55 protein-coding genes (1 of these 55 running past the window's edge) are annotated in these 57671 nt (G+C 44.4%); 14 read left to right on the forward strand and 41 right to left on the reverse strand.

The window, feature by feature from the left end:
* Positions 1-308: 308 nt before the first annotated feature.
* The 3 genes from hemG to MHN79_RS17300 are packed head-to-tail and all read right to left on the reverse strand — an operon-like array spanning position 309 to position 2972.
* Complete coding sequence (gene hemG, locus MHN79_RS17290) at positions 309-836, reverse strand: menaquinone-dependent protoporphyrinogen IX dehydrogenase (RefSeq protein ID WP_160932587.1); 528 nt, start codon at positions 834-836, stop codon at positions 309-311.
* A 9-nt stretch (positions 837-845) separates the two neighbouring features.
* Entirely contained in the window at positions 846-2303 is a 1458-nt protein-coding gene (locus MHN79_RS17295; protein ID WP_239173894.1) for a TrkH family potassium uptake protein, read from the reverse strand.
* Between the two features lie 42 nt (positions 2304-2345).
* Positions 2346-2972, reverse strand: a complete 627-nt coding sequence (locus MHN79_RS17300) for a YigZ family protein (RefSeq protein ID WP_239173895.1) — start codon at positions 2970-2972, stop codon at positions 2346-2348.
* Between the two features lie 240 nt (positions 2973-3212).
* On the opposite strand from MHN79_RS17300, the gene fadB reads away from it, so the two are divergent.
* Positions 3213-5384 (forward strand): fatty acid oxidation complex subunit alpha FadB, encoded by a 2172-nt coding sequence (fadB, locus tag MHN79_RS17305; RefSeq protein ID WP_239173896.1) that lies wholly within the window; start codon positions 3213-3215, stop codon positions 5382-5384.
* Between the two features lie 12 nt (positions 5385-5396).
* Positions 5397-6572 carry an acetyl-CoA C-acyltransferase FadA gene (gene fadA / locus MHN79_RS17310; RefSeq protein ID WP_239173897.1) on the forward strand — a complete coding sequence of 392 codons (1176 nt, stop codon included), beginning with the start codon at positions 5397-5399 and terminating at the stop codon, positions 6570-6572.
* 48 nt (positions 6573-6620) lie between these two features.
* Here the strand turns inward: fadA and punR are convergent, their stop codons facing one another.
* A complete protein-coding gene (gene punR, locus MHN79_RS17315; protein WP_239173898.1) occupies positions 6621-7532 on the reverse strand; it encodes a DNA-binding transcriptional activator PunR in 912 nt (303 codons plus the stop codon).
* Positions 7533-7673: 141 nt separating this feature from the next.
* Here punR and punC point away from each other — a divergent pair, with 141 nt between their 5' ends.
* Positions 7674-8870: a purine nucleoside transporter PunC gene (punC, locus tag MHN79_RS17320; RefSeq protein ID WP_239173899.1), complete on the forward strand. Its 1197-nt coding sequence runs from the start codon at positions 7674-7676 to the stop codon at positions 8868-8870.
* A gap of 35 nt (positions 8871-8905) precedes the next feature.
* On the opposite strand, the gene glmU is transcribed toward punC, so the two are convergent.
* The 23 genes from glmU to MHN79_RS17435 form a co-directional block, all read right to left on the reverse strand.
* On the reverse strand, positions 8906-10264 hold the full coding sequence (glmU, locus tag MHN79_RS17325) for a bifunctional UDP-N-acetylglucosamine diphosphorylase/glucosamine-1-phosphate N-acetyltransferase GlmU (protein WP_239173900.1): 1359 nt from the start codon (positions 10262-10264) through the stop codon (positions 8906-8908).
* Positions 10265-10415: 151 nt separating this feature from the next.
* A complete protein-coding gene (locus MHN79_RS17330; RefSeq protein WP_114787705.1) occupies positions 10416-10838 on the reverse strand; it encodes a F0F1 ATP synthase subunit epsilon in 423 nt (140 codons plus the stop codon).
* Positions 10839-10856: 18 nt separating this feature from the next.
* On the reverse strand, positions 10857-12260 hold the full coding sequence (gene atpD, locus MHN79_RS17335) for a F0F1 ATP synthase subunit beta (RefSeq protein WP_114787706.1): 1404 nt from the start codon (positions 12258-12260) through the stop codon (positions 10857-10859).
* 35 nt (positions 12261-12295) lie between these two features.
* A complete protein-coding gene (gene atpG, locus MHN79_RS17340) occupies positions 12296-13162 on the reverse strand; it encodes a F0F1 ATP synthase subunit gamma (protein ID WP_160932603.1) in 867 nt (288 codons plus the stop codon).
* A gap of 43 nt (positions 13163-13205) precedes the next feature.
* The gene (gene atpA, locus MHN79_RS17345; RefSeq protein ID WP_160932605.1) at positions 13206-14747 is read right to left on the reverse strand and encodes a F0F1 ATP synthase subunit alpha; all 1542 of its coding nucleotides are present in this window, start codon (positions 14745-14747) and stop codon (positions 13206-13208) included.
* Between the two features lie 13 nt (positions 14748-14760).
* The gene (gene atpH / locus MHN79_RS17350) at positions 14761-15294 is read right to left on the reverse strand and encodes a F0F1 ATP synthase subunit delta (RefSeq protein WP_160932607.1); all 534 of its coding nucleotides are present in this window, start codon (positions 15292-15294) and stop codon (positions 14761-14763) included.
* A gap of 14 nt (positions 15295-15308) precedes the next feature.
* Positions 15309-15779: a F0F1 ATP synthase subunit B gene (gene atpF, locus MHN79_RS17355; protein WP_114787710.1), complete on the reverse strand. Its 471-nt coding sequence runs from the start codon at positions 15777-15779 to the stop codon at positions 15309-15311.
* A 71-nt stretch (positions 15780-15850) separates the two neighbouring features.
* Positions 15851-16105, reverse strand: a complete 255-nt coding sequence (gene atpE / locus MHN79_RS17360) for a F0F1 ATP synthase subunit C (protein WP_006957448.1) — start codon at positions 16103-16105, stop codon at positions 15851-15853.
* Positions 16106-16163: 58 nt separating this feature from the next.
* Entirely contained in the window at positions 16164-16976 is an 813-nt protein-coding gene (gene atpB / locus MHN79_RS17365; RefSeq protein ID WP_160932609.1) for a F0F1 ATP synthase subunit A, read from the reverse strand.
* A 3-nt stretch (positions 16977-16979) separates the two neighbouring features.
* Positions 16980-17375 (reverse strand): F0F1 ATP synthase subunit I, encoded by a 396-nt coding sequence (locus MHN79_RS17370; protein ID WP_160932611.1) that lies wholly within the window; start codon positions 17373-17375, stop codon positions 16980-16982.
* A gap of 185 nt (positions 17376-17560) precedes the next feature.
* Positions 17561-18442: a ParB/RepB/Spo0J family partition protein gene (locus MHN79_RS17375; RefSeq protein WP_160932613.1), complete on the reverse strand. Its 882-nt coding sequence runs from the start codon at positions 18440-18442 to the stop codon at positions 17561-17563.
* A 23-nt stretch (positions 18443-18465) separates the two neighbouring features.
* The gene (locus MHN79_RS17380) at positions 18466-19239 is read right to left on the reverse strand and encodes a ParA family protein (protein WP_114787714.1); all 774 of its coding nucleotides are present in this window, start codon (positions 19237-19239) and stop codon (positions 18466-18468) included.
* A 14-nt stretch (positions 19240-19253) separates the two neighbouring features.
* Positions 19254-19886 carry a 16S rRNA (guanine(527)-N(7))-methyltransferase RsmG gene (gene rsmG / locus MHN79_RS17385; RefSeq protein ID WP_239173901.1) on the reverse strand — a complete coding sequence of 211 codons (633 nt, stop codon included), beginning with the start codon at positions 19884-19886 and terminating at the stop codon, positions 19254-19256.
* Complete coding sequence (mnmG, locus tag MHN79_RS17390) at positions 19886-21781, reverse strand: tRNA uridine-5-carboxymethylaminomethyl(34) synthesis enzyme MnmG (RefSeq protein ID WP_239173902.1); 1896 nt, start codon at positions 21779-21781, stop codon at positions 19886-19888. Before mnmG ends, rsmG begins: the two co-directional genes overlap by 1 nt.
* A gap of 437 nt (positions 21782-22218) precedes the next feature.
* Positions 22219-22653, reverse strand: coding sequence for an FMN-binding protein MioC (mioC, locus tag MHN79_RS17395; RefSeq protein ID WP_114787717.1), 435 nt, complete (start codon positions 22651-22653; stop codon positions 22219-22221).
* Positions 22654-22703: 50 nt separating this feature from the next.
* Positions 22704-24065 carry a tRNA uridine-5-carboxymethylaminomethyl(34) synthesis GTPase MnmE gene (gene mnmE / locus MHN79_RS17400; RefSeq protein ID WP_239173903.1) on the reverse strand — a complete coding sequence of 454 codons (1362 nt, stop codon included), beginning with the start codon at positions 24063-24065 and terminating at the stop codon, positions 22704-22706.
* A gap of 121 nt (positions 24066-24186) precedes the next feature.
* Positions 24187-25806 (reverse strand): membrane protein insertase YidC, encoded by a 1620-nt coding sequence (gene yidC / locus MHN79_RS17405; RefSeq protein WP_239173904.1) that lies wholly within the window; start codon positions 25804-25806, stop codon positions 24187-24189.
* A 2-nt stretch (positions 25807-25808) separates the two neighbouring features.
* On the reverse strand, positions 25809-26066 hold the full coding sequence (yidD, locus tag MHN79_RS17410; RefSeq protein WP_114787720.1) for a membrane protein insertion efficiency factor YidD: 258 nt from the start codon (positions 26064-26066) through the stop codon (positions 25809-25811).
* The gene (gene rnpA / locus MHN79_RS17415; RefSeq protein ID WP_237475673.1) at positions 26033-26356 is read right to left on the reverse strand and encodes a ribonuclease P protein component; all 324 of its coding nucleotides are present in this window, start codon (positions 26354-26356) and stop codon (positions 26033-26035) included. Before rnpA ends, yidD begins: the two co-directional genes overlap by 34 nt.
* Before the next feature lie 46 nt (positions 26357-26402).
* Positions 26403-26537: a 50S ribosomal protein L34 gene (gene rpmH, locus MHN79_RS17420; RefSeq protein ID WP_006880025.1), complete on the reverse strand. Its 135-nt coding sequence runs from the start codon at positions 26535-26537 to the stop codon at positions 26403-26405.
* Between the two features lie 228 nt (positions 26538-26765).
* A complete protein-coding gene (locus MHN79_RS17425; RefSeq protein ID WP_239173905.1) occupies positions 26766-27503 on the reverse strand; it encodes an amino acid ABC transporter ATP-binding protein in 738 nt (245 codons plus the stop codon).
* A complete protein-coding gene (locus MHN79_RS17430; protein ID WP_239173906.1) occupies positions 27500-28171 on the reverse strand; it encodes an amino acid ABC transporter permease in 672 nt (223 codons plus the stop codon). Before MHN79_RS17430 ends, MHN79_RS17425 begins: the two co-directional genes overlap by 4 nt.
* Positions 28172-28258: 87 nt before the next feature.
* A complete protein-coding gene (locus MHN79_RS17435; protein ID WP_239173907.1) occupies positions 28259-29005 on the reverse strand; it encodes an amino acid ABC transporter substrate-binding protein in 747 nt (248 codons plus the stop codon).
* 376 nt (positions 29006-29381) lie between these two features.
* Between MHN79_RS17435 and dnaA the strand changes: the two genes are divergently transcribed.
* The 5 genes from dnaA (at position 29382) to MHN79_RS17460 (ending at position 36376) form a co-directional block, all read left to right on the forward strand.
* The gene (dnaA, locus tag MHN79_RS17440; RefSeq protein WP_114787725.1) at positions 29382-30788 is read left to right on the forward strand and encodes a chromosomal replication initiator protein DnaA; all 1407 of its coding nucleotides are present in this window, start codon (positions 29382-29384) and stop codon (positions 30786-30788) included.
* Positions 30789-30858: 70 nt separating this feature from the next.
* Positions 30859-31959, forward strand: a complete 1101-nt coding sequence (gene dnaN, locus MHN79_RS17445) for a DNA polymerase III subunit beta (RefSeq protein WP_239173908.1) — start codon at positions 30859-30861, stop codon at positions 31957-31959.
* A gap of 1 nt (position 31960) precedes the next feature.
* Positions 31961-33043: a DNA replication/repair protein RecF gene (gene recF, locus MHN79_RS17450; RefSeq protein ID WP_239173909.1), complete on the forward strand. Its 1083-nt coding sequence runs from the start codon at positions 31961-31963 to the stop codon at positions 33041-33043.
* A gap of 13 nt (positions 33044-33056) precedes the next feature.
* The gene (gene gyrB / locus MHN79_RS17455; protein WP_239173910.1) at positions 33057-35474 is read left to right on the forward strand and encodes a DNA topoisomerase (ATP-hydrolyzing) subunit B; all 2418 of its coding nucleotides are present in this window, start codon (positions 33057-33059) and stop codon (positions 35472-35474) included.
* 467 nt (positions 35475-35941) lie between these two features.
* Positions 35942-36376 (forward strand): Hsp20 family protein, encoded by a 435-nt coding sequence (locus MHN79_RS17460; protein WP_114787764.1) that lies wholly within the window; start codon positions 35942-35944, stop codon positions 36374-36376.
* A gap of 73 nt (positions 36377-36449) precedes the next feature.
* On the opposite strand, the gene MHN79_RS17465 is transcribed toward MHN79_RS17460, so the two are convergent.
* The 3 genes from MHN79_RS17465 to glyQ form a co-directional block, all read right to left on the reverse strand.
* The gene (locus tag MHN79_RS17465) at positions 36450-37700 is read right to left on the reverse strand and encodes a valine--pyruvate transaminase (protein WP_239173911.1); all 1251 of its coding nucleotides are present in this window, start codon (positions 37698-37700) and stop codon (positions 36450-36452) included.
* 221 nt (positions 37701-37921) lie between these two features.
* A complete protein-coding gene (gene glyS / locus MHN79_RS17470; RefSeq protein ID WP_239173912.1) occupies positions 37922-39988 on the reverse strand; it encodes a glycine--tRNA ligase subunit beta in 2067 nt (688 codons plus the stop codon).
* A 14-nt stretch (positions 39989-40002) separates the two neighbouring features.
* Positions 40003-40920, reverse strand: coding sequence for a glycine--tRNA ligase subunit alpha (gene glyQ, locus MHN79_RS17475; protein ID WP_114787731.1), 918 nt, complete (start codon positions 40918-40920; stop codon positions 40003-40005).
* A gap of 470 nt (positions 40921-41390) precedes the next feature.
* On the opposite strand from glyQ, the gene MHN79_RS17480 reads away from it, so the two are divergent.
* Together MHN79_RS17480 and MHN79_RS17485 are read left to right on the forward strand one after the other, a co-directional pair.
* Positions 41391-41945, forward strand: a complete 555-nt coding sequence (locus tag MHN79_RS17480; RefSeq protein WP_239173913.1) for a TMEM165/GDT1 family protein — start codon at positions 41391-41393, stop codon at positions 41943-41945.
* A 158-nt stretch (positions 41946-42103) separates the two neighbouring features.
* Complete coding sequence (locus MHN79_RS17485; RefSeq protein WP_160932645.1) at positions 42104-42346, forward strand: hypothetical protein; 243 nt, start codon at positions 42104-42106, stop codon at positions 42344-42346.
* A gap of 44 nt (positions 42347-42390) precedes the next feature.
* Here MHN79_RS17485 and tusA read toward each other — a convergent pair whose 3' ends face one another.
* Positions 42391-42645 carry a sulfurtransferase TusA gene (gene tusA, locus MHN79_RS17490; RefSeq protein ID WP_172971793.1) on the reverse strand — a complete coding sequence of 85 codons (255 nt, stop codon included), beginning with the start codon at positions 42643-42645 and terminating at the stop codon, positions 42391-42393.
* Positions 42646-42773: 128 nt separating this feature from the next.
* Here tusA and MHN79_RS17495 point away from each other — a divergent pair, with 128 nt between their 5' ends.
* Positions 42774-42956 (forward strand): hypothetical protein, encoded by a 183-nt coding sequence (locus MHN79_RS17495; protein WP_239173914.1) that lies wholly within the window; start codon positions 42774-42776, stop codon positions 42954-42956.
* 230 nt (positions 42957-43186) lie between these two features.
* Here MHN79_RS17495 and MHN79_RS17500 read toward each other — a convergent pair whose 3' ends face one another.
* The 6 genes from MHN79_RS17500 to ilvG form a co-directional block, all read right to left on the reverse strand.
* The gene (locus MHN79_RS17500) at positions 43187-44167 is read right to left on the reverse strand and encodes an MDR family oxidoreductase (protein WP_239173915.1); all 981 of its coding nucleotides are present in this window, start codon (positions 44165-44167) and stop codon (positions 43187-43189) included.
* Positions 44168-44376: 209 nt separating this feature from the next.
* Positions 44377-45927: a threonine ammonia-lyase, biosynthetic gene (gene ilvA / locus MHN79_RS17505; RefSeq protein ID WP_239173916.1), complete on the reverse strand. Its 1551-nt coding sequence runs from the start codon at positions 45925-45927 to the stop codon at positions 44377-44379.
* A 3-nt stretch (positions 45928-45930) separates the two neighbouring features.
* Positions 45931-47772 carry a dihydroxy-acid dehydratase gene (ilvD, locus tag MHN79_RS17510; RefSeq protein ID WP_239173917.1) on the reverse strand — a complete coding sequence of 614 codons (1842 nt, stop codon included), beginning with the start codon at positions 47770-47772 and terminating at the stop codon, positions 45931-45933.
* Positions 47773-47799: 27 nt separating this feature from the next.
* Positions 47800-48729: a branched-chain-amino-acid transaminase gene (ilvE, locus tag MHN79_RS17515; protein WP_239173918.1), complete on the reverse strand. Its 930-nt coding sequence runs from the start codon at positions 48727-48729 to the stop codon at positions 47800-47802.
* A 12-nt stretch (positions 48730-48741) separates the two neighbouring features.
* Positions 48742-49026 (reverse strand): acetolactate synthase 2 small subunit, encoded by a 285-nt coding sequence (ilvM, locus tag MHN79_RS17520; protein WP_114787740.1) that lies wholly within the window; start codon positions 49024-49026, stop codon positions 48742-48744.
* A gap of 1 nt (position 49027) precedes the next feature.
* Positions 49028-50674 carry an acetolactate synthase 2 catalytic subunit gene (ilvG, locus tag MHN79_RS17525; protein WP_239173940.1) on the reverse strand — a complete coding sequence of 549 codons (1647 nt, stop codon included), beginning with the start codon at positions 50672-50674 and terminating at the stop codon, positions 49028-49030.
* Between the two features lie 492 nt (positions 50675-51166).
* Here ilvG and MHN79_RS17530 point away from each other — a divergent pair, with 492 nt between their 5' ends.
* The gene (locus MHN79_RS17530; RefSeq protein ID WP_239173919.1) at positions 51167-52690 is read left to right on the forward strand and encodes a YifB family Mg chelatase-like AAA ATPase; all 1524 of its coding nucleotides are present in this window, start codon (positions 51167-51169) and stop codon (positions 52688-52690) included.
* A 27-nt stretch (positions 52691-52717) separates the two neighbouring features.
* Here the strand turns inward: MHN79_RS17530 and MHN79_RS17535 are convergent, their stop codons facing one another.
* Complete coding sequence (locus MHN79_RS17535) at positions 52718-53704, reverse strand: DUF2860 domain-containing protein (RefSeq protein WP_239173920.1); 987 nt, start codon at positions 53702-53704, stop codon at positions 52718-52720.
* Positions 53705-53913: 209 nt separating this feature from the next.
* Here MHN79_RS17535 and MHN79_RS17540 point away from each other — a divergent pair, with 209 nt between their 5' ends.
* Positions 53914-54810 carry an acyltransferase gene (locus MHN79_RS17540; RefSeq protein WP_239173921.1) on the forward strand — a complete coding sequence of 299 codons (897 nt, stop codon included), beginning with the start codon at positions 53914-53916 and terminating at the stop codon, positions 54808-54810.
* 46 nt (positions 54811-54856) lie between these two features.
* Here MHN79_RS17540 and MHN79_RS17545 read toward each other — a convergent pair whose 3' ends face one another.
* A complete protein-coding gene (locus MHN79_RS17545) occupies positions 54857-55459 on the reverse strand; it encodes a thiol:disulfide interchange protein DsbA/DsbL (protein WP_239173922.1) in 603 nt (200 codons plus the stop codon).
* Positions 55460-55489: 30 nt separating this feature from the next.
* Complete coding sequence (locus MHN79_RS17550) at positions 55490-56476, reverse strand: serine/threonine protein kinase (protein ID WP_239173923.1); 987 nt, start codon at positions 56474-56476, stop codon at positions 55490-55492.
* A 467-nt stretch (positions 56477-56943) separates the two neighbouring features.
* Between MHN79_RS17550 and MHN79_RS17555 the strand changes: the two genes are divergently transcribed.
* The gene (locus MHN79_RS17555) at positions 56944-57480 is read left to right on the forward strand and encodes a hypothetical protein (RefSeq protein WP_160932668.1); all 537 of its coding nucleotides are present in this window, start codon (positions 56944-56946) and stop codon (positions 57478-57480) included.
* A 62-nt stretch (positions 57481-57542) separates the two neighbouring features.
* Here the strand turns inward: MHN79_RS17555 and ccoG are convergent, their stop codons facing one another.
* Positions 57543-57671 carry the end of a cytochrome c oxidase accessory protein CcoG gene (gene ccoG / locus MHN79_RS17560; protein ID WP_239173924.1) on the reverse strand. It continues 1290 nt past the right edge of the window, so 129 of the gene's 1419 nt are visible here — the last part of the coding sequence; its start codon lies beyond the right edge, outside the window; its stop codon occupies positions 57543-57545.

The following is a 57671-nucleotide window of genomic DNA, read 5'->3' on the forward strand; positions in this document are numbered from 1 at the left end:
AGATTGATAGGTTTAGTTTGTTAAAGAGCAGCGTTGTGAGTAAAACTCAAAACGGACGGCTATTCTAGCGAGATAAAGTTGAGTGTCAACCACTTTTTTCAACTTATTGTAAGCATTTCTGCTTGGCTACAACAACCTGCTAAACTAGGTTTATTTTTGCTTAGATATATTTAATCAAGCCTTTCCTTGTCAGCGGAGGGGCATTATAGAGATAACATTCTCGATGACAAGCTTTTTTCGATATTTTTCTGATTTTTTTTCTTTTCGAATAAAAAACAAGCCAAAACGTCTAAAATTGACTCTACTTTCTACAATTCACTAAATTTTTGAGCAAACAAAGATACCTTTTCCCAGTTGGTGTATTCGACTTCTTTACTGGTATCCGTCTCTCCGCCTGTCATACTCATTATTAGCTTAATCATCATTTTATCGAAGAACTTATAGCGTGGATAATAAAGCGCTCCAGCAAAGACACCTATCAAAGTAGGCTTCCAAGGCGACTTAGTTAAGAATTTTCGTATATAGGCACTACCTTCAGGAGTATCCTTGCCCTGACTTTCCTTTCTCGCTGTTAAATTTACACAAAAAAAACCCACCTTAGCTGTATCTAGCTGGTCTTTATGACACTCAATAAACTGATAAAGCTTTTTATTGAGGTGACCATAACGAATCGAAGCACCAATCAAAACTTTGTCATACTTTGAAAAATCAACCCGCTCAACAGTATGCAAATCGGATATTTCGACTTCGAGGTTAGATAAACTATCCTCTATATAAGAGAGGATTTTTTTTGTTTGTCCTTCACGGGATGAATATAGAAATAACGCTTTAGACACACTGGCTCCTTAGCTACGCCAAAAAGTTGGGGTTAGCAGAATCAATAAGGTAAAAATTTCTAATCGTCCAAATAGCATGGAAACAATCAGAACCCATTTAGCTTTCTCGTTCACATCACCAAAGTGAAGCGCAACCTCTCCCAAGCCAGGCCCCAAGTTATTCAATGTTGCCGCAACGGCAGAAAAAGCACTCAGCTCATCCATACCTGTAGCAATTAAACCAAGCATGCACACGACAAAAACTAAAGCGTACGCTGAGAAGAATCCCCAAACCGCATCAACAACTCGCTGAGAGAGTGCGGTACCGCCAACCTTAATCGTATAAACCGCACGAGGATGGACAAGGCGCTTTAACTCCCGAGCTCCTTGTAGTGTCAGCAGTAACACGCGAATAACTTTCATTCCTCCACCTGTTGACCCTGCGCAGCCACCGATAAATGAAGAAAACAGTAACAATACAGGCAAAAACAGAGGCCAATCCGCAAAGCCCGTTGTAGTAAAACCAGCGGTCGTCGAAATAGAAACAGTTTGAAACAACGCTTGATCAAATGCATCGTAAACAGAACTATAAGAGTGGTGATTAAGCAATACGAGAAAACACACCAAAAAGAGCAGAGTTTGAGTAAAAATGAACGCTCGAAACTCAGGATCCTTCCAATAATATTTCGGATGTACTCCACCTGAAGCAAAAGCCGCGAAATGCAGAGAGTAATTACACGCAGATATAAGCAAAAAAACCACGGTAATCATATTAATAGCATAACTATCAAAGTAGCCTATGCTGGTATCATGAGTAGAGAAACCGCCAATAGCTATGGTAGAAAAGCTATGCCCAATCGCATCAAAAGGTGTCATCCCTGCTAACCAAAATGCAAATGCACAAGCAATAGTCAGACTTAAATAGATATACCATAGTGCCTTGGCTGTTTCAGCAATACGTGGGGTCATTTTGCTGTCTTTGACTGGTCCGGGGATTTCAGCACGATAGAGCTGCATCCCTCCAATTCCGAGTACAGGAAGAATAGCGACGGCTAAAACTATGATTCCCATCCCGCCAAACCATTGTAAAAATTGACGGTAAAACAAAATGGCTTTGGGTAGATCATCAAGACCCACTATGACGGTCGCCCCAGTAGTCGTTAAAGCGGAGAAAGATTCAAAAAAGGCATCGGTCACTGACACACTGGGGTTGTCAGCCAGTAAAAAAGGAATCGAACCTGCGCTACCAATAACCGTCCAGAAAAGAACGACTATCAGAAAGCCATCTCGCGCTTTAAGTTCATGTTTATGACGTCGGTTTGGCCACCAGCATATCGCCCCACAAATAAATAGGAAAAAGAAAGTTGTCACAAAGGAAACACCGGCACCATCGCGATAGATCAAAGCGACAAGTGCAGGAGCCAGCATAGACACACTAAAAAGAGCGAGCAAAAGCCCGACAATTCGGATAATTGAACGAAATTGCATGAATTGATGATTACCGAAGCAAAGCTCCCGACTTCCTGATTATCATTGTTTACCATTTATAGGGGTCACCATCACTTTGGCGCCGCTCTTATTGATTACGCTCTGCGTGAAATCACTGACATAACGCATTTCAATGTCCACAACCATTTTTACTTGTTGACTATAGTCAGCCTCGACTTCTTGCGCATCAAATTGAATGAGTAAACCTTGAACAATAGCAACAAAACCATAGTCTAACTCTAGTAGTAGCTTTGTGGTTATTTTTTTCTCAATTGTTTGAAGCAACTTAAGCGCTTGCTGCACTCCGCCACCATAAGCTCGAACCAAGCCTCCGGTTCCAAGCTTTACCCCTCCAGAGTATCGAGTCACCACGGCGGTAATCTCACCAACTCCAGATCCTGAAAGCTGTGCAAGAATAGGCTTTCCTGCTGTGCCAGTGGGCTCTCCATCATCACTAAAACCCCATTTCATTGAATCATCAGGACGACCCGCAACAAAACCCCAGCAATTATGTCTAGCTGCTGGGTGCTGGCTTTTTACTTCTTCGATGAAGGCCTTAGCCTCTGCAACCGATGATGTGTGATGTAACTGAGTAATAAAAACACTTTTCTTTATTTCCTCTCGATAAAGAGTTAACTCTTTAGGGATAAGAAATGGCTTTTGATTCATGGCTCTATTGCTAAAGATATCTGATACTTGAGTCTATCATGTCAACCCACTAAGAGCGCTAAAAAGATCCGTTATAGCGCACAGTGTTAAACACTTGTTTAAAAAATGTATTGAATTTCATTTTCTCTAAGTCCAAACTTAACAAACTGGTCTAACCAGAACAAATGTACGACATTTATCAATGTCGGCTTAAGACCGACATACACGCAATCTCAAGATTGTATGTCATGGAGATAGATAATGATTTACCAAGCCGAAACCCTACAGGTAAAGGAATTACAAGACGGCATCGCTGAGCTAAGTTTTTGCTCTCCAAACTCCGTCAATAAACTAGACCTAGCGACCCTCGAATCACTCGATAAAGCCCTTGATGCACTATACAGCCATAATGGACTAAAAGGCCTATTACTTACCTCAAACAAAGATGCCTTTATAGTCGGTGCCGATATTACTGAATTTATGGGGCTATTTGCCAAACCAGAAGCCGAGCTGGATAAATGGCTTCAATTTGCAAATAGTATCTTTAACAAACTGGAAGATTTGCCAGTGCCAACCCTTTCGGTATTGAAAGGGCACGCTCTTGGTGGCGGCTGTGAGTGTGTACTTGCTACCGACCTTAGAATAGGTGACAAAACAACAAGCATAGGATTACCAGAGACAAAACTCGGCATAATGCCAGGTTTTGGTGGCTGTGTTCGTCTTCCTCGTCTCATCGGTGCAGACAGCGCCATGGAAATCATCACCCAAGGCAAAGCATGTCGAGCCGATGAAGCCCTAAAAATTGGTTTAATAGATGCAGTTGTAGAGAGCGAGTCTCTATTTGAATCTGCTCTAGCAACCTTATCGCAAGCAATTAACGAAAAGGTAGACTGGCAGAAACGTCGCGAGCAAAAAACATCAGCGCTCACGCTTAGCAAACTCGAGTCTATGATGAGCTTTACCATGGCTAAAGGACTTGTTGCTCAAAAAGCAGGCCCACACTATCCCGCCCCAATGAAAGCGGTCGTTGCCATTGAGCAAGCAGCACAAAGCGCTCGAGATGATGCGCTTGATATTGAACGCAAGTACTTCGTTGAACTTGCCAAGTCAGAAGAAGCCAAATCGCTTGTCGGACTGTTTCTTAATGACCAATATATTAAGGGCATTGCCAAGAAAGCAGAAAAGTCAGCAAGTAAAGAGACCAAGCGCGCTGCTGTGTTAGGCGCGGGGATCATGGGGGGTGGCATCGCTTACCAATCTGCTTTAAAAGGTGTACCTGTCTTGATGAAAGATATTGCACAGGCATCGCTTGAGCTTGGTATGACAGAGGCCTCTAAACTGCTCAATAAGCGACTTTCTCGTGGTCGAATTGATGGATTTAAGATGGCGGGTATTCTAGCTTCCATCACGCCTAGCTTACACTATGCAGGTATTGACGAGTCAGATATTATTGTCGAAGCTGTGGTTGAGAATCCCAAAATCAAGGCTAGCGTTCTTAGTGATGTGGAGCAACAAGTCAGCCCAGATACTGTCATCACATCTAATACGTCAACCATACCAATTAATCATCTCGCAAAATCGCTAAAACGCCCAGAGAATTTCTGTGGCATGCATTTCTTTAACCCTGTCCATAGAATGCCATTGGTTGAAATTATTCGCGGTGAACACACCTCAGAAGAAACCATCAATCGCGTTGTGGCCTACGCGGCTAAAATGGGCAAATCCCCAATCGTAGTCAATGATTGCCCAGGGTTCTTCGTTAACCGTGTGCTGTTTCCTTACTTTGGTGGTTTTAGCATGCTACTGCGCGATGGAGCAGATTTCACCCAGATTGACAAAGTGATGGAGCGTAAGTTTGGTTGGCCAATGGGCCCTGCTTATTTGCTTGATGTAGTAGGTATTGACACTGCTCACCACGCACAAGCGGTTATGGCCGAAGGCTTCCCACAACGTATGGGCAAGTCATATCGCGACGCGATAGATGCTTTATTTGAGGCCAACAAGTATGGTCAGAAAAATGGTCATGGATTCTACAGCTATAGCGTTGATAAACGTGGTAAGCCGAAAAAAACCTTTAGCGAGGATATTCTGCCCGTTCTCTCAGATGTGTGCGCGGAGAAAAAAGACTTTAACGATCAAGAAATCATCCAACGCATGATGATTCCAATGATCAATGAAGTTGCCCTATGTCTAGAAGAAAAGATTATCGCCTCTCCTCAAGAAGCAGATATGGCTCTGGTGTACGGATTAGGTTTCCCTCCATTCCGTGGCGGCGTATTCCGCTATCTTGACAGCGTTGGCATTGCCGAGTTTGTAGCGATGGCAAAACAGCACTCAGATTTAGGCGCCATGTACCAAGTACCACAGCTACTAATCGATATGGCAGCTAAAGGTGAAACCTTTTATGGCAATCAGCAACAAGGTTCTATCTAAGGAGATACCCGTATGAATAACCAAACAAAAAGTGTTGTCGTAGTCGATTGCCTACGTACACCCATGGGGCGCTCCAAAGGTGGAGCTTTTCGCCACACCCGTGCTGAAGACCTTTCTGCTCATCTAATGAAAGGAATTCTAGCTCGCAACCCACAAGTTAACCCTAAAGACATAGAAGATATCTACTGGGGCTGTGTGCAGCAGACGCTTGAGCAAGGTTTCAATGTTGCTCGAAATGCAGCTCTGCTAGCTGGGCTACCGATTGAAATTGGTGCAGTCACGGTTAATCGCTTATGTGGATCTTCTATGCAAGCTCTGCATGATGCTACGCGCGCCATTATGACAGGTGATGCTGAGATTTGCTTGATTGGGGGCGTTGAGCACATGGGACACGTTCCTATGACTCACGGCGTTGATTTCCATCCTGGCATGTCAAAAAATGTTGCAAAAGCTGCGGGTATGATGGGACTCACAGCTGAAATGTTGGGAAAAATACACAATATTAGCCGTGAGCAGCAAGACGAGTTTGCAGCCCGCTCTCATGCTCGTGCACACGCAGCTACAGTCGAAGGGCGCTTCAAAAACGAAATATTGCCCACAGAAGGGCACGCTCCTGACGGAACGCTTTTCACTCTTGAGAATGATGAAGTCATACGTCCAGAAACCTCTGTCGAAGGTCTTTCACAACTTCGTCCAGTATTTGATCCAGCCAATGGCACAGTGACCGCTGGCAGCTCATCCGCTCTATCTGATGGTGCATCGGCAATGCTAATCATGAGTGAAGAGAAAGCCACACAACTAGGCCTTAAAATCCGAGCCAAAATTAAGGGCATGGCAGTGGCGGGATGCGATCCATCCATTATGGGTTATGGCCCTGTTCCCGCAACTCAGAAGGCTTTGAAACGTGCTGGCTTATCAATAGAAGATATGGACGTTGTGGAGCTAAATGAAGCCTTTGCTGCGCAATCGCTCCCATGTGCAAAAGACCTAGGCTTACTTGATGTCATGGATGAAAAAGTAAACCTAAACGGTGGCGCGATCGCGCTTGGCCATCCACTCGGTTGCTCAGGTTCTCGTATTTCGACCACACTCATCAATCTTATGGAAGATAAGAATGCAAAATACGGCCTAGCCACTATGTGTATTGGCCTTGGCCAAGGTATTGCGACCGTATTTGAGCGTCCTTAATCAAAACAAAATTAAGGCCAGCATTACGCTGGCCTTACATGCACACCGTTAGTCATCCCCCAGCCAGTCTTTATGAAGGCGCTCACTATCCCCCAGATAGTCGATCATCCATTGAATTAGTTTATGGTTATCGTCCTTACGCCACACCAAGCAACATCGACTCACGGGCTGTTGATCTGGCAAAATTTTCTCTTTCAAAAAACCACTTTTAACCAACGGCATAGCCAGATGACGTGGCATGTAGCCCACGCCCACGCCATTTTTTAAACACTCGATTGCAGTATGCCAATTGGGCAAAAGTAGCCGACGTTGATAAGGATAATGACCAGAGTGGCGTTTGGGTAAGACGGTAGAGGTATCATCTAAACAAATGGCAGGAAATTGACTGACAAATTCTTCGGCTAGCACATTGGCCTTTGCACAAGGGTGTTCAGGGGCTACAACAAACATCCAATCCAAAACACCCATATCTCTTACTTCAAAATCTCCCCCAACAGGAATAGCTGAAGTTGCACCAATCACAATGTCCGCCCTTTCTTGTGATATAGCCTCCCAAGAGCCATTAAATACTTCCATGTTAATCTGCAGTTCAGCATGCGGAAAAGTTTGGTAGAAATCTTCAACTAGGGGCTTTAAGCGATCTAATTTGACTACATTATCAAGCGTTAGCTTGAGCGTTTTTTGCCAGCCATGAGCGGCTCTCTTGGTTTGAGCTTTCACCTCCTCCATTTGCCTTAACATAGCTCTTGCCTGTTCAACAAATACCTCTCCAGCAATGGTGAGCTCCACCCTCCTCGGTAAGCGGCGAAACAAAACTACACCAAGATCTCGCTCAACCTGACGGACGCTATAACTTATTGCAGATGGGACTTTATGCAAAACTTCAGCAGCAGAAGTAAAACTTCCGAGTCTGGCAACCGTCTCTATTAGCTCTAAAGATGCCTGAGAAAAAGCACTCATCACTTCCCTTCAAATTTTTTGATTGATAACCATAAAAAACAACGCTTATAAGCTAGGTTTACCAAAAATATAATCTAAAGACCAATATTAGCGTTGAAAATGGACAATATTTTCAAATGAATTTTTTTGAATGGATATAAAATGAACATCTCAAAGATACAACTTCTCTACCTTGCTTCTCTTTCGATGCTCGGGTTTATTGCGACAGATATGTACCTGCCAGCATTCAAAGCAATGGAAAGTGATTTCGCCACAGGCCCAGAACAAATCGCTTTGTCCCTAACGGTGTTTTTGGTTGGAATGGCGGTTGGCCAGCTATCTTGGGGGCTCGCCTCTGATAAATTTGGCCACAGAAATACCCTAGCTGCGGGATTAGGTTTATTTACACTCGCATCTTTAGGTTTGGCATTTAGCGATCAAGTCTGGCAACTCCTCACTTTGCGTTTTATTCAAGCGATTGGCGTATGCGCTCCAGCGGTGATTTGGCAAGCCATGGTCATTAAACGCCACGCAAGCCAAAGCCAGCAAATATTTGCCACTATAATGCCCTTAGTTGCTCTCTCACCTGCACTGGCGCCTCAGCTAGGCGTTCTACTCTCAGATCTTTGGGGTTGGCAGAGTATTTTTATAACCTTAACCATAGTCGGATTAGTCTTAATCACAGCCACTATGGCGCAAGATAACCCAGAGCAACAAGAGAAAAAATCCACTGTTGGAGCCGATATAAAAGCTCTGCTCACCTCGAAAACCTACATAGGCAATGTCACCATATTCGCGACCGCTTCTGCCGCCTTTTTTGCCTACCTTACTGGCATGCCAGAAATTATGGCTCAGCTAGGCTATGATGCCAGAGATATAGGCTTAAGCTTCATTCCCCAAACAATCGCTTTTATGGCGGGCGGATATATCGGTAAAAAATGCGTGGCCAAATATGGTGATGAACACGTCCTTAGAATACTCATCGGACTGTTTAGCCTAGCCTCAGTCATGATATTTGCTACTTCACAATGGCAGCTGTCTTCAATCTGGCCTATTCTAGCGCCTTTTTGCTTAATCGCTGTCGCCAACGGTGCCCTATATCCCATAGTGGTCAATAGAGCGCTCGCAAGTGCCAAACAAAGCCCAGCGACCGCAGCAGGCCTGCAAAATAGCTTACAAATTTGCATCAGCAGCCTTTCTAGCGCGTTAGTGGCTGCAATGGCAAGCCAAGCACAAACAGTAACAGGAATCGCAATCCTAATCTGTATGGTGGGATTATGGGTTGGCTACTGGCTATCAGCCCGAAGCAAAGATACTGGAATAGAGATGGATAACGCCTCTGCCGTTACAGAAAAATAAACAAAAAACGCCGCTAATTGCGGCGCTCAAGTCTGTTATTTTTTCGTTGGTCTCTGCCAGTTCTGTATCACTCGCTCTTTGACGCGAGTAATCACTAACTCACCTTCTTCGACATCCTTGGTAAGAGTCGTGCCCGCACCAAGTGTCGCTCCATCAGCAACCGAAACTGGTGCCACTAGCTGACTGTCTGAGCCAATGAAGACATCATTACCTATGATGGTCTTAAATTTATTCACTCCATCATAGTTACAGGTAATCGTTCCGGCACCAATATTGGTACGTTTACCAATCTCAGCATCCCCCAGATAGGTGAGATGATTGGCTTTAGAACCTTCTCCAACTAAGGTGTTTTTCACTTCAACAAAGTTACCAACATGAGAGTTATTGCGCATCTCAGCACCAGGCCTCAGACGTGTAAATGGGCCAACAGTACAATCTTCACCAACAGTTGCACCCTCGATAACACTGTACGGGCGAACCAGGGTATTGTCATCAATCTCACAGTCTTTAAGTACACTACCCGTGCCGATGAAAACATTGTCACCTAGAGTAACTTTGCCCTCAATAATCACATTAGTGTCTATTTCGCAGTCCATACCACATTGCAATTCCCCGCGAAGATCAAAGCGAGCAGGATCGCGCAGCATAACGCCCTGCTCAAGTAACTTTTGTGCCTGCGCCTGCTGAAAAGCACGCTCTAGACGAGCAAGCTGCGCTCTATCATTGACGCCCTCAACCTCGATAGCACTTATAGGGTGAACCGCCTCTACCGCTCGCCCTTCACTGTGGGCAGCTGCAATCACATCAGTCAGATAATATTCACCTTGAGCATTATCATTACTTAGCCCAGATAGCCAGCGTTTGAGATCTCTTCCCGTAGCGACCATCACACCAGTGTTTATCTCTTTGATAAGTTTCTGCTCTTCAGTCGCATCCTTTTGCTCGACAATTGCCACTACTGGGCCATTTTTACGCACAATGCGGCCATAGCCCGTAGGGTTATCCAAAACCACAGTAAGCAATGCGATTCCGCCCGTTGGCTGCGCATCAAGCAAGCTTGCTAGAGTCTCTTCAGAGATTAAGGGGACATCACCGTAGAGAATTAACACTTTTTCATCGTCTTCAAACTGAGGCGATGCTTGGTCCACTGCATGCCCTGTACCCAGCTGCTCTGCTTGCAACACCCAATTGACAGACTCTTTCGAGAGTACTGTCTGCATCTGATCGCCACCATGACCATAAACTAAGTGGACATTTTGCGCTCCTATACCTTTACATGTATCAATAACATGCTTAACCATAGGCTTACCCGCTAGAGTATGCAGCACTTTGGGTTTGTTAGAGTACATGCGAGTGCCTTTACCCGCTGCGAGGATCACCGCGCTAAATTTCATTCAAAAGACCTTCAATTGGTGTTGTAAAACTGGGATGTATTGTAGACATTAACGGATAATTAGTTAATCGTTGCAGAAAAAATTTACTCCAAAATAGACAAAAAGGCGGTCAAACGACCGCCTTTATCATTTTTGAAACACCTTAAAACTTTTAGCGGCGTTTCTTTGTCAGCTCGATAACACGTAGCTGAGCAATGGCTTTTGCCAGCTCACTGGCCGCTTGAGCAAAGTCCATATCACCATGCTGATTTTGGATACTCTCCTCAGCACGGCGTTTGGCTTCTTCTGCCTTCGCTGCGTCTAGCTCTTCACCACGGATAGCCGTGTCTGCCAATACAGTCGCTGTACCTGGCTGAACTTCTATCATACCACCGGAAACATAAATAATTTCCTCGTGGCCGTGCTGTTTCACAATACGCACCATACCAGGCTTGATAGCGGTCAGTAACGGAGTGTGGCCATGGAAAATCCCTAGCTCACCTTCGCTACCGGTCACCTGGAACGTTTCAACACGACCCGAAAAGATTTTCTTTTCTGCGCTGACAACATCTAGGTGAAAGGTTATTGGTGCCATATCGCCTCCTAGTTAGCCTTATAGCTTCTTCGCATTCTCGATAGCATCGTCAATTGCACCACAGTACATAAACGCTTGCTCTGGAACGTCATCGTAATCACCAGCTAGTAGACCTTTGAAGCCACGTAGAGTCTCTTTAAGAGGTACGTAGATACCAGGGTCACCAGTGAATACTTCCGCTACGTGGTAAGGCTGAGTTAGGAAACGTTCAATCTTACGTGCACGAGATACTACTTGCTTATCTTCTTCAGACAGCTCGTCCATACCTAGAATCGCAATGATATCTTTCAGCTCTTTATAACGCTGTAGTGTAGACTGAACACCACGAGCGATATCATAGTGTTCTTGACCTACAACGAGAGGGTCAAGCTGACGAGATGTCGAATCTAGTGGGTCGATCGCTGGGTATAGACCCATAGCAGCGATATTACGGTTAAGTACAACCGTTGCATCCAAGTGCGCGAACGTGGTAGCTGGGGACGGGTCAGTCAAGTCATCCGCAGGTACGTATACCGCCTGTACAGACGTGATAGAACCTTGCTTAGTTGACGTGATACGCTCCTGTAGAACACCCATTTCTTCAGCTAGAGTAGGCTGATAACCTACCGCTGAAGGCATACGACCTAGAAGTGCTGATACCTCAGTACCTGCTAGTGTATAACGATAGATGTTATCAACGAACAGTAGAACGTCACGGCCTTCGTCACGGAAACGCTCAGCCATTGTTAGACCAGTCAAAGCAACACGTAGACGGTTACCCGGTGGCTCGTTCATCTGACCGTAAACCATTGCTACTTTAGACTCTTCAGGTTTCTCAACGTTTACAACGCCCGCTTCCTGCATCTCAAAGTAGAAATCATTACCCTCACGAGTACGCTCACCAACACCTGCAAATACTGATAGACCAGAATGCTGAAGTGCGATGTTGTTGATAAGTTCCATCATGTTAACGGTCTTACCAACACCAGCACCACCGAATAGACCAATCTTACCACCCTTAGCGAATGGACAAACTAGGTCGATTACTTTAACGCCAGTCTCTAGTAGAGCTGTTTCATTTGATTGCTCTTCGTAGCTTGGTGCTTCACGGTGAATAGAGTAAGTCTCTTCTGCACCGATTTCACCACGCTCGTCAATTGCGTCACCTAGAACGTTCATGATACGACCTAGGGTCTTAGTACCAACTGGTACTGAAATTGGAGCACCAGTATTTACTACTTCTACTCCACGACGTAAACCATCAGAGCTACCCATCACGATACAACGAACTACGCCACCGCCTAGCTGTTGCTGAACTTCAAGAACTAAACGCTCTTTTGAGTCCGTTACGTTTAGAGCGTCATATACACTAGGTACTTCGCTCTGTGGGAACTCTACGTCGACTACCGCACCGATGATCTGTACGATCTTACCTGTAGCCATCGTTAATCCTCTAAACTATTTCGTTTTACCTATGCTTAAACCGCAGCAGCACCACCAACAATTTCAGACAGTTCTTGAGTAATAGCAGCCTGACGGGCTTTGTTATACACAAGTTCAAGATCTTCAATCAAGTTGGTCGCATTGTCAGTTGCAGCTTTCATCGCAATCATTCGAGCCGCTTGCTCACAAGCAAGGTTCTCTACCACACCTTGGTAGACCTGAGACTCTACGTAACGCACCAATAGTGCATCCAGTAGAGGTTGAGGCTCAGGTTCATAGATGTAGTCCCATGAATGCTCACGCTGCATTTCTTCGCTGTCTGATTTAGGCAAAGGTAGCAATTGATCGATCGTTGGTTGCTGAACCATAGTGTTAACAAACTTATTGAACACTACATACAGACGGTCCAGTTCACCCTCATCGTATTTCTTTAGCATTACGCTTACAGAACCAATTAGGTCTTCTAGGCTCGGGCTATCGCCAAGACCAGAAACCTGCGCGGCGACTTTAGCACCACTATTGTTGAAAAAAGCCGTTGCTTTTGAACCGACAACTGCAAGTTCAACCTCAGCACCTTTTTCTTTCCAAGCTTGCATGTCTGTGATTGCTTTCTTGAACACGTTAATATTCAAACCACCACACAAGCCACGGTCTGTAGAAACGATGATGTAACCAACTCGTTTCGCTTCACGCTCTTCTAAGTACGGATGACGATACTCTAGATTTGCGTTCGCCACGTGACCGATCACTTTACGCATTGTTTCAGCGTATGGACGAGAAGCTTCCATAGCGTCTTGTGAACGACGCATTTTTGAAGCTGCTACCATTTCCATCGCTTTCGTAATTTTCTGAGTGCTTTTAACACTACCGATTTTATTACGTATCTCTTTTGCGCCGGCCATCGTTACTCTCCATTAGTTGGTGGCAATCAATGCCACCGACCTATTACCAAGTTTGGGTTGCTTTGAAATCGTCAACTAGCTTCTTAAGCTGAGCTTCGACATCATTGTTATAAGCACCCGTCTTGTCGATCTCAGACGCCAATTCAGCGTATTGACCGCGAGCATACGATAGTAGAGCTGCTTCGAAATCTAGCAGTTTGTTGAGTTCAACATCTGCTAAATAGCCGCGCTCTGCCGCGAAGATTACCAGTGCTTGGTCAAATACAGACATTGGAGCATATTGCTTTTGCTTCATTAGCTCTGTAACTTTCTGACCATGATCTAACTGCTTCTTCGTTGCTTCATCAAGATCAGACGAGAACTGAGCAAACGCTGCAAGTTCACGGTACTGAGCCAGTGCGGTACGAATACCACCTGAAAGCTTCTTAATGATTTTCGTCTGAGCTGAGCCACCTACACGAGATACTGAGATACCTGGATCAACCGCTGGACGTACACCCGCATTGAATAGCTCAGTTTGTAGGAAGATCTGACCATCGGTAATCGAAATTACGTTAGTCGGTACGAACGCTGAAACGTCACCTGCTTGAGTTTCAATGATAGGTAGAGCGGTCAATGAACCTGTTTTACCTTTCACTTCACCCTTAGTGAATTTTTCTACGTAGTCTGCATTTACTCGAGCAGCACGCTCTAGTAGACGAGAGTGAAGGTAGAATACATCCCCTGGGAATGCTTCACGGCCTGGTGGACGTTTTAGTAGTAGAGAAATCTGACGGTAAGCCACCGCTTGCTTTGATAGATCATCATAAACAATCAATGCGTCTTCACCGCGATCGCGGAAGTATTCACCCATCGCACAACCTGAATAAGGCGCTAGATATTGTAGCGCAGCAGATTCAGAAGCTGATGCCACAACCACGATAGTGTTTGCTAGCGCACCATGCTCTTCCAATTTGCGAACAACGTTAGCAATCGTCGAGGCTTTCTGACCAATTGCTACGTAGATTGAGTAAATACCAGAATCTTTCTGGTTGATGATTGCATCGATCGCTAGAGCAGTTTTACCTGTCTGACGGTCACCGATTACAAGCTCACGCTGACCACGACCGATTGGGATCATTGAGTCAACTGATTTGTAACCCGTTTGAACTGGCTGATCAACCGATTGACGGTCGATTACACCAGGTGCAATCACTTCTACAGGTGAAGATAACTTGGCTTCAATTGGACCTTTACCATCAATAGGCTCACCTAGTGTATTCACTACGCGACCTAAAAGTTCTGGACCAACAGGAACTTCAAGAATACGACCTGTACCTGTAACTTTCATGCCTTCTTTTAAGTCGGCATAAGGACCCATTACAACCGCACCAACCGAGTCACGCTCAAGGTTAAGTGCAAGGGCATAACGGCCACCCGGTAATTCAATCATTTCACCTTGCATCACGTCAGCTAAGCCGTGAATGCGGATGATACCATCGCTTACCGATACGATAGTACCTTCGTTGCGAGCTTCACTAACAACGTCGAAAGATTCGATACGTTGTTTAATTAGATCGCTTATTTCCGTGGAATTAAGTTGCATGCTCCAATCCCCATTAAGACTGCAATGCATCGCTTAGGCGATTCAGACGACCACGCGCTGAATCATCGATGACTAAGTCTCCGGCTCGAATAATCACCCCACCAAGTAGGGCCTCATCTATACTGCAATTCAGCTTAACTTTGCGCTCTAAACGCTGCTCAAGTTTGCTGCTGATGCTTGCGCACTGTTCTTCTGAAAGCTCTGATGCTGAAATAACGTCAACATCAATTTCTTTCTCACGCTCTTTTTTAAGCGCTAAAAACTGCTCACAAACATCAGGAAGGGTCGCTAAACGACCATTCTCTGCCATCACCTTCAAAAGGTTTTGACCATGAACATCAACTTGGTCGCCACAAACAGCCACAAATACCTCAGCCAACTTATCTGCTGACATAGACCCGGTTAAGAGTTCATGTATTTGCTCGTTTTTAGCAACTTCCGCAGCGAAAGATAGCATTTGACCCCATTGGTCTAATGCGTTCTTTTCTACGGCAAAATCAAATGCTGCTTTAGCATAGGGGCGTGCGATAGTAGTCAAATCAGACATAAGCGCCCCCAGACTTAAAGTTTTGCAGTAATGTTGTCGAGAATATCTTTGTGCGCTTCTTTATCGATAGAGCGTTCAATGATTTTCTCAGCACCAGCTACAGCCAGAGTTGCAACTTGTTTGCGCAGCTCATCGCGTGCACGGTTACGTTCAGCTTCAAGTTCAGCTTCTGCTTGCGAAAGAATTTTCTGACGTTCTGTCTGAGCATCTTCACGAGCTTCATCTAAAATTTGAGCTTTACGCTTATTCGCTTGCTCGATGATCTCAGTTGCTGTGCGCTTCGCTTCTTTCAACTGATCAGAAGCGTTTGCTTGTGCTAGGTCTAGATCTTTAGCAGCACGTTCAGCTGCCTGCAGACCGTCAGCGATTTTTTTCTGACGTTCTTCGATCGCTTGCATCAATGGTGGCCATACATACTTCATGCAGAACCAGACAAATAGTGCAAACGAGATTGCTTGACCCAGCAGAGTTGCGTTTATGTTCACAACAGCTACCCCTTCTATTCGGACTTAGTGTTAATCAATAACAAGCTAGGCTTGTCGACTATAAGCTGTGATTAACCTAGCTGACCAACGAACGGGTTAGCGAATGTGAATAGAAGTGCGATAACGATACCGATCATTGGAACCGCATCAAGTAGACCTGCGATGATGAACATCTTAACTTGTAGCATAGGAGCCATTTCTGGTTGACGCGCTGCACCTTCAAGGAATTTACCACCTAGAAGTGCGAAACCAATCGCTGTACCAAGAGAAGCAAGACCGACGATAAGACCTACGGCGATTGCAGAAAAGCTCAGTAAAGTTTCCATTACTATCTCCAATTTATAGTTTTTTGGCTAGTTGCCCAAATAAAAGCTTTTAAAAAAATTAATGATCGCTGTCTTCATGTGCCATTGACAGGTAAACAATTGTCAACATCATAAACACGAAGGCTTGAATCGTAATAACCAACACATGGAAGATTGCCCACGGAAGTGAACCCATCCATTGTAAATACCATGGCAGCATTGCCGCACAAAGAATGAATACAACCTCACCCGCGAACATGTTACCGAAAAGACGCATACCAAGTGAGAGAGGTTTTGCCAGTAGCGAAACCACTTCGATTAGCAGGTTAAACGGAATCATCAAGGGGTGATTAAACGGGTGTAATGCTAATTCTTTAGCGAATCCACCTAGACCTTTCACTTTGATGCTGTAATAAATCATCAGAGCAAAAACGCCTAGAGCCATAGCCATGGTGATATTTACATCAGCTGACGGTACAACCTTAAGATAAGGAATACCAAGCCAATGTTCTGCTGGGTAAGGAAGGAAATCGATAGGCACTAAGTCCATCAAGTTCATTAAAAATACCCAACAAAAGATAGTCAGTGCTAAAGGTGCGATCAGTGGGTTGCGTCCATGGAACGTGTCTTTGACGTTTTCTGCGACAAATTCAACGATCATTTCTACAGCACACTGAAGCTTACCTGGTACACCCGCTGTTGTTCTCTTCGCTACTTTGTAAAAGATTCCAAGGAAAATTAAACCAGTAAACCAAGAAAAAAACAGGCTATCGATATGTACGTTCCAGAAACTTGCCTCCTCCGCTACAAGACCTAACTTATAAGTAGAAAGGTTTGTAAGGTGGTGGGTAATGTATCCGGACGAAGTTAGCGCTTCACCTGGCGCAGCCATAACTCATCCTATTTTTTTGTTGTTAATGAATAGCACTGGCGCACAGATATTAATACCTAGTGCCAGCAAATAGGTTAGCTTAAGGGGAACAAGTTCCACCTGTATATACATGTAAACAATGGAAAAAAGCACAACCGTGATCAGGATTTTCAGTGCTTCACCTGCGTAGAAAGAGTTCGCTATGCGCTTTGCAGCACGAGCTCCTCCATACATAAACACAAATAAAGCAAACACCGCATTAGCCACGACAAAAATGCCGCCGCCAATCAGTGCAGAAAGTCCCCATTTAACATTCACAGCCAGTGCCATTACCACTGCCGTAAGTGTAACCGCGCCAAGCTGGATCATTAACAATCGCTTTGCAAGCTCTCGCCCTGGTCTAGCTAACGCCGCTACCATGTATTCGTACCTCGAGTAAAATCCACAGCCTTACTACCTCATGCTGGGAAATTGGCGAAAATTATACGGTGAGTCTTATTGAATGCAATTAAAACACCGCAAAAAGTTACAATTTTGTTTACAAACCGACAACTTTCGCACAAAAAATCGTTTTTTACATAATTGATTGGGAGCGATTATCTCATCTAGCCTGCTAGCTTGGCAATAAGATGCTCTAATTTGTGAGGTTCATCTAGACTAATTGTTACCTTGGATGTTCCATTTTTGGCTTTTACAATTGCAACCTTAGCATCCAACATTTGACTTAATTTCTGTGACATTTGTTGTGCTTCAGTGTCTTGCGGCTGATTTTTCTCTTCAGATTGTGGCTGAAGGCATTTTTTCACTAGCTGCTCTGTCTGACGAACCGTCATGCGCTTTTTGGCTACAAGCTCTGCCACATCAACTTGCTGTTCACCCTCAAGAGCAAGTAAAGCGCGAGCATGGCCCATTTCGAGCAATCTTTCAGACAAGAGATATTTTACATCCATCTCGAGTTGATTAAGCCTGAGTAAGTTGGTTACCGTTGTTCGAGACTTACCGATGACTTCAGCAACTTGCTGATGAGTTAGAGAAAACTCTTCTTGGAGACGATCTAACGCCACAGCTTCTTCGATCACATTAAGATCTTCTCGCTGGATATTCTCGATCAAAGCCATAGCGATCGCCGCGCGATCATCAACATTTTTGATCACGCACGGTACTTCTTTTAAACCGGCTTTGCGCGCCGCGCGCCAACGCCTTTCACCAGCAATTATCTCATACTTATCATTCTCGACCTGACGAACAACAATAGGCTGTATTATGCCTTGAGATTCTATTGATGCCGCCAACTCTTCAAGCGCTTCTGGTTCCATATCTGTGCGCGGTTGGTACATACCTGGCTTGAGAGAATTAATATTAATCTCAGTGAAATCACCCTCAGAAGACAACTCCTGACTGTGTATTGCACTTTGCTGTTTCTCACGCGCAAGAGAACTTGTTGAAAGCAGAGCATCTAGCCCCTTACCTAAGCCACGTTTAGACATGAAACACAATTCCTTTGGTTGAGTTATGCAGGAACTTCATCACGGCGAAGCATCTCTCCGGCCAGAGCAAGATAAGCTTTAGCACCTGCAGAGTACTTGTCGTAGTACATAGCTGGTTTGCCATGGCTAGGCGCTTCAGCTAGACGAACATTACGCGGAATAACCGTACGATAGACTTTATTACCGAAATGCTTTTTCAACTGATCCGAGACTTCATTGGATAGACGGTTACGAGGGTCATACATGGTACGTAAAAGCCCCTCTATTTTGAGTTTATCATTAACGACAGCGGCAAGCTTACTGATGGTATCCATCAAAGCCGTCAGCCCTTCTAAAGCAAAATACTCACACTGCATAGGTACCAATACAGAATCAGCAGCAGCCATCGCATTAACGGTAAGAAGATTAAGCGAAGGGGGGCAATCAATAAAAATAAAGTCATAATGATCTCGCACGCCAGCAAGCGCGTGCTTTAAACGGACTTCTCGAGCAAAGACTTCCATTAATTTGATCTCTGCAGCAGTCACATCACCATTTGCAGCAATGAGATCATAGTTACCCGATGTCTTACGACAAACGACATCGTCAAAGGCCATTTCTTCGACCAACAATTCGTAAGCGGTCGCATCAACTTGGTATTTATCTACACCACTGGCCATAGTGGCATTGCCTTGGGGATCGAGGTCAATAACCAACACCTTGCGCTTTGTCGCCGCCATAGACGCGGCTAAGTTAATGCAGGTCGTTGTTTTACCAACACCACCTTTCTGGTTTGCAATTGCTACGATTTTTCCCACGACGAACCTCGCTTTTATTCCTTGCGGGATAAGATTACTAGATGACGCTCACCTTCCAATTGAGGAACAGTCAAAGCTTTGATGTCCATCACAGAACACCAACTTGGTAACTGTGTAATCTCATCCTGTGGTAGTTGTCCCTTTAATGCAAAGAAACGTCCAACTCCTTGTTTAGGAAGATGATGGCACCATTCAACCATATCAACCATGGATGCGAATGCTCGGCTCAACACACCATCAAACTTATCGTCAGGCTGGAACTGCTCAACTCGGCTCTGAACTGGAGTGACATTTTCAATCTGTAACTCATGTAAAACTTGTTTAATAAAACGAATACGCTTGCCCAAGCTATCGAGTAAATAAAACTTTTTTGTTGGATGCATGATCGCAAGCGGTATACCTGGCAATCCTGGGCCTGTTCCTACATCAATAAAGCGTTCGCCTTCTAAATACTCACCAACCACTATGCTATCCAAAATATGTTTGACGAGCATATCACTTGGCTCACGAACGGAAGTGAGATTATACGCTTTATTCCACTTGTGTAGCATTTCAACATAACCAACAAGCTGTTGGCGTTGTTTATCAGATACTTCAAGTGTAGTTTGGGCGATCAAAGAATCCAACTGTAGACGTAATTGGCTCATTATGCTTCACCGCCTTTGCGCAGCATGCCTTGTTTTTTTAAATGAACAAGCAAGATTGATATTGCTGCTGGTGTTATTCCAGAGATGCGAGATGCAATACCAATAGATTCTGGTCTCGAATCACTCAATTTTACCACCACTTCGTTGGATAAGCCCTTAATGTTCGAATAATCGAGATCAGCTGGTAGTAAAGTGTTCTCATGACGAAGTGATTTCTCAATCTCATCTTGCTGACGTTTGATATAGCCTTCGTACTTAACTTGTATTTCAACTTGCTCTGCAGCCTGGGTATCATCCATCGCTGGGCTAAAAGCATCAAGTTGAGTCAACTTTTGATACGTCATTTCAGGTCGACGTAACAAATCTTCGCCACTCGCCTCACGGATCATTGGTGTTTTGAGCAAAAGATTGAGATCATCAACACCTGCTGATTTGGGATTCATCCACACATCTTGAAGTCTTTGTCTTTCCTTAGCTATGTTGTCTAATTTCTGATTGAATCGAGCCCAGCGAGTATCGTCTACCAGACCAAGCTCACGCGCTTTTTCTGTCAAACGTAAATCAGCATTATCTTCCCGTAAGAGCAGTCGATATTCGGCGCGAGAGGTAAACATACGATAAGGTTCCTTTGTCCCCATGGTAGAGAGATCATCGATCAAAACGCCCATATAAGCTTGATCTCTTCGTGGGCTCCAACCTTCTTTTTCTTGGCTATATAGGCTGGCATTAAGCCCTGCAACCAATCCTTGTGCCGCGGCTTCTTCATAGCCTGTTGTACCATTGATTTGACCAGCAAAAAATAAACCCTGAATAAATTTAGTTTCATAGGTTTGCTTCAGGTCTCTAGGATCAAAAAAGTCATATTCTATTGCATAACCAGGTCGAACAATATGCGCATTTTCAAACCCTTTCATGGATCTTACAATTTCGACCTGAACATCAAAAGGTAGACTGGTGGAAATACCATTAGGGTATAGCTCATGCGTTGTTAGCCCCTCAGGCTCGATGAAGATCTGGTGGCTATTCTTATCAGCAAAACGCATGACCTTATCTTCAATTGACGGGCAATAACGCGGGCCAATTCCTTCAATAACTCCAGAGTACATTGGACTGCGATCGAGATTGTTTCTAATGATCTCATGAGTTTGATCATTAGTGTGAGTAATGAAGCATGGTATTTGTTTAGGATGCTGGGATCTTTGACCCATGAATGAAAATATAGGGGTTGGATCGTCACCATGCTGAACCTGAAGATCGGAGAAATCTACACTTCTGGCATCAATTCTTGGTGGGGTTCCTGTTTTAAGTCGATCAACTCTAAATGGGAGCTCACGCAACCGATCTGCAAGAGCAATTGAAGGAGGATCGCCTGCACGACCTCCTGATGAACTTTCCATACCAATGTGAAGCTTACCACCAAGAAAAGTTCCAACTGTAAGTACAATCGCTTGAGCTTTAAATTTGAGCCCCATTTGGGTGACAACCCCAACAGCGCGATCTTGCTCAACAATTAAATCATCGACTGATTGTTGAAATAAGGTGAGATTTGGCTCATTTTCTAATGCTTCACGGACATAAGCTTTGTACAAGGCTCTATCGGCCTGAGCGCGTGTTGCCCTTACCGCTGGTCCTTTAGATGCATTGAGAGTTCTAAATTGAATACCTGCATGGTCAATCGCTTTTGCCATCAGACCGCCCATAGCATCTACTTCTTTAACTAAATGTCCTTTACCAATCCCGCCGATTGCAGGATTGCAGGACATTTGACCTAAAGTATCGATGTTATGAGTCAACAATAAGGTTTTTTGTCCTGTACGAGCAGAGGCAAGAGCCGCTTCGGTTCCTGCATGTCCACCACCAACAACGATGACATCAAAACTTTCATGGTACAACATGTACTGACCTCTGGTATTCAAAAGAGATATAGGCAACTAAAAGGAGCATTATTCTACCTGCTTTCGCTGAGATAGAAAATCGCTTTTGATGTTTTTAATCTAAGCCACTGACAAAGCTTAATCTTATATGATCTTATATATGATCTTTTATTGGATCTATTATTAGGATCGCAGTTTTCTGTGGATAAGTGAATTTTGATCAACAAGATCATGGATCTTAGGTGGATCTAATCTTGTGATCTAGCTTTGATCTAACCAAGGATTTCCTGAGATCAAAATGGCTAGTTATGCACAGAGGAATTAGGATCATTAAGTTGTTATTGGGATAACTATAGGTTGATCACCGGATAATTATTATTTTATCCACAACACTTTTTGAGAGTTTGGCGAAAATATTTCATGTAGGAAGTAGTCAGTGCTGCTACTTCCCACCGATTTTATAGTTGATTAATGTACTTTGTTAACCAAGTTTCTGCGGCATCTTCAGGTACATCATGGCTTAGAACATCAATGGTGAGGCACTCTGTAATAGGTGTGCCTCCTATATCCTCAAGTAAAGTATGCGCATGTTTCCCTGCTCCACAAAAGGTGTCATAACTTGAGTCTCCAATCGCGATCACGGCATATTTTACATTAGACATTTTTGGTGGGGTGTCTTGTAACGCTTGAATAAAGGGCTGAATATTATCCGGATAATCTCCAGCACCATGAGTGGAGGTGATGATGAGCCAAGTCCCCTCTGCTGGAATTTCATCGAGTACTGGCTCGTTATGGATACAGGTTTCAAAACCATGCTTTACTAATAGATCGTTTAGGTGATCACCAACATATTCTGCGCCACCCAAAGTACTGCCTGTAATGATTTGGATCATGTTGTTTCCTTTATCTAAAGATTACTTTCTTTATGTGCTGAACAGATGAATTATTTCCCAATACAAAAGGAAGAAAAAATACGTCCAAGAAGATCATCAGAGCTAAATTCGCCTGTGATTTCATTAAGGTGCTGCTGGGCTATTCTGAGCTCTTCTGCCAGAATCTCTCCTGCCATATAGCCTTCGAGTTGTTGCTGACCAATATCAAGGTGCGTTGCTGCTTGTTCAAGTGCTTCCAAGTGACGCCGGCGAGCCATAAAACCGCCTTCGTTACTACCGGCAAAGCCCATACACTCTTTGAGATGGTGACGCAGCTCCTCCACACCTTGCCCTGTTCGAGCAGATAAACGAATCAAGGTCGGATTATTAACATGACAAATTCCGATTTCCTCATTGGTTTGATCGGCTTTGTTGCGGATCACTGTCATACCGATATTATCCGCTAAGCGATCAACAAAGTCTGGCCATATTTCTTTAGGGTCGGTGGCATCGGTTGTTGTCCCATCCACCATGAAAAGTACGCGATCAGCTTGCTCTATCTCTTCCCAAGCTCTTTCAATACCGATCTTTTCCACCTCATCAGAGGCATCGCGTAATCCTGCTGTGTCTATAATATGCAGTGGCATACCATCTATATGTATGTGCTCACGAAGAACATCACGTGTAGTGCCTGCAATGTCTGTGACTATCGCAGACTCTTTACCTGATAGCGCATTGAGAAGGCTGGATTTACCGGCGTTGGGTCTACCTGCAATAACCACTTTCATGCCTTCGCGCATAATAGCCCCTTGATTGGCCTCTTTTCGAACAGAATTAAGGTTATCTATGATTGCCTGTAGATCAGTTGATACTTTGCCATCAGCAAGGAAGTCTATTTCCTCTTCAGGAAAATCAATCGCCGCTTCGACATATATCCTTAGATGGATTAGAGATTCTACTAGTGCATGAATACGCTGTGAGAAAGCACCTTGGAGAGATTTTAACGCAGACTTTGCTGCTTGCTCTGAACTGGCATCAATTAAATCGGCGATCGCTTCGGCTTGAGCAAGATCCAGCTTATCATTTAGAAACGCTCGTTCAGAAAATTCACCAGGACGCGCGGTTCTGATCCCCTCTATTTTTAAGATACGCTTGATGAGCATGTCCATCACGACTGGTCCACCATGTCCTTGAAGTTCAAGAACATCTTCCCCTGTAAAAGAATTTGGATTCGGGAAAAATAGGGCAATACCTTGGTCAAGCTGAATACCATCTTGGTCGATAAATGGCAGGTATTCAGCATATCGAGGCCGTAGTTGCTTACCCGTAACTGCTAACGCGACTTGACTCGCAAGAGGACCGGATACACGAATAATGCCTACGCCCCCACGACCAGGAGCGGTGGCTTGAGCCACTATGGTATCAGTTGTCATAAATGTGCCTGTGTAGTCTTTGCATGCCCTATATGGCAAATATCTGTTAGCTGAATTGTAATCAGCTCAAAACGAAAAGGCGACCCTTTGGTCGCCTTTTGATAGTATTTCTATTAATGGCTTACTTACTATGCAAGCCTTTCTTTTCCAGTGACTTGTATATCAATGTTTGTTGGATAAGTGTCACAACGTTTGATACTAGCCAATACAGCACTAGGCCTGATGGGAAAAATAGGAAGAAGAAAGTAAACATAACCGGCATAAAGGTCATGATCTTCTGCTGCATAGGATCTGTTACTGTGGTTGGGCTCATCTTTTGAATCATGAACATAGAAGCGCCCATCAGCAAGGGTAAGATGTAGTATGGATCTTGTGCAGATAAGTCAGTAATCCAACCAAAGAATGGAGAATGACGAAGTTCTACCGATTCCATCAGTGCCCAATACAGAGCAATAAAGATAGGCATTTGTAAAACTAGAGGTAAACAGCCACCCAATGGGTTCACTTTCTCTTTCTTATACAGTTCCATCATCTCTTGGCTCATACGCTGGCGGTCGTCACCAATACGCTCACGCATAGCTTGAAGTTTAGGCTGAAGCATACGCATTTTAGCCATTGAGGTGTACTGAGCTTTAGTAAGTGGATACATAGCACCACGTACAATGAAGGTTAGACAGATAATTGCCAGACCCCAGTTGCCCACAAAGCCTTGGATGAAAGAAAGCAGAGTATGAAGTGGTTTAGCGATAAACCATAACCAGCCGTAATCCACTACCAAATCTAGATTTGGAGCCACTCCCGCCATTTGTTCTTGAAGCTTAGGACCAATCCAAAGCGTAGCTTTAAACTGAGCAGAATCACCGTTAGCGATAGTTTTGTTTGGCATGCGAACGCCAATATCACCAAGGTTACCAATTACACGAGTGTAGAGGTTGGTACCAGGTTCATTGCGAGGTACCCAAGCAGTAGCAAAATAGTGCTGAATCATAGCAGCCCAACCTTGACCATCTGGCAGGTTGACCGATAGATTGCGGTCTTGCATATCGTCAAAGCTGTACTTTTTATAGCGTGTTTCTTCGCTTGAATAAGCACCGCCACGGTATGTTGGCATAGTTATGCTGCCGCCATCATCCATTAAATTTTGACGCAGATGAGCATACATACCAAAAGTGGCGTTGTTGCCTGAGTTGTTTACTACATCATATTCAACATCAACTGCATAACTGCCGCGTTTTAAAATGAAGGTCTTTGTATACTCAAGTCCATTGGCTTGATAAGTCATTGGAATACGCAACTCATCTTGGCCATCGGATAGGGTGAAACTATCGGCTGCGACTTGATAAGCAGGACGGTTTCCACTGCTCAAATCGATACCTTGAGGTCCGACTAACCCACTTTGGGCAATGAACTGATGGCCCGCCTCATTTTTCAATAGAACGAATGGGTCTGCGGAGTTAAGCTCAGCTGAGTATTGGTTTAGGTCTGCGGTGATTACATCACCACCTACCGTATCAATCGACAGAGTCAAGACGTCAGTTGTCACGGTAATCGTTTTAGCAGACGCTTGCTGCGCGGGAGCGGGATCTAAATCATCCGCAAGAGACGGTGCAGGTGCTGTACTGCTTGATTGTGCCTGTTCAACCGGCTGTGGTGCTGGATTCTTTGCTACTTGCCATTGTTGAAACAACAAGAAAGAAACCAGTGCTAGCGCGATCAACAGGATATTACGTTGAGAATCCATCGTTATTTATCTCTGTCTTGTTTCTGGACTGGGGGTACTGGGTCAAAACCACCCGCATTCAAAGGGTGGCATTTTAATAGACGTTTGCTCGATAACCAACAACCTTTTACAAATCCATAAGATTTAAGTGCTTCAATAGCGTAACTTGAGCAGGTTGGAGTGAAACGACAACGTGGTCCTATCAGTGGACTTATTAGGCCTTGGTAAAGACGGACTAACCCGATAGCTACCCACGCGAAGGGCGAGACAGACGTTGCCATAATTTATCAAACAACTTAAAAATTTCATCATTGCTGAGATCCTGAGCACTTTTTTTAGCAATCACAACAAAATCTTTATGAGGAAGCTGATGTTGTTTATTGCGAAAACTTTCACGAGCTAGGCGCTTAAAGCGATTACGAGCAGGCGCTGTTTTAATTTGCTTTTTCGGAACGGCTAACCCCAATCTTGGGTGAGAAAGAGAGTTATTGCGAGCAATGATAGTGAAATGAGGTGAGCCAGCTCTATGAGCTTGCTGGAAGACATTTTTGTAATGCTCGGGAGTTAACAAACGTAACTCCCGATTGAACGCGTACGTATTCAAAATAAACTAATGATTACTTTGAAAGGCGCGCACGGCCTTTTGCACGACGTGCATTGATTACTTTACGACCGTTCTTAGTTGCCATGCGAGCACGGAAACCGTGAGTACGCTTGCGCTTTAGAACTGAAGGTTGAAAAGTGCGTTTCATGATAATTACCTTTACTGATCAGTAGTTTTAGGTCAATGTTATCCTTGCGTTGGCCATTTTGTCTCTTGCTACGCAAATGAGACAGACCGACACCTCTAAACAAAGAGGCGGAATTGTAATCACAGTCACACAAAGTGTCAATCATTGAGCAACTGCTAAATTCCGGCTGAGCGATTATACGGAGTGTGCACAAAATCTCAAGGATCAAGAGCTGTTCGGTGGCGATCTTTATTTTTCGCCTATTTGTCTAAGGAATTTTTTCAGTCGAGGATCCTGTGGATGATTAAAAATATCCTGTGGAATACCCTGTTCTACAATGTGTCCTTCGGCCATAAAGATCACTCTATCTGCGACTTCTCGGGCAAATTGCATTTCGTGAGTGACTACCATCATGGTCTGATTCTTGTTGGCCAATTCTTTCATTAGCTGTAGTACCTCGCCAACCCACTCAGGATCGAGAGCTGAAGTTGGTTCATCAAACAATAATAGTTCTGGTTGAAGCGCCATGGCTCGACCTATACCTACACGTTGCTGCTGACCGCCAGAAAGAGCCGCTGGATAACTATCTCCTTTATCGCCGAGTCCAATATCATCGAGAATTTTTTGCGCGTGTGTTAGGGCGAGTGCTTTTTTCCAGCCGTGAACCGTAATTAAACCTTCAGCAATGTTTTGCTTTGCCGTCATATGGGAAAACAAGGCATAGTTTTGGAAAACAAATCCTGTTTTTCGACGCAGCTTGAGTATCTCAGATTGTGAGTGTTTTTCTGCATCAACGCTGATATCACCTATGGTTATTTTACCTTTATCGGCTTGTTCTAAAAAATTAACTGTGCGGAGTAAGGTTGATTTTCCTGTCCCGCTGGATCCGATAATGACAATGATTTCACCTTGGTTGATTTCAAGATCAATGCCGTTGAGAACGTTTGAATCACCAAAGCGTTTATGGATATTGGTAAGCTTAATCATCTTATATACGCCTTATTCAGTTTGACCTCTGCCCAGTTTTGTATTCGAGTGAGAATGACAACCACGGCCCAGTAAATTAACGCGACGGCCAAAAAGGCTTCGAAGAAACGGAAACTGGATGAAGCCTCCATTTGTGCTTTAGCCATGATCTCAGCAACGCCCAAAGTGAAGGCTAGCGAAGTTGATTTAATCATATCAATGAAGTAATTCATCAGTGACGGGAGTGCAATTCGCGTTGCTTGAGGAAGGATTATCCGACGCATAGCTTGGAAAGTGGTCATTCCTACAGACATGCTGGCTTCCATCTGACTGCGGTCTACCCCTATGATTGCTGCTCGAATACTTTCCGCCATGTAGGCCGCAAAGTGCAGAGTTAGACCGATCACAGCTGCGCTAAACGCATTGAGCCCCACAAATAGAGGAAAAATTTGTGGTAATCCATAATAAAGAAGAAACAGTTGAACGAGGAGCGGTGTACCACGGAAAAAGCTAATATAGATTTGGCTCAATTGATCCAATACAGGTACGTGAAAGACTCTAATGTTGGCTAATACGACAGCTAATATTAGAGCGAAGACCAAACCTAATGTTGCCATTTCCATGGTTGTACCAAGATACTTAAGAAGTATTGGCATTAGGTTTAGCATGTAGTTGAAATCAAATCCCATAGCGTATCTCGATAAAATTCGTCTTGCCAAAAAGTAACAACCCACTGCCATAACTAGGGACAGTGGGCTGCCTTGTCTTCGTATAAATTATTGGGTGATGTCCGCACCAAACCATTTTTGTGAGATGGTATTTAATGTTCCGTCAGCACGCATGGCTGCTAAAGCTTTATTCACTTCACCTTGAAGTTTGTGACCTTTTTCGTTATCAACAAATGGCCAGGCATTTTCGATGGTTTCGAATGGTTTGCCCGCGAGTTGCAAAGGCAAACCTGTTTTCTTGATAAGTTCAAGTGCAGAAAGTCGGTCCATAACAAAAGCATCGGCTCGACCTAAAGCGACATCATGCTCTATTCCAGTATCGTATGTCTTAATGTTTATTCTACCGTTTTGGTCATGCTTTCTTAGCAGTTGTTCGAAGTTAGATCCCAAGTTAACGGCAACCGTTTTACCTTCTAGATCGTTGATGTTTTTTATACTTGTATTGCCCTTTCTAACCGTGATTTGTGCACCATCAACAACATAAGGGTTGGCAAAAAGGTATTTGTTTTTTCGTGCTTCTGTAATGGTGATTTGGTTTGAAATGGTATCAATACGTCCTGTTTCAAGTAGACCAAACAATCCTGAGAAATTGGCGGTAACGTATTCGATCTGATAGTCATTACGTTTACCAATTTCATCCCAAAGATCGACTTCAAACCCTTGCAGCTTGTCTTGTTCAACAAATGTAAAAGGGTAATAACGGCCCGACATGCCTACTTTGACATTGGTTGCGGCTTGAACAGTTATTGCAGAAAATGCTAATGCGGCTATTGCAGCCTTAATCCAGGTCTTCATAGTAAAACTCCATAGTTTAATGGAGCCGATACTACTGTTAATTTGCTTACTAATGAAAATAACCAAGAGCAATAACCTAGACAGTCGAGGAATAAGCTGTGAGCGAAAGGATAAAAATAGCGCCACCAATCACAACTTAAGAAAACTTGTTCCACAGAGTTATCACCAGAGTTTAGATCTGTGAGAAATTGCTCAAATGTGGATCTTTTTGTGAGTAACAATAGGGCTGCTTGTGTTGATCTTACGAATAATAAAGAAGATATTGTGAATAACTTAGATCTTATTCACTGGAACCGCGATCATTTACTGGCGATCTTGGTTATCAACAGGTAAAATTACAAATCTTTTTCGATCATTTATTTAGGGTGGGCCCAACGTGTCATCTTCGCTTTGGTTGCAATGTATGCAGCAGCTTCAAGAAGAGCTACCAGCTACAGAATTCAGTATGTGGGTACGCCCGTTACAAGCGGAGCTCAATGACAGCACGCTCACTTTATTCGCACCTAACCGTTTTGTAATGGATTGGGTTCGCGATAGATATCTAAATAGTATCAACCGCTTACTGCAGGATTACTGTGGAAACGACATCCCCAGCTTGCGTTTTGAGGTCGGGAGTAAACCTGTCTCAGCACCTAAGCCTGTACCAAAAAGAACCCCGGCTGATGTTGCTGCCGAGTCATCAGCGCCTGCTCAATTGCAAGCGCGTAAGCCAGTGCACAAAACCTGGGATGATGATGAGCAGAGAGTGGCTGAAATAAACCATAGATCTAACGTTAACATTAAGCATAAATTCAATAACTTTGTTGAAGGTAAGTCTAACCAACTTGGTTTGGCTGCCGCTAGGCAGGTCGCTGATAATCCTGGAGCTGCGTATAACCCTCTATTTCTGTACGGTGGGACAGGTCTAGGTAAAACACACTTATTGCATGCTGTTGGCAATGCTATTGTGGATAACAAGCCTAACGCTAAAGTTGTGTACATGCACTCTGAGCGTTTTGTGCAGGATATGGTTAAAGCGCTGCAAAATAATGCGATTGAAGAGTTCAAACGCTACTATCGCAGTGTTGATGCTTTACTTATTGATGACATCCAGTTCTTTGCCAATAAAGAGCGATCTCAAGAAGAGTTTTTCCACACCTTTAATGCTTTGCTAGAAGGCAATCAACAGATCATCCTAACATCCGATCGATACCCTAAAGAGATCAGTGGTGTAGAAGATCGTCTCAAATCTCGTTTCGGTTGGGGACTTACTGTTGCGATCGAACCACCCGAGCTAGAAACTCGCGTCGCTATCTTGATGAAAAAAGCAGAGGATCACCAAATTCATCTCGCTGATGAAGTTGCTTTCTTTATTGCTAAAAGGCTGCGCTCTAACGTTCGAGAGTTGGAAGGTGCGCTTAACCGTGTTATCGCCAATGCCAATTTTACTGGACGCCCAATCACCATTGATTTTGTACGAGAAGCATTGCGTGATCTTCTTGCCTTGCAAGAAAAGCTTGTCACTATAGATAATATTCAGAAGACAGTGGCAGAGTACTATAAAATCAAAGTTGCCGACTTGTTATCAAAGCGTCGTTCGCGCTCTGTTGCTCGTCCTCGTCAATTAGCCATGGCGTTAGCCAAAGAGTTGACTAACCACAGTTTGCCAGAGATAGGTGATGCCTTTGGCGGTCGTGACCACACAACGGTACTGCATGCTTGTCGGAAAATCGAGCAGTTGCGTGAAGAAAGCCACGATATCAAAGAAGATTATTCTAATTTGATTCGTACACTTTCTTCTTAAATCGCATTATTCTAAGCAAGAAATCGATTCATTCTTTATTAAGCTAAACGAATTCTGAAAAGAGCGTACTATGAAATTTTCTATTGAGCGTAGCCATCTACTTAAGCCGCTTCAGCAAGTGTCGGGTGCTTTGGGTGGACGTCCAGCCCTTCCTATTCTTGGTAATTTGTTGCTTAAAGTTGAGGGTAATATGCTTTCGATGACGGCAACGGATTTGGAAGTCGAACTTATTAGCCGTGTGGCTTTAGAAGGAGACTTCGAAGCTGGCAGTGTTACAGTACCTTCTCGTAAATTTCTCGATATCTGCCGGGGACTTGCCGATGACTCGGTTATCACCTTCATTCTTGATGGGGATAAAGCACAAGTGCGCTCGGGTAGAAGCCGCTTTTCTCTATCGACCTTACCAGCCAACGATTTTCCCAATATTGAAGATTGGCAAAGTGATGTGAAACTGTCCCTGACTCAAGGAACACTTCGAGCATTGATTGAGAAAACGCAGTTTTCCATGGCTAACCAAGATGTGCGTTATTATCTAAATGGTATGCTGTTTGAAATCGATGGTACAACATTGCGTAGTGTAGCGACAGATGGGCACCGCATGGCAGTATCACAGGCTCAGCTTGATACTGAGTTTGCCCAGCAGCAAATTATAGTTCCGCGCAAAGGTGTATTAGAGTTGATGAAATTACTAGATGCGCCAGAGCAGGATGTCACCTTGCAGATTGGTAGCTCCAATCTTCGTGCTGAAGTTGACCGTTTTGTGTTTACTTCCAAACTGGTAGATGGCCGCTTTCCTGATTATCGCCGAGTTATGCCTCAATCAACAACTAAGATACTTGAAGCTGATTGTGATGAGTTGCGTCAGGCTTTCTCGCGTGCAGCGATTTTATCCAATGAGAAGTTTCGTGGCGTGCGAGTTAACTTATCTGGTAGTGAGTTGAAGATTACGGCTAATAACCCAGAGCAAGAAGAAGCAGAAGAAACGCTTGATGTCAGCTATGAAGGTGAACCGATTGAGATTGGTTTTAATGTCAGTTATGTCTCAGATGTGTTGAATACCTTGCGCTGTGAAAAGGTGAGAGTATCAATGTCAGGAGCGAACGCCAGTGCAATGATCGAAAATACGCAAGACGACAGCTCTATATACGTGGTCTCGCCAATGCGACTTTAATATGCCACTGTCCCGCCTCGCTATTCAGCAATTTCGTAACATCGAAGCCTGTGATATTGAATTATCAGCAGGCTTTAACTTTCTTATTGGCCCAAATGGTAGTGGTAAAACTAGCGTTCTTGAAGCTATATACATGCTTGGGCATGGCCGCTCATTTAAGAGCAGTCTAACTGGACGAGTGATTCAGAATGATTGCGATCAGTTGTTTGTCCATGGCCGTTTTTTGAACTCGGATCAATTTGAGCTACCTATTGGCATTAATAAGCAGCGTGATGGCTCAACAGAGGTTAAAATAGGGGGTCAATCCGGCCAGAAATTAGCCCAGCTTGCACAGGTTTTACCACTGCAAATGATTCATCCAGAAGGTTTTGATTTATTAACCGATGGACCAAAGCATCGCAGAGCATTTATTGATTGGGGTGTATTTCATGTTGAGCCTGCATTTTTTGATGCATGGGGAAGATTTAAACGTCTCAACAAACAGCGCAATGCTCTTTTGAAAACCGCTTCCTGCTACCGCGAGCTTTCTTACTGGGATCAAGAAATGGCTAGCTTAGCTGAAAGCATAAGCCGCTGGCGAGCAGAATATGTCAGTCAGGTGAGTGAAAAAATAGCGCGAATATGTCAGGTGTTTTTGCCTGAATTTGAAATCCAGCTTAAGTACTATCGAGGGTGGGAAAAGAGTACTCCTTATGTATCAATCTTGGCTGAAAACTTCGAACGAGATCAGCTGTTAGGGTATACTTTTAGCGGCCCAAATAAAGCCGATTTAAAAATTAAAGTGAATGGGACACCTGTTGAGGATGTGCTTTCACGTGGTCAACTTAAGCTTATGGTATGTGCCTTGAGAGTGGCACAAGGACAACACCTGACCGAAGTGACCGGTAAGCAATGCATCTATTTAATTGATGACTTTGCTTCAGAATTAGATAGCCAACGTCGTAAGCGTCTTGCTGACTGCTTGAGAGAGACGCGGGCACAAGTTTTTGTCAGCTCTATTACGCAAAGTCAAATCGACGATATGTTAGACGAAAAGGGCAAGATGTTCCGGCTGGAACATGGCACAATAGAGCAAAATATATAGTGGAAGATAACTCATGTCTGAAAATTACGATTCATCGAGTATTAAAGTACTAAAGGGCCTAGATGCGGTACGTAAGCGTCCGGGAATGTACATAGGCGATACCGACGATGGTACTGGCCTACACCACATGGTGTTTGAGGTGGTGGATAACTCTATTGATGAAGCGTTAGCTGGCCACTGTAAAGACATCATAGTGACGATTCATGAAGATGGATCAGTCTCTGTGCGTGATGATGGACGTGGTATACCAACCGAGATGCACCCTGAAGAGAATGTTTCTGCTGCAGAAGTTATCATGACAGTGCTTCATGCTGGTGGTAAGTTTGATGACAACTCGTATAAGGTATCGGGTGGTTTACACGGTGTTGGTGTTTCAGTGGTTAATGCTCTATCTAAGGAAGTGTCATTAACGATTCACCGTGGTGGACAGATTCATACTCAAACCTATCATCATGGTGAGCCGAAGGCTCCGCTGTCAGTCATTGGTAATACAGATAAAACAGGAACAGAAATTCGTTTTTGGCCGAGTGAAGAGACTTTCTCTAATATAGAATTTCACTATGATATTTTAGCTAAGCGCTTGCGTGAGCTGTCATTTCTTAACTCTGGTGTGTCTATTAAGTTAGTTGATGAGCGTGAAGAAGACAAAAGTGATCACTTCATGTATGAAGGCGGCATTCAGGCCTTCGTTGAACATCTTAACACCAACAAAACCCCCATTATTGAGAAAGTATTTCACTTTAATGCGGAGCGAGAAGATGGCATTGCAGTAGAAGTAGCAATGCAGTGGAATGATGGCTTCCAAGAAAATATCTACTGTTTCACTAACAATATTCCTCAGCGAGATGGCGGTACTCACCTTGCGGGTTTTAGAGCGGCTCTGACTCGTACTCTGAACTCCTTTATGGACAAGGAAGGCTTTTCTAAGAAAGCAAAAACAGCCACATCGGGTGATGATGCTCGGGAAGGTCTGACTGCTGTTATCTCTGTTAAAGTGCCAGATCCAAAATTCTCCAGTCAGACAAAAGACAAGCTTGTTTCTTCTGAAGTGAAATCAGCGGTTGAGTCGGTTATGGGAGAAAAGCTGTCTGAGTTCTTGGTTGAACACCCAACCGAAGCTAAGACGGTTTGTAGTAAAATTATCGATGCGGCTCGAGCCCGTGAAGCTGCTCGAAAAGCTCGTGAAATGACACGTCGCAAAGGCGCTCTTGATTTGGCGGGTTTGCCAGGTAAGCTGGCAGACTGTCAGGAAAAAGACCCCGCACTTTCAGAACTTTATATAGTGGAGGGTGACTCTGCGGGTGGCTCAGCTAAACAAGGCCGTAACCGTAAGAATCAAGCAATTTTGCCATTGAAGGGTAAAATTCTTAACGTAGAAAAAGCGCGTTTTGACAAAATGCTGTCATCGCAAGAAGTCGCTACCTTAATTACGGCGTTGGGCTGTGGTATCGGACGGGATGAGTACAATCCTGACAAGCTACGCTATCACAACATCATTATCATGACAGATGCGGATGTGGATGGTTCTCACATTCGAACATTGCTTTTGACCTTCTTCTATCGCCAAATGCCAGAGCTTATAGAGCGTGGTTATGTGTATATTGCTCAGCCACCGCTTTATAAAGTGAAGAAAGGTAAGCAAGAGCAATACATCAAAGATGAAGATGCGATGAATCAATATGAGGTTGCTCTCGCGCTTGATAATGCGGCCTTGCATGTAAATGCACAAGCGCCAGCTCTTGCTGGAGAAGCGCTTGAAAAATTGGTTCACCAATATAATGCGGCAATTAAGCTAGTGGAACGTATGAGTCGCCGCTATCCGCGCGCTTTGGTTCATGAGTTGATCTACACGCCTCGTATTACGGCAGAAAAATGTCATGATGTGAGCTTTGTTGATGCATGGACCAAGCAGCTGGTGGAGCAGCTTAATGCTAAGGAAGTGGGTGCAAGCCAGTACAGTTATGAAGTTGAGCAGCATGCTGAACTTGGTCTTAACCTGCCGAAGATTTTAGTTCGCACTCATGGTGTGACTCATGAATTTGCGTTAAGCGTCGATCTGATCAATTCAAAGGAATACGCTAAGTTAGCGAGCTTGTCAGAGGCGCTTGATGGCTTGATTGAAGAAGGGGCTTACATTCAACGAGGTGAACGCACTCAGCTAGTGTCTAGTTTTGTTGATGCGCTAAATTGGTTGATTAAAGAGTCTCGCCGAGGCCTTACTCGCCAGCGTTACAAGGGGTTGGGAGAAATGAACCCGGACCAGTTGTGGGAGACGACTATGGATCCTGAAACGCGCCGCATGATGCAAGTAACGATTGAAGATGCGGTTGGTGCGGATCAGTTGTTTACGACCTTGATGGGTGATCAAGTAGAACCGCGTCGAAACTTTATCGAAGAGAATGCACTCAAGGTAGCAAACCTAGACGTTTAGATCGCGATGAACTGATTTCTGTGCTGAGTGTGCTCATTTATGCTTATAAACTCCGCGCCCTCTCCTCGAACTAAGCTTGTCCAGCTTTGATAACAATAATCTAAACATTCTAAAGGGCCGCCAGGAATGGTGGTCTTTTTGTTTTTAAGTGTATGAAAAATAGTGAGTTTTAAAATTATTTGAAAATAATCCCTTGAAACTATTTTGCTTAATCCATATATCTAGTTGTGAAGAGGGAAGCTGTCTTGCTCAAGAGAGAAGAAACAGAACCTCACTAACCGCTAATAAAGTATCGCTCAGGAGAGGATGACTTTAGAGGCACACAATTGAACTTGATTCGACACTAGGTCCCAGAGTTAACAGAACCCGAGGAGTAGTGAATGAATCCCTTAGTCGGCAAGGACCTGTACGAGATAGATCCGCGCAAACTCACGGCTAAGACTATTGCTTACTATGAGGATAGCATTATGAGAACTGTAGATTTCACTCCACTTTACCGCAACGCAATTGGCTTCGATCGTTTATTTAATATGATGGAAGCAACATCCGCAAAAAACACTTCTGGCGGTTACCCTCCTTATAACATCGAACAAAAAGACGAAAACAACTACCGTATTACTATGGCAGTTGCAGGTTTTGCTGAAGAGCAGCTAGAGCTGACTCAGAAAGAGAATACCTTGATTGTTAAAGGTGAACGTAAAGAGGAAGAAAGCAAGAACTATGTGTATCAGGGGATCGCTGAGCGTGATTTTGAACGCAAGTTCCAGTTGGCCGATTATGTAAAAGTGGTTGGTGCCAGTATGGAAAATGGGCTTTTGCACATAGAGCTGGAAAGAGAAATACCAGAAGCTATGCAGCCACGTACTATAGCCATCAATGGTAAAAAGCTTATTGAAGGCTAGAACCACAAAATTGCTGTTAGATAAAGAGTGAAAGAGCGCCATAGGCGCTCTTTTTTGTTGCGATCATCAATCGTTACTTTTGTTGGTAGGCTTTACTTACTTCTTCAGCAATAATTTTGATGCCTTTTTGCATCATGTCGTCGTCTTGCACATAGTTCATGCGCAAACATTGGTGGGCATGTTCCCAATCATCTTCTTGACCAATAAAGAAGTACTCGCCCGGAACAATAAGAACGCCTCGCGCTTTTAACCTTTGATAGAGTTCCATCGTGGTTATAGGCAGCTTATCAAACCAAAGCCAGAGGAAAATTGCGCCTTCGGGTTTGTGGATTCTAAAGCGAGGATCGGTTATTTCCTTTTGTAGTAGCTCTACTGCTCGCTGTGATTTTTGTTGGTAGAAAGGTTTGATAACCTCAGTGCTTAGCTTGAGTAGATCACCATTTTCGATCATATGGTACCCAAGAGCAGGCCCTAAACTACCTGGCGCTAGGCTAATGATGCCATTCATATTGGTGAGAGCTTGAGTGATTTCTTCGCTGGCAATCACAATTCCACAGCGTATTCCGGGCAGCCCAAGTTTCGATAAACTCATACACAAAATGGTATTTTCATTCCAAAATGGTTTTACATCCTCAAAAATAATATTGGGGAAGGGCAGCCCATAGGCGTTGTCTATTAAAAGTGGAATATTGTTGTCACGAGCGATTTGATCTAGCTTCTCTATTTCTTCATCAGTGAGGACATTACCTGTGGGGTTTGTCGGCCGTGATGCGCAAATAGCCGCTACAGACTCATCGACTTTAAGTTCTTCAAAATTCACATGGTATTTGAAAAGGCCATTATCGAGAATTTCAATATCAGGTTGGTATGAAACAAAAATATTCTCATCAACACCTGCGTCGCCATAACCTATGTACTCTGGTGCTAAAGGTAAGAGAATTTTCTTATGTGAGCCGTCAGGCTGTTGGCCTGCAAGTAAGTTAAATAGGTAAAAAAAGCCACTTTGGCTGCCGTTGGTAAGGCTGATGTTTTTAGCGCTAATATCCCAGCCATAGGTTTTTTTGAGTAGGTCTGCTAAAGCGGTAATAAACGTATTTTTCCCTTGAGGGCCGTCATAGTTGGTCAGAGCGGCGACAAGCTCTCCATTTGAGAGCATTTTTTCACTAGCTTGTTGAAAGTAATCGAGCATTGCGGGAATGGCTGCAGGGTTGCCTCCTCCAAGCATCATGGCACCAGGAGTGCGCAGGCCATCGTTTAAGTCATCCATGAGACGAGTTATTCCGGAATATTGGTTAAACTTTTCACCAAACTTAGAGAATTGCATTTGTCGTTATACCTGATGTGTTGTGATTGTTTTTATATTAATTGCTAAAACTTGAGGTCAATAAGGCCTCCTTGCGCAAGACTAATTGACTGTCAAGTTTCAGGCAATCCTTGAACATACCTTAATGTGATCGTGAGGCAAAGGACAAAATTTGGTCGTGTAAAAAAATAAAGCCCAACTTTGATAAGTTGGGCTTTATCACATGTCTATTGTTGCACGTTTTACTTTTGAAGAAGTGAAATATCTGCGATTTGTAGGAACAGGTTTCTCAACTTATTAAGAAGAGTAAGACGGTTCTTTTTCAATGCTTCATCATCTGCCATAACCATGACATTATCAAAGAAAGCATCGACAGGCTCTCGTAAATCCGCGAGTTTGCTCAGTGCATCTTGATAGTTGCCAGTTGCAAAGGCGGGCTCTAGAGCTTCTGCCATGACTTCAACACTCACAGCCAGCGCTTTTTCCGCATCTTCTTGAAGAAGAGTAAGATCAATAGACTCTGAAAGCTCACCATCAAACTTAGCCAGTATGTTGCCTACTCGCTTGTTAGCAGCAGCAAGCGCTTCTGCGGCTTCAAGCTCTCGGAAGTGGGAAACCGCTTTTACGCGCCTGTCGAAGTCTGCTGGTTTGGTAGGGCGGCGTGCTAGAACGGCCTGAATAATGTCTACGCTGAACCCTTCATCTTTATACCAAGCGTTAAAACGACCAAGCATGAACTCGATAACATCATCTTCAACAGTTGCATTGGTTAACTTATCACCAAACAAAGATTTGGATTTTGCAATCAGATCGGTCAGATCTAAATGGTAGCCATTTTCAACGATAATACGCAGCACTCCCAAAGAAGCACGGCGCAAAGCAAATGGATCGCTTCCTTTTGGCGCTTGTCCAATACCAAAAATACCCACTATGGTGTCAAGCTTATCTGCGATCGCAACAGCTGTGGACACGCCGTGTGATGGTAAAGTATCACCAGCGAAGCGCGGCATATATTGTTCATTCAGTGCTACAGCGACTTCTTCCGCTTCTCCATCGTGCCTTGCATAGTGCATGCCCATGACGCCTTGAGTGTCGGTAAATTCAAACACCATAGATGTCATTAGATCGCACTTAGCTAGCAGGCCTGCCCGTTTTGATTTTTCAACGTCCGCACCGATTTGCTCAGCGATATAACCAGCTAATTCGGTAATACGGTCGGTTTTGTCTTTAATCGTACCGAGCTGCTTTTGGAAGATGGCTTGCTCTAGCTCAGGTAAACGGTCGATAAGAGGACGTTTTCTGTCAGTGTTAAAGAAGAATTCTGCGTCTGCTAGACGAGGGCGAACGACCTTTTCGTTACCTTCGATGACGTATTTAGGCTCTTTCGACTCAATGTTTGATACGAAGATGAAGTTGGGTAGAAGCTTCTTGTTTTGATCGTAAACAGGGAAATACTTCTGGTCGCCTTTCATGGTGTAAACCAGAGCTTCAGAAGGTACTTTTAGGAATTCTTGTTCAAATTTGGCCGTTAGTACAACTGGCCATTCAACCAGAGATGTCACCTCTTCGACTAGATCATCTTCGAGATCGGCGATGCCACCAACTACTGATGCCGCTTTTTGTGCCTCGGCAATGATAATCTGTTTACGAGCCTCGTAGTCAGCCATAACTTTACCACGCTCTTGCAATATATCAGGGTATTGCTCGGCAGATTCTATAGTGAACACTTGCTCACCCATAAAGCGATGGCCTCGAATGCTACGCCCAGACGCGACACCAAGTATTTCACCTTCGATTAGCTCGGCGCCCATTAGTATGGTCAAGGTTTTTACTGGACGGATAAACTGGGTGGTTTTGTTGCCCCAACGCATTGGTTTTGCAATCGGGAGGTTGGCGAGCGCTTTTGAAGCAAGACTGACTATTATTTCACTCGTTTGCTTGCCTTTGACCTCTTGCTTGAACAGCAGCCATTCACCTTTGTCTGTCGCCATGCGTTCGGCTTGCTCTACCGCTATTCCACAGCCACGAGCCCAGCCTTGAGCGGCTTTGGTTGGGTTGCCTTCTGCATCAAAAGCCGCTGTTATAGCAGGGCCACGCTTTTCAACAATCTTATCTGCTTGGCTTTCTTCTAGCTCAGTGACTTTAAGAGCAAGGCGTCTAGGTGCAGCAAACCACTTGATACCCTGGTGAGCAAGCTCAGCGCTTTGTAGCTCGGATTCAAAATTTGCAGCGAAGGCTTCAGCAAGTGTACGAAGCTGTGTTGGTGGAAGTTCTTCTGTACCAAGTTCGATTAGAAATTCTTTTGCCATGTTATTCTTATCCCTTACGCCTGTTCTTTCTTACACATTGGGAAGCCAAGCGCTTCACGAGATGCATAGTATGCTTCAGCAACTGACTTGGTCAGGTTGCGAATACGCAAAATATAGCGCTGACGTTCTGTTACTGAAATCGCTTTGCGGGCATCAAGCAAGTTGAATGCATGGCCTGCTTTTAAGATGCGCTCATAGGCAGGAAGTGGTAATGGCTTTTCAAGCTCAAGTAACTCACGGCATTCTTTTTCGCACTGCTCAAAGAAGCTAAATAAGAAATCAACATCAGCATGTTCGAAGTTATAAGTAGATTGTTCGACTTCATTTTGATGAAAAATATCACCATAAGTGACAACGCTGCCATCTGGTGCTTTGTTCCATACTAAATCGTAGACAGAATCGACCTCTTGAATATACATAGCAAGGCGTTCGATGCCGTACGTTATCTCACCAGTAACAGGTTTACACTCAAGCCCACCCACTTGCTGGAAGTAAGTAAACTGAGAGATCTCCATACCATTTAGCCAAACTTCCCAGCCTAGTCCCCAAGCACCTAGTGTTGGATTTTCCCAGTTATCTTCTACGAAGCGAATGTCATGTACTAGCGGGTCGACACCAAGAACTTCTAGAGAGCCTAAGTACAATTCTTGAATATTGTCTGGAGATGGTTTAAGCGCGACTTGAAATTGGTAGTAGTGCTGTAGACGGTTAGGGTTTTCACCATAACGACCATCTGTTGGGCGACGAGAAGGTTGTACGTAAGCTGTTGACATGGGCTCTGGGCCAAGCGCTCGCAAACAGGTCATTGGATGCGATGTGCCAGCGCCAACCTCCATATCAAGTGGTTGAACAATAGTGCAACCATTTTGAGCCCAATAATCCTGCAGCGCGAGGATCATTCCTTGGAAGGTTTTGGTATCGTATTTGTGCATAAGTCAGGTTCGCGCAATTCTGTGATTACTTGTGTTTTCGCCTGCTTCGTTGCCTTTTTAGGCAAAAAGTGCGATTCAAAGTAACTAGGGTTGAAAAAATAACAATCAAGTATACCCATAACTGGGCTGTGGGAGTAGGGGTAATCTTGCTTAATTGGTAATCAAAAGTGCGATTTAATAGAATTTATGGTGCTTATTATGGCTATTTTTTCTAAAACACATGATTTGATGAAAATCTGACTTGTGATTTTTGGCAGTGGTCTTTAGAATTTGGCCATCTTTGGGGAGTAGCTTGCCGACGGAGTTTTAGTTCGGTTCGTTCGTCAACATATTTGGTGCACAATCACCATGGCGTTCGAGATTCATCGCCTGATGAGTTTAGCAAGACCTTAGATAAACATCGTGAACCGGGGCGGGGCACGAGGTTTATCTTAGGTTAAAATTATAATCCCTGCCCCATTGAGCATGTCGTGAGCGTTTTAGCTATATCAATTACCACAGTCGCCCTAGCCGAAATAGGCGACAAAACCCAGTTATTATCTTTGCTGCTTGCCAGCCGATATCAAAAGCCCATTCCTATTATCATTGCTATCTCGTTAGCAACATTGGTCAATCACGCCTTGGCAGCATGGTTAGGCGTGGTTGTCGCTGATCATATACCTGCAAATCTTTTAAAATGGGTTCTCTTTAGTAGCTTTCTTGTGATGGCGTGTTGGATTGTTATTCCAGACAAGCTAGATGAAGACAGTAGCATGAAAAATCGCGGCGCTTTTCTAACCAGCTTTCTGGCCTTTTTTGTTGCTGAAATAGGGGATAAAACTCAAATAGCGACGTCTATTCTTGGAGCCCAATTCGCCCAGTCATTCGTTTTGGTCATTGTCGGTACAACAATAGGCATGTTGCTGGCGAATATACCGGTTGTTTTTATTGGTCGTATGTCAGCGGGCAGGTTACCGCTTGATATGATTCGTAAAGTTACAGCGATATTGTTTGCTGGCTTGGCAGTGAGCAGCTTGGCTCTCTAGCCTATCAGGCTAAATAAATTGCGTATCGCTAGAATAGGGCGTGACACGTGGCATACCAGTCAAACAATACACGTGCTATGTTAGCTATGTGAATAATGTTACTCAGAGTGTTGTGAGATCTTATGAATTTTCACCAGACTGCATGAGAGGTCAATATTATGCTAACACGTTATATGGGGATATCTCCTAAAAGTCAGAGTTACTTGTTTAGCTTTGGCCTAGTACTATGTTTGCTGGCAATGGCGCTGACGGATATGTGGCTGCCAATCGTTGCAGGCTCGTTTATTCTTACGGCCTTGACAGTAGAAGCCTGGATTCGTGTTGCGCACATCCTGCCCTTACAGGAAGAAATTCGCCAAATGAAAGAGCAAGTCGAGCAGTTACACTCCAAGCTAAAGTAACAGGTTAACCATAAAAGAAAGCCGGTAATAAAAGGCTTTTGTATCTATTCAATCCCTTTTCTAATTAGGTATTGATAGGGAAGCTGATCGGTTTGTGAATCGATCAGTTGATGATCCATAAATCGGCAAAAGCTTGGTATGTCTCTGGTGGTGGAAGGATCGTCAGCTGTGACAAGTAATGTCTCACCATCTTTCATTTTTCGTATAGTCTTCCTGACCATCATTACTGGCTCCGGACAGCGCATTCCTTCAGCGTCCAGCACTTTGTCTGCCTGCTCTACATTGAACATTGTGGTCATATCTCAAGTTAACTTTAAGGGACTAGATGATACTGGCGGAGAAAAAATATTCAATAACCTCTTGGCAAACGACATGAATTGATTTAACTTAGTTAACAACTTGATAACATTGTGCGCGGAGATTGCTTATGAATGAACTCGATCGCTTAACAGTATACTCCGTGCTTTGCTTTCTGTGTTTTTGCGCTCTTGTACTGCGACCTTCGCATGAGGCTTCGCTATTACCGGTAGTGGGTATGTTAGCTACTATCTTTGGTATTTGGGTTGAGACCCGTTATTGGCGAGAGTCTTCCAATAACCGCCAAGCTTAAGAGTGTGGTAAAAGCGCCAGTTACATTCCGATACTATCCCCATTTTTTCTTGGGCTTCCCCGCTGAAAGGCGGGATTTTTTTATCTAAATATTCTGACAGCTTATAAGCTGTTTGCTGGTTTAGCTGCTAGCTAGTAAACATCATAGTCGTAGGGCTTAGTGCCAAGCGCAAGCAAACAGAGTGTCTGCTGAGTCAGTCAAACTGTGACTGACTCTCAATTATTTCGCCGTTAGAGTTTAATTACAACTCGCCCGGTAACCTTTCCGTTAGTGATGTCTTCTGCGTAGTTTGGTGCTTGTTCTAGCTTGATTTCTGTACATGCTTGTTCGAAGTAGCTTTGAGGCAATAGTTTTGCCAGCTTATTCCATGCCTGAATGCGTTTTTCTGTTGGGCACATGACTGAATCAATACCTTGTAGACGCACGTTACGAAGAATAAATGGCATAACTGTGGTTGGTAAATCGAAGCCTCCCGCGAGCCCACAGGCTGCCACAGCTCCGTTGTAGTCCATTTGGGATAAAACTTTTGCTAGGACCTTGCTACCAACAGTGTCTATGGCGCCTGCCCAAACTTGTTTTTCTAGTGGGCGTGTGGTTTGTTCAAATTCTGAACGGTCGATTATACGTTTTGCACCAAGCTTCTCCAGCAGAGGACCGTTTTGTTCGATACGACCAGTTACTGCGGAGACTTGGTAGCCAAGCTGAGAGAGCAGGGTTATTGCCACAGAGCCCACACCGCCGCTTGCGCCTGTTACCAGAATGTCCCCAGAGTCTGGTTGAATACCTGCGTCGATGAGAGCTTCAATACATAGCATGGCCGTTAAGCCCGCAGTACCCACCATCATAGCCTGTTTACCGCTAAGGCCTTCGGGTAAAGGGACAAGCCAGTCTGATTTTAGGCGAGCGCGCTGAGCCATCCCCCCCCAGTGGTTTTCACCGACACCCCAACCCGTTAATACGACTTTATCACCTGCTTGGTAGCGCTCATTATCCGAATGAGCAACCGTGCCAGAGAGATCTATGCCAGGCACCATAGGGAAGTTGCGGATGATTTTACCTTTTCCAGTGATGGCTAAGCCGTCTTTATAGTTAAGAGAAGAGTAATCAACGTCGATTAATACATCACCTGGTGGCAATTGGCTTTCATCCGTTTGCTCAATACCAGCGAGAGTTTGGTTTTGTTCTTGTCTTAAAATGAGTGCGCTAAACATAAATGGTCTCCACAACCAAGCAAGAGTTTTGTTGGGCTTTGAGTTTAGATCCAAAAGGTAGATGACTGAAATGAAACTTTCGTATTATGGAGATGTTGTTGAGCTAGATTAAAGTTTGGTCGTCATTTAACCTTTGGGTAGATGCTAGGCATATTTAGTGATGAAACAATAGAAATTAGGGGCAGAACAAGCCTGGCCCCTAGTCTTTGTTAGGATGATAAAAAGAACTTATAAGATGGATTATCGGTTTCGTCTTTACATTGATAGCCAAGCTCTCTCAAATGAGAGGAAAAGCGTGACAGATCGGATTCATCAAGCTCAAAGCCACAAAGTACACGGCCATAGTCTGCGCCATGGTTGCGGTAGTTGAATAAGCTGATGTTCCAGTGGGTCCCAAGGGTGCTGAGGAACTTGAGCAGTGCGCCAGGATACTCAGGGAACTCGAAGCTGTAGAGACGCTCTTTCAGTTGCTTTGATGGCCTGCCTCCAATCATATAGCGAATGTGTAGCTTAGCCATTTCATCCTCTGACAAATCTACCACAGGATACCCACCTTCACGCAGGTCATGGATGATGTGCTCTAACTCTTCTTGACCGCCTTGAAGGCGCACACCGACAAATATATTCGCTAATGCATCGTCGTTATAGCGGTAGTTGAACTCGGTCACCGCGCGCCCACCAATGAGATTACAAAACTCAAAAAAGGCTCCTTGACGTTCAGGAATGGTTACAGCCAGTAAACCTTCACGCTTTTCACCAAGTTCACAACGTTCTGAAACATAGCGCAGACCATGGAAGTTGGTATTGGCACCAGATAGCACTGTGCCAAGGCTACAATTTTCGAGTTGGTTTTGCTCACTGTACTTTTTAAGGCCTGCAAGAGCCAGTGCGCCAGAAGGTTCAGCAATCGCGCGGGTATCCTCGAAGATATCTTTGACTGCGGCGCAAATTTCATCACTTGAGACAGTAACATGCCCATCAAGATATTGCTGACAGAGTCTAAATGTTTCATCACCAATACGTTTTACCGCAACGCCATCAGCAAACATACTGACCTGATCAATAACCACGGGCTCACCTGCATCAAGCGCTGCTTTAAGGCAGGCTGAATCTTCAGGCTCAACTGCTATGACTTTGATTTCTGGCATCAATTGCTTAACAAGCACAGCCACACCGGCAGCCAAGCCACCGCCGCCAACAGGTACAAAGATATGATCTAGGTGGCCGTTTTGCTGCAGCATCTCCATACCAATTGTCCCCTGACCTGCAATCACTAGTGGGTGATCGAAGGGGGGAACAAAGGTATAACCATGTTGCTTGGCTAACCGTTCCGCTTCTGCTTTCGCTTCATCGAAATTATTGCCGTGTAAGACAACCTGTCCACCAAAACTGCGCACAGCGTCGACTTTGATGTCTGGGGTTGTTTTTGGCATGACAATGGTGGTTTTGATGCCAAGCTTAGTGCCAGATAGTGCCATGCCTTGCGCGTGATTACCGGCTGAGGCGGCAATCACCCCGGCAGTTTTCTGCTCTTCTGATAAGCTGGCAACCATGTTGTAGGCACCGCGCAACTTAAAAGAGTGAACAGGCTGGCGGTCTTCTCGTTTGATCTGCACATTATTACCAATACGCTCACTCAAGCGCGGCATGGCTTGTAATGGCGTGACGGTTGCAGCTTCATAGACTGGCGCTCTTAGGATCTGGCGCAAGTAATCTGCGCCAGTCTGGTTCTCTTTCCCTGAAAATTCACACGCTGCCATAAGCTAGTCCTCGAGCTTAGACTTGTCTCGCACAGCACCTTTGTCAGCGCTGGTTGCCATACTCGCATATGCTTTTAGGGCGAAAGAAACTTCACGCTGACGATCTACGGGTTTCCAACCTAGCTCGTCTTGCTTAGCTCTACGCTCGGCAAGCTCTTGCTCTGAGACCTCTAATGAGATTGAGCGATTGGGAATATCAATCGCAATCATGTCGCCTTGCTTAACTAGGCCAATGGCACCGCCGTTAGCCGCTTCAGGTGATGCGTGTCCAATGGATAACCCTGATGTGCCTCCAGAGAAGCGCCCATCAGTCAGTAGTGCGCATTCTTTGCCAAGCCCCATAGACTTTAGATAAGTGGTTGGGTAAAGCATCTCTTGCATACCTGGGCCACCTTTAGGGCCTTCGTAGCGAATAACGACCACATCCCCCGCTTTTACCTTGCCACCAAGAATGCCTTCAACCGCATCTTCTTGACTCTCAAAAACGACCGCAGGTCCTGTAAACTTGAGAATGCTTTCATCGACGCCCGCGGTTTTGACAATGCAGCCATCAAGGGCAATGTTACCGGATAAAACGGCAAGCCCACCTTCTTGGCTAAAGGCATTGTCTTTGGTGCGAATACAGCCATCGACTCGATCATCGTCGAGGCGATCCCAGCGACAGTCTTGAGAAAAGGCTTTGGTCGTGCGAATGCCTGCTGGTCCAGCTCGGTAAAACTTAAGTACATCAGCATCTTCAGTTTGCATGATGTCGTATTTAGCAAGCTGCTCTTTCATCGAGCACCCAAGCACAGTTCGTGCATCATTGTGTAATAGACCAGCTCGGTCTAATTCACCTAGGATCGCCATTACGCCGCCTGCGCGGTGCACATCTTCCATATGATACTTGGGTGTTGATGGAGCGACTTTACACAGATGTGGAACTTGACGAGATAGACGGTCAATATCGTCCATATCGAAGTCAACCTCACCTTCTTGCGCCGCAGCAAGAAGGTGAAGAATAGTATTGGTTGAGCCACCCATTGCAATATCCAATGCCATAGCATTTTCAAAGGCGTCAAAGGTAGCGATGTTGCGTGGTAATGCAGACTCATCATCTTGTTCGTAGTAGCGACGAGTTAGCTCGACAATGCGCTTACCTGCATTGATAAACAAAGCTTCACGATCGGCGTGAGTTGCAAGCATTGACCCGTTACCTGGCTGAGATAAACCCAGTGCTTCGGTTAAACAGTTCATAGAGTTTGCGGTGAACATGCCAGAACACGAACCACAGGTAGGACACGCTGAACGTTCGACTTGCTCGCTTTGTTCGTCAGACACCTTAGGGTCTGCACCTTGAATCATAGCATCAACTAAGTCGAGCTTGATCAATTGGTCTGAAAGCTTGGTTTTTCCCGCTTCCATTGGACCACCTGAAACAAAAATAACGGGAATGTTGAGGCGCATCGAAGCCATCAGCATTCCCGGTGTGATTTTGTCACAGTTTGAGATACAGACCATGGCATCAGCACAGTGCGCGTTTACCATATATTCTACTGAATCAGCAATAAGCTCACGAGATGGCAGTGAGTACAACATGCCGCCGTGGCCCATGGCAATACCATCGTCAACGGCTATTGTGTTGAACTCTTTCGCGATACCACCTGCTTTTTCTATTTCACCCGCGACCAATTGGCCCATGTCTTTGAGGTGCACATGACCGGGAACAAATTGAGTGAAAGAGTTCACTACAGCGATAATGGGCTTACCAAAATCTTCATCTTTTACGCCGGTTGCACGCCATAGAGCACGGGCGCCCGCCATGTTACGACCATGGGTGGTGGTTGCTGATCTGTATTTAGGCATTCTACTACTTCCTTAATTTGCCGTGTCTTATGGGTGGACGTAATCCAACCAGCCCCACTTATCTTCTGTGGTGCCGTTGAAAAGTCCAAAGTAAGCTTCTTGGAGCTCTTTTGTTATTGGTCCGCGTTTTCCGCTGCCGACTTCAATCTTATCGATAGTTGCAACAGGAACGACCTCTGCTGCAGTACCTGTCATAAACACTTCGTCGGCGAGATAAAGCGCTTCACGAGCAATGTTAGCTTCTTGTACTTGATAGCCTCTATCGCGAGCGAGTGTCATGATTGAATCACGCGTGATTCCTGGGAGAATTGCGCTAGTTGCTGGAGGAGTAGTGAGAACACCATCTTTAATTACAAAAATGTTTTCACCAGCACCTTCCGATAAATAACCATCGACGCTTAATGCGATACCTTCATCATAACCGTGGCGACGAGCTTCACCACCAACGAGTAGGGATGATAGATAGTTACCACCCGCTTTTGCTGCTGTAGGTATAGTGTTAGGTGCCGCTCGGTTCCAGCTGGAAATCATGGCGTCAACGCCTTTTTCTAATGCTTCTTCACCTAGGTAAGATCCCCACGGGAAAGCGGCAATGATTAATTCCATTTCTGTATTTGCAGGTGGGCAAACACCCAGCCCCACATTGCCGACAAAGCCAAGCGGCCTGATGTAAGCGCTGTCTAATTTATTTGCACGTACGGTTTCTCGCGTTGCTTCCATTATTTCGTCGACTGAATAGGGAATTGGGAAGCGGTAAATCTTGGCGGAATCTTTAAGTCTTTTTGCATGCTCACGATGGCGGAATATAATTGGACCTTTAGGGGTATTGTAACAACGCACGCCTTCGAACACAGAAGTGCCGTAGTGCATTGCATGAGTGAGAACATGAACGTTCGCTTTGTCCCAAGGAACCAGTTCACCGTTAAACCAAATAAATTCCGCTGTTTTTGTAGCCATTGTTGCCTTCCTTTATGCGCAAACTTTTTGCTGAAGATTGTTGTTAGGGAGTTGATCACTCGCAATTTGAGTCACCTCAACAGTACGCACATCCCAGAGTTTTTCAATCTGATTGGTCAGAAAAGAGATAGGTCTATCGCTATCGACAATGATTTCAACACTGGCAATCTTGCTTTCATGGTTTTGTGTCCCCGCAACCTGCCTAACAATGAAACCGCGATGGCGAACAACTCTGAGTACGCGCTCAAGTAAAACGGGTTTATCGTCTGCTTTTATGTCGATTAAATATCTTTCCATTTTACGTGTTCTCCAGCATATCATTGTTTGACGCACCTGGTGGTACGAGTGGCCATACATTTTCTTCTTCATCAATCATGACGTGAAGTAAATACGATGTTTCACTAGCCAACATCTCTTTGAGTGCAGGTTCTACCTCTTGTTTGGTGGTGATGGTTTTTCCTGGAATATCGAATGCTTTTGCTAGGGTTATAAAATCTGGGTTGTCATCCAGTATCGTTTCGCTGTGGCGACCATCAAAGAAGAGCGATTGCCACTGACGTACCATCCCAAGGCGTTGATTGTTCAATAGAACAATTTTTACCGGGATCTGGCGTCGCTTTAATGTGCCCAGCTCTTGGATGTTCATCATGAAAGAGCCATCACCTGTAATAAGGATAGATTGATCATTAGGTCTGGCGACAGCGGCCCCCATTGCTGCTGGAAGTCCAAATCCCATAGTGCCAAGCCCAGCAGAAGTGATAAAATTTTGTGGGTCGCGAGGCTGAATGTGTTGAGCTGCCCACATTTGATGTTGGCCTACATCTGTCGATACCATTGAGCTATCTGGCATCATATCGGACAGCTGTTTTAATAGCCCAGGAGCAAAAATTAGGTCCCCAGGGTGGTCATAGCGCCATTTAAAGCCGCTACGAAGACTTTCACTATGCTTAACCCAAGGCGTAATATCTTGAGCTAGCTCCAATTTAGGCAGTATGGTATCGATGGTACCGCGCAAAGGTGCATGTGCATGGCGCAGTTTGTTGATCTCTGCAGCGTCAATATCAATATGGATAACACGTGCGTGAGGAGCAAAGGTTTCAAGTTTTCCAGTCACTCGGTCATCAAAGCGAGCGCCGACAGCAATTAATAAGTCACATTCTTGAACGACTAAGTTCGCTGCTTTAGTGCCGTGCATCCCTAGCATACCTAAGTAATGAGGATCATGGCGCTCTATGGTACCTAGGCCTTTTAAGGTGCTTACCGAAGGCATAGGATTTAAGCGTAAGAATTCGCGTACCGTCTCGGTTGCTTGTCCAAGTTGCACGCCACCACCGACATAAAAAACAGGGCGAGTACATTGTGACAGCAGGTTTTGTGCTGCAACCAGCGCTTGCTCACCGGGGTGTGGGGAGGAGGGAGGCGTGAAAGATGGTAAACTATCAACAGGTGCTTGAGCCAGTTGGACATCTTTAGCAATATCAACGATGACAGGCCCTGGTCTACCCGCTTTGGCAACTTCAAATGCTTCGGCAAGGGTTGGCGCTAATTCATCAATATCCGTTACTAGATAGCTATGTTTGGTGCAAGAAAGCGACATACCTATCACATCCATTTCTTGAAATGCATCTGTACCTATATGCGAGCTTGCGACTTGACCTGTTATTGCCACCATAGGGATGGAGTCCATGAAGGCGTCTGCAAGACCAGTCACTAGGTTAGTGGCGCCGGGCCCTGAAGTGGCCATACATACGGCAACATCTTGCGTGGCTCTAGCCATGCCAATGGCTGCCATTGCGGCTCCTTGTTCATGACGACAGAGTATATGTTCAACACCACCATCATAGAGCGCATCATAAATTGGCATTATGGCCCCACCTGGGTAGCCAAATACCGTTTTAATGCCTTGTTGCTTGAGGGCTGCAACGACTAATTCCGCACCTGTCATTGAACGCTCCCCATCTTGCTTGGTATTCTTTTTGTTGTGTTGCACTTCATGTGCGCTCCCCATTCTTCCTGCCCGTTATTGGCCGAGCTAAGTTTTCCGACTCATTTAAATTTGTGATTATTATTTTGCTGATAGCAGCTTTTAAGTTGAAAAAAACCCCCGAACTTCTCAGTGCGGGGGTTTTTTCAAATTTGGTGTTTATTTTTCGCCCACCAGCCCCCGCGCGGAATCGATAATGACCACGATAATCAGGTTAATCAGCAGTTTAATGTGAGCGTTTTTATTCATATCTTTTTGTGATGTTTTATTTATGTAATTTGATACTAAATGTTTGCGTCCTTAGTGGTAACACAGAATTCTGTTACATGACAAGCAAAATCTCATTCTTTTTTCACATTCTTTCATTATCTCTGCAGGCTATATAACAAGCATACCGCTAAAAGAAACGAATTATCAGAGGGATAAACTGATAGTGTGGGAGTAAAGTTGAGTATGGGACTTGCGATTATTTATAGCCGAGCGTCGGTCGGCGTCGAAGCCCCTCAGGTAGCAGTTGAGGTGCACATCAGCAACGGTATGCCAGGTTTTACTTTGGTCGGGTTGCCAGAAACAACAGTAAAAGAATCACGAGATAGGGTAAGAAGTGCGATTATCAACTCACGATTTGAGTTTCCAGCGAAGCGAATCACAGTGAACTTAGCTCCAGCAGATTTACCCAAAGAGGGTGGAAGATTCGACTTACCTATTGCCCTTGGTATTCTCGCTGCCTCTGAACAAATCCCTGTGGAGGGTTTATCCAGCCGCGAGTTTGTTGGTGAGTTAGCACTGTCAGGTAAGCTGCGCCGAGTAAAAGGGGTTTTGCCTGCAGCGTTAGCTGCCCAAAAGGTGAAAAGGCGCTTGGTTGTCCCCCATTTCAACGGCGATCAAGCTGCATTAGTGGGACATGATATACATCAATCAGCGGCTAGTTTGCTTGAAGTTTGCGCTGATATCTGTGGTCAAAAAGCACTAGATTTGCATCAAAACATGATTCAAAACCAAGTAGTTGAACAAAAACGCGATCTGCAAGATATCATAGGCCAGCAGCAAGGAAAGCGAGCTCTAGAGATTGCGGCAGCGGGCAACCATAACGTACTTTTTCTTGGTCCGCCAGGAACTGGTAAAACCATGTTGGCGTCGCGCTTGTGTGATTTATTGCCAGAGATGACGGAAGAAGAAGCAATGGAGACAGCTTCGGTGGCTTCTTTAACGCAGCAAGATATCAATGCGCTTAACTGGAAAAAACGGCCTTTTCGTGCCCCGCACCATTCAAGTTCTATGGCTGCTTTGGTTGGCGGTGGAACTATTCCAAGGCCCGGAGAGATTTCGTTAGCGCACAATGGTTTATTGTTTCTAGATGAAATGCCTGAATTTGAGAGGAAAGTGCTGGACTCTTTGCGAGAGCCTCTGGAATCTGGAGAAATTATTATTTCAAGAGCGCAGGGAAAAACCCGCTTTCCAGCGCGTTTTCAGTTGGTTGGCGCCTTAAACCCGAGCCCGACTGGTTACTATGACGATCATCATTCAAGAGCGAATCCACAAATGGTTTTGCGTTATCTGAGTCGCCTTTCTGGTCCTTTGCTAGATCGCTTTGACATGTCTATCGAAATACCGGCGCTGCCCAAAGGCACCTTGTCTGAGGGAGGAGAACGAGGGGAGAAAACTGAAATTGTAAAAGCTAGAGTTGAACAGGCAAGGTATTACATGATAGAGAGAGCGGGTAAGGTTAATGCTTTGCTTGGCAGTCGAGAAATGGAGCAGTACTGCCCGCTTGCAAAACCAGACGCTCAATTTTTAGAAGCGGCTTTGCATCAGCTTGGTTTGTCGATACGCGCGTATCACAGGATTATCAAAGTCGCTCGAACCATTGCAGACCTTGATGGTCAAGAACGCATAGCGCGTCATCACATAGCCGAAGCTTTGGGTTATAGAGCCATGGATCGTTTACTTAAACAGTTAACCAATCAAGCAGTATAATGGCCCACTAGCTGTGGGCCGATTGATTTAGAACTTGTAGTTCATACCCACGGTAAATAGGTACTGCTTTGTATCGTAGAAATCAATATTTGAGTCAGATTCTGTGTAACCCGAAAGCGAGATTAGAGACCAGTTTTGCCAGCCCATAAAGTTTTTGTATTCGTATGCAGCGAATAAGCTCCACTCATCCTCATCGCGAACTTTATTATAGATTGGGTTAGTACCATCAAACGAACGGCTGGTGTAGCCGGCAGTCAGCGCGAGTTGATGTCTATCGAATATTCTAAGATAGGTAAGTTCACCACCAACAGAGCTAAGAGAGTTAGCATCGCCATCTGCATCTGTGTTGATGTACGTAATAGAAGGTTGTAAGAAAGAGGTTCTACTGATTGGTTGTCGGAAGTCGCCTTTAATATAGAAAGTTTTTGCGTCGCGTTGTAGAGCGTTTCTTTCCTCACTCGTTAGACTTGTTAGACTCGATCCTGATAATTCATTATCAATATCTCGACTGCCGTAAACCGTATCTAAGCTAAATCTAGATCCCATTATGTTATTGAACTTAAGACGAAATGCGTTGCCTTTTTCATCCGTGGTTTGACGTTCTTGATTGGTGAGAAAGGGATCCGCCCATGTTTCACCTGACATAACCGTGGGGAGAAATGAGGCGTCAACTATAGTCCCAGACGATAGTTCTTGTTTGTAGCCGACTTCTAGAACTAGAGTACCGACCGCGATATCCTCACGAGAGGTACCAGCATAGACTTGTTTATCTTTGTCAGCGCCAAACGTATAAGCTAGGACGCCAAGTGGAAGTAATAAGCCGCCGCTATCTTCAGCAGCACCTTGGTTGACATCAGTAATGACTTTATCACCATTAGTATTGAGGTTAGACGTTGTGGAGGCAAAGCCCGCACTGAGCGCTAACTCTCCACTAAATCCTGAGTGATCTGCTAGCTGTGCTTGTGCACAAGACGCTATAAGCGAAAAGGCTAACAACGAGAGTCTTGTTTTCATTAGGTGATTTCCTTGTCATTTGTTTATCGGAGTTAATTCAAAATTGGGGGTATTCTCGCAGAACTTGTCTGACCTGAGTCAGAGAGAGTACAAAACTCTGTCATATCGATTTCAATATGACCGTGGGCTTGTATAATTACACGCTGTTTTCATCTTCAACAGGTGAAGCCTTTTAAATTCTACTCGAGATCTCATTATTATTTAGTCTTATGTTTGCATATCCAATTCTTGTATTGAATACCACCCTAGTCATACTGAATTCTGCATTCTGTTCAGTGCTAATATGTCTGATTGCTATGATAAAAATGGCCTTGCCAACCGATGAGTTGAAAGCAAAAGCGACAGCAATGGCTAATCGTGTTATGTGGCTTTGGGCAACGATCAATTCGGGTATTCTATCTGTTACAAATTCGATTGAGTGGGATATAGAGGTTGATGGTAACTTACGCAAAGACGGTTGGTATTTGCTTATCAGTAATCACTTAAGTTGGACAGATATTGTGGTGCTGTGCTGCGTATTTAAAGACCGCATTCCTATGCCGAAGTTTTTTCTTAAACAGCAGTTACTCTATGTGCCATTTATCGGTATGGCTTGCTGGGCTTTAGATATGCCCTTTATGCGTCGCTATTCAAGGGAGTATCTGCTGCGTCATCCAGAAAAGCGTGGTCAAGATCTCGCAACGACGCGGCGTTCTTGCGCCAAGTTTAAACACACCCCAACCACAGTGGTTAATTATGTTGAAGGAACGCGTTTTACCACACAAAAACAGCGAAAAAGCTCGGCTGGGTATCAATACCTGCTGCAACCCAAAAGCGGTGGCATAGCCTACACTCTGGCCGCTATGGGAGATCAGTTTGATAATGTAATTGATGTGACCTTAGCTTACCCCAGTAACAATCAAAGTCCATTTCGAGATTTATTAACTGGACGTATGAAAAAAGTTGTGGTGCGTAGCCAAATACTACCAGTAGATGAAACTCTAAAAGGTGATTATTTTAACGACAAACCTTATAAGCGTCAGTTCCAACAATGGCTTGGGGATGTGTGGCAGGAAAAAGATCAGCAGCTACAAGACATTCATCAGAGTGAAAAAATCAGGTATTGAGAGTAGCAAAAGAAGAAGGTTTTCTTTTGCTACTTTGGGTAAGCGACTACTTTTTGCTAACTAGGAAATTAATTAGTTCGAAATACTCATCTATGGTCTTGAGGCCTTGAGCTTCAACAAGATATTTATTGTTGACTATTACAGCGGGTACCCCTTTAAGTCCACTTTGTTCAAATTGCTTGTCAAAGCGGCGCGCCATGGAATCTACCGCAAAACCTTTGAATGCTGCATCAAACTTCTTGGCATCAATACCTTGGTCAAGAAAAATTTGGCGCAGCTCTTGCTCATTTTGAGGTGGCTTGCGCATATTGTGGATACGATTAAACATCACGGGGATCATTTTGTCTTCAGCTTTTAGCACCACCATGGTTGCATAGGCTCTGCTCATCGGCGCCCCCATACTGCCTCCCATAAAAGACACATGGACTTTTTGAAACTTGGTGTCTTTAGGAAGCTGAGCTTTGAGCTGCTGAATGATGGGTTCAAAAGTGTTGCAATGGGGGCAGAAAAAGGAGAAGTACTCGGTGACCGTTGGCTTTTTGGATGCTTCCAAGTCGAGAACTTTGTAATGTTCTCCTTCTTTGTATTGGGCAGCTTGAGCAGACAGGCTCAGCATGACAGTTGCGACAAGTGCAAACAGCTTTTTCATTGTTGACTCCGTGTTGATTATTTTGGCTTCTTACCACTGTGGCATGAGTGAGAGTGGTGGCTCACTGAGTGCCGAGATTTGTTCTTTAAAAGCCAGAACTTGGCTTTCCCAATATTTTGCGTCATTGAACCAAGGAAAGGCGATTGGAAATGCAGGATCTTGCCATCGCTTGGCTAACCATGCCATGTAATGCACCATGCGTAGACCACGTAACGGTTCAATTAGTTTCAGTTGGTTAGTGTCTAAATCGTTAAATTCTTGATACGCCTCCAAGATAATATCAAGTTGTGCCAGTTTTTCAGAGCGTTCACCGCTTAACAGCATCCACAAATCTTGTATTGCAGGTCCATTGCGCGAATCGTCGAGATCGACAAACATCGGACCGTCACGCCAGAGAATATTGCCAGGATGACAGTCGCCGTGAAGGCGAATGATGTCATCAGGCTCATTCCAATGCTGTTTAATAGACTGGATAAGTAAGTCTAAGTCATTGAAAAAAGCTGCTTCTAAATGAGTGGGGATAAACTGAGACTGCTCAAGTAGTTGGCGTGGTTGATATAAGTATTCATCCAAGCCAATGGTGGGTCTGTGCTGAAAGGGGACTCTTGAGCCTACTTTATGAATTCGTCCTAAAAATCGTCCTACCCCTTCAAATTGATCAAGGTTATCCACTTCAAATTGTCTCCCTCCTACACTTGCAAATAGGGCGAATAGGTAGCCTTGGTACTGATGCAGTGTTTTGTCTTGGATTTTTATCGGAGGTGCCACTGGGATCTCAGATTCTACCAACTCTAGTGTAAAGTCATGCTCTTCCTGTATTTGCAATGCAGTCCAACGCTCTGGGCGATAGAACTTAACTACATAGCGTTGGCGCTGCTCATCGGTGAATTGATAAACGCGATTTTCATAACTATTAAGTGGCAAGAAGCCAGATTCTGCTCGAATTCCAACGCTTTCTATGGCGTACCACATAAAGTCTGGAGTTAATGCATCGAAGTTAAAAGCTTGTTGTGTCATAGGTCAAAGGATCCGCAGCTCAAGTATTGTAGCTGGTGTAATGGCTTGTAATAAAAGCTCGACGACTTCATATGGAACAATATACATCAAGGGGCGGCATTAGGATACCTAACGAATAAATCAGCCAGAGTATAAGCGTTCGCTTTTTTATTACTAGCCTTGTTTCTTTTACCTAGAAGTTGATGGGTTGCGAATGTTATGAAATTTTATAGCTGGGGCTATTGAAACTATCATTTGTAGCCATAAGAACATGTGCCACATGTTTAAAAAATAGACATTTGTTTGGTTGTATTTTACACAGGCCGTTGATTAACCACATATCACACGCGATACTCCCCTTCACATTGATATTAGTAATTATTGTGGAGGGCTCTGAATTATTTAGAGCTGGCCAATAGTCTTTTTCTCTCTATGTAAGCTTGGTATCTGATGCAGAACTTACAAGGGGTATATTTGGATAGCGAAAAATGAACAGTAAACTTGGTGTTATATTTTCCCTTATTTTAGGTCAGTCGCTCACTATTAACGCGGCTTGGTGTGATACAAATCCCGAAGGTTTGTGTATCGAACGGCTGAATGAAAATGACAGTAAAATTCGGGCTTGGTTTGATAAAAAAGTATATTTTGAAACCTTGCTGGTTGGATACGATATCAAGTCAGATCAAGGCTGGAGTAGTGTCATGCAGCAGAGTGGGATTTATACCGAGTGGAATATCGCTCGCCGAGCTGATTACAACAATGGCAAAAATGAAAGTGTATGGTTTAGTGCATACAGAGCACGAGGAGCCAGTTGTTGGAAGCGCTCAGAGTTGCTTTATTTTCATGAAAACTGGGCGGGTACCAATTTTATTCAAAAGCCGCATGATTGGCCTGACTCTCAAGCCGCGCAAGTCACTTATCAAGACATGATTGATAGAGTCAGTGAGCAAGGCATGCTTTTCGATAATAGTGGTCAGCTGGTGGCCTTTTGTGCCGATGAAGCCAAAGTTTCAGCAAGTGGTTAGTCCCCCGAGTAAGAGAAAAGTCTATGGGTAGCCTTTCTTCCTACTCGGGAAATGGCGCTAGCTTAGAGCTTTTTGATAAACCTACTTTCTACCGACATAGTAAAGTCATGATTATCTGAGAGAGTAAACTCTATGGTTGCAACTGGGGAGCTTAGGCTCTCTGGTTGTACGCCAAGACTCATAGGTAAGCT

It is taken from the genome of Vibrio sp. Of14-4, assembly GCF_022347625.1.
In the GTDB taxonomy this organism is placed as follows: domain Bacteria; phylum Pseudomonadota; class Gammaproteobacteria; order Enterobacterales; family Vibrionaceae; genus Vibrio; species Vibrio pristinus.

Excerpts from the sequence above, each read along its gene's own strand:
- MHN79_RS17540 (WP_239173921.1), top strand. The coding sequence starts at position 53,914 with ATGTTTGCATATCCAATTCTTGTATTGAATACCACCCTAGTCATACTG.
- MHN79_RS17375 (WP_160932613.1), bottom strand. The coding sequence starts at position 18,442 with ATGTCTAAACGTGGCTTAGGTAAGGGGCTAGATGCTCTGCTTTCAACA.
- MHN79_RS17465 (WP_239173911.1), bottom strand. The coding sequence starts at position 37,700 with ATGCAATTCTCTAAGTTTGGTGAAAAGTTTAACCAATATTCCGGAATA.
- MHN79_RS17545 (WP_239173922.1), bottom strand. The coding sequence starts at position 55,459 with ATGAAAAAGCTGTTTGCACTTGTCGCAACTGTCATGCTGAGCCTGTCT.
- ilvE (WP_239173918.1), bottom strand. The coding sequence starts at position 48,729 with ATGGCTACAAAAACAGCGGAATTTATTTGGTTTAACGGTGAACTGGTT.
- mnmG (WP_239173902.1), bottom strand. The coding sequence starts at position 21,781 with ATGTTGTACCATGAAAGTTTTGATGTCATCGTTGTTGGTGGTGGACAT.
- tusA (WP_172971793.1), bottom strand. The coding sequence starts at position 42,645 with ATGACCACAATGTTCAATGTAGAGCAGGCAGACAAAGTGCTGGACGCT.
- MHN79_RS17500 (WP_239173915.1), bottom strand. The coding sequence starts at position 44,167 with ATGTTTAGCGCACTCATTTTAAGACAAGAACAAAACCAAACTCTCGCT.
- atpG (WP_160932603.1), bottom strand. The coding sequence starts at position 13,162 with ATGGCCGGCGCAAAAGAGATACGTAATAAAATCGGTAGTGTTAAAAGC.
- MHN79_RS17485 (WP_160932645.1), top strand. The coding sequence starts at position 42,104 with ATGCTAACACGTTATATGGGGATATCTCCTAAAAGTCAGAGTTACTTG.
- rsmG (WP_239173901.1), bottom strand. The coding sequence starts at position 19,886 with ATGAGCCAATTACGTCTACAGTTGGATTCTTTGATCGCCCAAACTACA.
- atpA (WP_160932605.1), bottom strand. The coding sequence starts at position 14,747 with ATGCAACTTAATTCCACGGAAATAAGCGATCTAATTAAACAACGTATC.
- glyS (WP_239173912.1), bottom strand. The coding sequence starts at position 39,988 with ATGGCAAAAGAATTTCTAATCGAACTTGGTACAGAAGAACTTCCACCA.
- glyQ (WP_114787731.1), bottom strand. The coding sequence starts at position 40,920 with ATGCACAAATACGATACCAAAACCTTCCAAGGAATGATCCTCGCGCTG.
- ilvG (WP_239173940.1), bottom strand. The coding sequence starts at position 50,674 with ATGACAGGTGCGGAATTAGTCGTTGCAGCCCTCAAGCAACAAGGCATT.
- punR (WP_239173898.1), bottom strand. The coding sequence starts at position 7,532 with ATGAGTGCTTTTTCTCAGGCATCTTTAGAGCTAATAGAGACGGTTGCC.
- MHN79_RS17300 (WP_239173895.1), bottom strand. The coding sequence starts at position 2,972 with ATGAATCAAAAGCCATTTCTTATCCCTAAAGAGTTAACTCTTTATCGA.
- atpE (WP_006957448.1), bottom strand. The coding sequence starts at position 16,105 with ATGGAAACTTTACTGAGCTTTTCTGCAATCGCCGTAGGTCTTATCGTC.
- recF (WP_239173909.1), top strand. The coding sequence starts at position 31,961 with ATGCCACTGTCCCGCCTCGCTATTCAGCAATTTCGTAACATCGAAGCC.
- MHN79_RS17535 (WP_239173920.1), bottom strand. The coding sequence starts at position 53,704 with ATGAAAACAAGACTCTCGTTGTTAGCCTTTTCGCTTATAGCGTCTTGT.
- mioC (WP_114787717.1), bottom strand. The coding sequence starts at position 22,653 with ATGATCCAAATCATTACAGGCAGTACTTTGGGTGGCGCAGAATATGTT.
- ilvA (WP_239173916.1), bottom strand. The coding sequence starts at position 45,927 with ATGGCAGCGTGTGAATTTTCAGGGAAAGAGAACCAGACTGGCGCAGAT.
- ilvM (WP_114787740.1), bottom strand. The coding sequence starts at position 49,026 with ATGGAAAGATATTTAATCGACATAAAAGCAGACGATAAACCCGTTTTA.
- MHN79_RS17530 (WP_239173919.1), top strand. The coding sequence starts at position 51,167 with ATGGGACTTGCGATTATTTATAGCCGAGCGTCGGTCGGCGTCGAAGCC.
- ilvD (WP_239173917.1), bottom strand. The coding sequence starts at position 47,772 with ATGCCTAAATACAGATCAGCAACCACCACCCATGGTCGTAACATGGCG.
- gyrB (WP_239173910.1), top strand. The coding sequence starts at position 33,057 with ATGTCTGAAAATTACGATTCATCGAGTATTAAAGTACTAAAGGGCCTA.
- atpB (WP_160932609.1), bottom strand. The coding sequence starts at position 16,976 with ATGGCTGCGCCAGGTGAAGCGCTAACTTCGTCCGGATACATTACCCAC.
- dnaN (WP_239173908.1), top strand. The coding sequence starts at position 30,859 with ATGAAATTTTCTATTGAGCGTAGCCATCTACTTAAGCCGCTTCAGCAA.
- MHN79_RS17370 (WP_160932611.1), bottom strand. The coding sequence starts at position 17,375 with ATGGTAGCGGCGTTAGCTAGACCAGGGCGAGAGCTTGCAAAGCGATTG.
- MHN79_RS17435 (WP_239173907.1), bottom strand. The coding sequence starts at position 29,005 with ATGAAGACCTGGATTAAGGCTGCAATAGCCGCATTAGCATTTTCTGCA.
- punC (WP_239173899.1), top strand. The coding sequence starts at position 7,674 with ATGAACATCTCAAAGATACAACTTCTCTACCTTGCTTCTCTTTCGATG.
- MHN79_RS17555 (WP_160932668.1), top strand. The coding sequence starts at position 56,944 with ATGAACAGTAAACTTGGTGTTATATTTTCCCTTATTTTAGGTCAGTCG.
- MHN79_RS17460 (WP_114787764.1), top strand. The coding sequence starts at position 35,942 with ATGAGAACTGTAGATTTCACTCCACTTTACCGCAACGCAATTGGCTTC.
- MHN79_RS17550 (WP_239173923.1), bottom strand. The coding sequence starts at position 56,476 with ATGACACAACAAGCTTTTAACTTCGATGCATTAACTCCAGACTTTATG.
- rpmH (WP_006880025.1), bottom strand. The coding sequence starts at position 26,537 with ATGAAACGCACTTTTCAACCTTCAGTTCTAAAGCGCAAGCGTACTCAC.
- MHN79_RS17425 (WP_239173905.1), bottom strand. The coding sequence starts at position 27,503 with ATGATTAAGCTTACCAATATCCATAAACGCTTTGGTGATTCAAACGTT.
- MHN79_RS17430 (WP_239173906.1), bottom strand. The coding sequence starts at position 28,171 with ATGGGATTTGATTTCAACTACATGCTAAACCTAATGCCAATACTTCTT.
- atpD (WP_114787706.1), bottom strand. The coding sequence starts at position 12,260 with ATGGCTACAGGTAAGATCGTACAGATCATCGGTGCGGTAGTCGACGTA.
- yidC (WP_239173904.1), bottom strand. The coding sequence starts at position 25,806 with ATGGATTCTCAACGTAATATCCTGTTGATCGCGCTAGCACTGGTTTCT.
- mnmE (WP_239173903.1), bottom strand. The coding sequence starts at position 24,065 with ATGACAACTGATACCATAGTGGCTCAAGCCACCGCTCCTGGTCGTGGG.
- MHN79_RS17330 (WP_114787705.1), bottom strand. The coding sequence starts at position 10,838 with ATGGCACCAATAACCTTTCACCTAGATGTTGTCAGCGCAGAAAAGAAA.
- yidD (WP_114787720.1), bottom strand. The coding sequence starts at position 26,066 with ATGGCAACGTCTGTCTCGCCCTTCGCGTGGGTAGCTATCGGGTTAGTC.
- MHN79_RS17295 (WP_239173894.1), bottom strand. The coding sequence starts at position 2,303 with ATGCAATTTCGTTCAATTATCCGAATTGTCGGGCTTTTGCTCGCTCTT.
- MHN79_RS17495 (WP_239173914.1), top strand. The coding sequence starts at position 42,774 with ATGAATGAACTCGATCGCTTAACAGTATACTCCGTGCTTTGCTTTCTG.
- atpH (WP_160932607.1), bottom strand. The coding sequence starts at position 15,294 with ATGTCTGATTTGACTACTATCGCACGCCCCTATGCTAAAGCAGCATTT.
- glmU (WP_239173900.1), bottom strand. The coding sequence starts at position 10,264 with ATGAAATTTAGCGCGGTGATCCTCGCAGCGGGTAAAGGCACTCGCATG.
- fadA (WP_239173897.1), top strand. The coding sequence starts at position 5,397 with ATGAATAACCAAACAAAAAGTGTTGTCGTAGTCGATTGCCTACGTACA.
- fadB (WP_239173896.1), top strand. The coding sequence starts at position 3,213 with ATGATTTACCAAGCCGAAACCCTACAGGTAAAGGAATTACAAGACGGC.